At 52.6% G+C, this 57,671-nt stretch carries 45 protein-coding genes, 1 tRNA gene and 1 pseudogene (2 of these 47 cut by a window edge); 23 read left to right on the forward strand and 24 right to left on the reverse strand.

Features of this window, described 5'->3' with window-relative positions; genetic code table 11:
- Both JF44_RS0102990 and JF44_RS0102995 read left to right on the forward strand, forming a co-directional pair.
- On the forward strand, positions 1-5,306 hold the end of the coding sequence (locus JF44_RS0102990; RefSeq protein ID WP_156111577.1) for a non-ribosomal peptide synthetase/type I polyketide synthase. The gene continues 11,485 nt to the left of window position 1, outside the view; 5,306 of the gene's 16,791 nt are visible here — the last part of the coding sequence; its start codon lies beyond the left edge, outside the window; the stop codon is at positions 5,304-5,306.
- A gap of 12 nt (positions 5,307-5,318) precedes the next feature.
- Positions 5,319-8,822: an AMP-binding protein gene (locus JF44_RS0102995; protein ID WP_033067477.1), complete on the forward strand. Its 3,504-nt coding sequence runs from the start codon at positions 5,319-5,321 to the stop codon at positions 8,820-8,822.
- Positions 8,823-8,883: 61 nt separating this feature from the next.
- On the opposite strand, the gene JF44_RS0103000 is transcribed toward JF44_RS0102995, so the two are convergent.
- The 5 genes from JF44_RS0103000 to JF44_RS0103020 form a co-directional block, all read right to left on the reverse strand.
- Positions 8,884-9,657, reverse strand: coding sequence for a 4'-phosphopantetheinyl transferase family protein (locus tag JF44_RS0103000; RefSeq protein WP_156111578.1), 774 nt, complete (start codon positions 9,655-9,657; stop codon positions 8,884-8,886).
- A gap of 114 nt (positions 9,658-9,771) precedes the next feature.
- Entirely contained in the window at positions 9,772-10,332 is a 561-nt protein-coding gene (locus tag JF44_RS0103005) for a YcjF family protein (RefSeq protein ID WP_052065410.1), read from the reverse strand.
- Between the two features lie 106 nt (positions 10,333-10,438).
- The gene (locus tag JF44_RS0103010) at positions 10,439-11,788 is read right to left on the reverse strand and encodes a prohibitin family protein (protein ID WP_033067479.1); all 1,350 of its coding nucleotides are present in this window, start codon (positions 11,786-11,788) and stop codon (positions 10,439-10,441) included.
- 48 nt (positions 11,789-11,836) lie between these two features.
- Positions 11,837-12,034 carry a hypothetical protein gene (locus JF44_RS0103015; protein ID WP_033067480.1) on the reverse strand — a complete coding sequence of 66 codons (198 nt, stop codon included), beginning with the start codon at positions 12,032-12,034 and terminating at the stop codon, positions 11,837-11,839.
- A gap of 41 nt (positions 12,035-12,075) precedes the next feature.
- Positions 12,076-12,582 carry a YcjF family protein gene (locus JF44_RS0103020; protein WP_052065411.1) on the reverse strand — a complete coding sequence of 169 codons (507 nt, stop codon included), beginning with the start codon at positions 12,580-12,582 and terminating at the stop codon, positions 12,076-12,078.
- Positions 12,583-12,773: 191 nt separating this feature from the next.
- Here JF44_RS0103020 and JF44_RS0103025 point away from each other — a divergent pair, with 191 nt between their 5' ends.
- Genes JF44_RS0103025 through JF44_RS0103040 form a run of 4 tightly spaced genes read left to right on the forward strand, consistent with a single transcriptional unit; the run spans position 12,774 to position 17,213 of the window.
- Complete coding sequence (locus JF44_RS0103025) at positions 12,774-13,553, forward strand: hypothetical protein (RefSeq protein WP_033067481.1); 780 nt, start codon at positions 12,774-12,776, stop codon at positions 13,551-13,553.
- The gene (locus JF44_RS0103030; protein WP_033067482.1) at positions 13,550-15,541 is read left to right on the forward strand and encodes an MFS transporter; all 1,992 of its coding nucleotides are present in this window, start codon (positions 13,550-13,552) and stop codon (positions 15,539-15,541) included. The genes JF44_RS0103025 and JF44_RS0103030 overlap by 4 nt, the downstream gene beginning before the upstream one ends.
- Before the next feature lie 26 nt (positions 15,542-15,567).
- Positions 15,568-16,551: an ABC transporter substrate-binding protein gene (locus JF44_RS0103035; protein WP_052065412.1), complete on the forward strand. Its 984-nt coding sequence runs from the start codon at positions 15,568-15,570 to the stop codon at positions 16,549-16,551.
- Positions 16,548-17,213 carry a GNAT family protein gene (locus tag JF44_RS0103040; protein WP_033067483.1) on the forward strand — a complete coding sequence of 222 codons (666 nt, stop codon included), beginning with the start codon at positions 16,548-16,550 and terminating at the stop codon, positions 17,211-17,213. Before JF44_RS0103035 ends, JF44_RS0103040 begins: the two co-directional genes overlap by 4 nt.
- Here the strand turns inward: JF44_RS0103040 and JF44_RS0103045 are convergent.
- On the reverse strand, positions 17,201-18,358 hold the full coding sequence (locus JF44_RS0103045) for a TAXI family TRAP transporter solute-binding subunit (RefSeq protein ID WP_162181378.1): 1,158 nt from the start codon (positions 18,356-18,358) through the stop codon (positions 17,201-17,203). The two genes, JF44_RS0103040 and JF44_RS0103045, sit on opposite strands and share 13 nt — an antisense overlap.
- Positions 18,359-18,741: 383 nt before the next feature.
- Here JF44_RS0103045 and JF44_RS0103050 point away from each other — a divergent pair, with 383 nt between their 5' ends.
- The 3 genes from JF44_RS0103050 to JF44_RS0103060 all read left to right on the forward strand — a co-directional run bounded on the left by JF44_RS0103050 (position 18,742) and on the right by JF44_RS0103060 (position 23,230).
- The gene (locus JF44_RS0103050) at positions 18,742-19,815 is read left to right on the forward strand and encodes a diaminopropionate ammonia-lyase (RefSeq protein ID WP_162181379.1); all 1,074 of its coding nucleotides are present in this window, start codon (positions 18,742-18,744) and stop codon (positions 19,813-19,815) included.
- Positions 19,816-19,917: 102 nt separating this feature from the next.
- Positions 19,918-21,567: a cyclic peptide export ABC transporter gene (locus JF44_RS0103055; protein WP_033067486.1), complete on the forward strand. Its 1,650-nt coding sequence runs from the start codon at positions 19,918-19,920 to the stop codon at positions 21,565-21,567.
- A gap of 1 nt (position 21,568) precedes the next feature.
- Positions 21,569-23,230, forward strand: coding sequence for a cyclic peptide export ABC transporter (locus JF44_RS0103060; RefSeq protein WP_033067487.1), 1,662 nt, complete (start codon positions 21,569-21,571; stop codon positions 23,228-23,230).
- Here JF44_RS0103060 and JF44_RS0103065 read toward each other — a convergent pair.
- Positions 23,227-23,922 (reverse strand): thioesterase II family protein, encoded by a 696-nt coding sequence (locus tag JF44_RS0103065; protein WP_052065413.1) that lies wholly within the window; start codon positions 23,920-23,922, stop codon positions 23,227-23,229. The two genes, JF44_RS0103060 and JF44_RS0103065, sit on opposite strands and share 4 nt — an antisense overlap.
- Positions 23,923-25,566: 1,644 nt before the next feature.
- Positions 25,567-25,643 (reverse strand) — tRNA-His (locus JF44_RS0103070).
- 335 nt (positions 25,644-25,978) lie between these two features.
- Between JF44_RS0103070 and JF44_RS0103075 the strand changes: the two genes are divergently transcribed.
- Together JF44_RS0103075 and JF44_RS19745 are read left to right on the forward strand one after the other, a co-directional pair.
- Positions 25,979-26,980 carry a Gfo/Idh/MocA family protein gene (locus JF44_RS0103075; protein WP_033067488.1) on the forward strand — a complete coding sequence of 334 codons (1,002 nt, stop codon included), beginning with the start codon at positions 25,979-25,981 and terminating at the stop codon, positions 26,978-26,980.
- A gap of 146 nt (positions 26,981-27,126) precedes the next feature.
- Positions 27,127-28,488, forward strand: a pseudogene (locus JF44_RS19745) (IS1182 family transposase); the annotation flags it as partial.
- A 102-nt stretch (positions 28,489-28,590) separates the two neighbouring features.
- Here the strand turns inward: JF44_RS19745 and JF44_RS0103085 are convergent.
- A complete protein-coding gene (locus JF44_RS0103085; RefSeq protein ID WP_033067489.1) occupies positions 28,591-29,469 on the reverse strand; it encodes a LysR family transcriptional regulator in 879 nt (292 codons plus the stop codon).
- 156 nt (positions 29,470-29,625) lie between these two features.
- On the opposite strand from JF44_RS0103085, the gene JF44_RS0103090 reads away from it, so the two are divergent.
- A complete protein-coding gene (locus tag JF44_RS0103090) occupies positions 29,626-29,976 on the forward strand; it encodes a rhodanese-like domain-containing protein (protein ID WP_033067490.1) in 351 nt (116 codons plus the stop codon).
- An 84-nt stretch (positions 29,977-30,060) separates the two neighbouring features.
- Here JF44_RS0103090 and JF44_RS0103095 read toward each other — a convergent pair whose 3' ends face one another.
- Positions 30,061-30,702, reverse strand: a complete 642-nt coding sequence (locus tag JF44_RS0103095; protein ID WP_033067491.1) for a hypothetical protein — start codon at positions 30,700-30,702, stop codon at positions 30,061-30,063.
- A gap of 14 nt (positions 30,703-30,716) precedes the next feature.
- On the reverse strand, positions 30,717-31,889 hold the full coding sequence (locus JF44_RS0103100; RefSeq protein ID WP_033067492.1) for an aminotransferase: 1,173 nt from the start codon (positions 31,887-31,889) through the stop codon (positions 30,717-30,719).
- Between the two features lie 498 nt (positions 31,890-32,387).
- Between JF44_RS0103100 and JF44_RS0103105 the strand changes: the two genes are divergently transcribed.
- Positions 32,388-32,726 (forward strand): P-II family nitrogen regulator, encoded by a 339-nt coding sequence (locus JF44_RS0103105; protein WP_007091888.1) that lies wholly within the window; start codon positions 32,388-32,390, stop codon positions 32,724-32,726.
- A 61-nt stretch (positions 32,727-32,787) separates the two neighbouring features.
- A complete protein-coding gene (gene glnA, locus JF44_RS0103110; protein ID WP_033067493.1) occupies positions 32,788-34,197 on the forward strand; it encodes a type I glutamate--ammonia ligase in 1,410 nt (469 codons plus the stop codon).
- 160 nt (positions 34,198-34,357) lie between these two features.
- On the opposite strand, the gene JF44_RS0103115 is transcribed toward glnA, so the two are convergent.
- Positions 34,358-36,016, reverse strand: a complete 1,659-nt coding sequence (locus tag JF44_RS0103115) for a diguanylate cyclase domain-containing protein (protein ID WP_238318358.1) — start codon at positions 36,014-36,016, stop codon at positions 34,358-34,360.
- A gap of 184 nt (positions 36,017-36,200) precedes the next feature.
- Positions 36,201-36,533 (reverse strand): hypothetical protein, encoded by a 333-nt coding sequence (locus tag JF44_RS0103120; protein WP_033067494.1) that lies wholly within the window; start codon positions 36,531-36,533, stop codon positions 36,201-36,203.
- A gap of 200 nt (positions 36,534-36,733) precedes the next feature.
- Here JF44_RS0103120 and JF44_RS0103125 point away from each other — a divergent pair, with 200 nt between their 5' ends.
- The 3 genes from JF44_RS0103125 (at position 36,734) to JF44_RS0103135 (ending at position 39,534) form a co-directional block, all read left to right on the forward strand.
- Positions 36,734-37,138, forward strand: coding sequence for an OsmC family protein (locus JF44_RS0103125; protein WP_033067495.1), 405 nt, complete (start codon positions 36,734-36,736; stop codon positions 37,136-37,138).
- A 150-nt stretch (positions 37,139-37,288) separates the two neighbouring features.
- A complete protein-coding gene (locus JF44_RS0103130) occupies positions 37,289-38,593 on the forward strand; it encodes an alpha/beta hydrolase (protein ID WP_033067496.1) in 1,305 nt (434 codons plus the stop codon).
- 14 nt (positions 38,594-38,607) lie between these two features.
- Positions 38,608-39,534 carry an alpha/beta fold hydrolase gene (locus JF44_RS0103135; RefSeq protein WP_033067497.1) on the forward strand — a complete coding sequence of 309 codons (927 nt, stop codon included), beginning with the start codon at positions 38,608-38,610 and terminating at the stop codon, positions 39,532-39,534.
- Positions 39,535-39,557: 23 nt separating this feature from the next.
- Here JF44_RS0103135 and JF44_RS0103140 read toward each other — a convergent pair whose 3' ends face one another.
- From JF44_RS0103140 to JF44_RS0103155, 4 genes are all read right to left on the reverse strand, one after another.
- Positions 39,558-40,532 (reverse strand): adenosine deaminase, encoded by a 975-nt coding sequence (locus tag JF44_RS0103140; RefSeq protein WP_033067498.1) that lies wholly within the window; start codon positions 40,530-40,532, stop codon positions 39,558-39,560.
- A 68-nt stretch (positions 40,533-40,600) separates the two neighbouring features.
- The gene (locus JF44_RS0103145) at positions 40,601-42,364 is read right to left on the reverse strand and encodes a tetratricopeptide repeat-containing sulfotransferase family protein (RefSeq protein WP_033067499.1); all 1,764 of its coding nucleotides are present in this window, start codon (positions 42,362-42,364) and stop codon (positions 40,601-40,603) included.
- 21 nt (positions 42,365-42,385) lie between these two features.
- Complete coding sequence (locus JF44_RS0103150; RefSeq protein ID WP_033067500.1) at positions 42,386-44,128, reverse strand: tetratricopeptide repeat-containing sulfotransferase family protein; 1,743 nt, start codon at positions 44,126-44,128, stop codon at positions 42,386-42,388.
- Between the two features lie 509 nt (positions 44,129-44,637).
- Positions 44,638-45,441, reverse strand: coding sequence for a helix-turn-helix domain-containing protein (locus JF44_RS0103155; RefSeq protein ID WP_033067501.1), 804 nt, complete (start codon positions 45,439-45,441; stop codon positions 44,638-44,640).
- 252 nt (positions 45,442-45,693) lie between these two features.
- Between JF44_RS0103155 and JF44_RS0103160 the strand changes: the two genes are divergently transcribed.
- Positions 45,694-46,764, forward strand: coding sequence for an EAL domain-containing protein (locus JF44_RS0103160; protein ID WP_033067686.1), 1,071 nt, complete (start codon positions 45,694-45,696; stop codon positions 46,762-46,764).
- 29 nt (positions 46,765-46,793) lie between these two features.
- Here JF44_RS0103160 and JF44_RS0103165 read toward each other — a convergent pair whose 3' ends face one another.
- Positions 46,794-47,420, reverse strand: a complete 627-nt coding sequence (locus JF44_RS0103165; protein WP_033067687.1) for a TetR/AcrR family transcriptional regulator — start codon at positions 47,418-47,420, stop codon at positions 46,794-46,796.
- A 161-nt stretch (positions 47,421-47,581) separates the two neighbouring features.
- Here JF44_RS0103165 and JF44_RS0103170 point away from each other — a divergent pair, with 161 nt between their 5' ends.
- The gene (locus tag JF44_RS0103170) at positions 47,582-48,421 is read left to right on the forward strand and encodes an NmrA family NAD(P)-binding protein (protein WP_033067502.1); all 840 of its coding nucleotides are present in this window, start codon (positions 47,582-47,584) and stop codon (positions 48,419-48,421) included.
- A gap of 99 nt (positions 48,422-48,520) precedes the next feature.
- On the opposite strand, the gene JF44_RS0103175 is transcribed toward JF44_RS0103170, so the two are convergent.
- From JF44_RS0103175 to JF44_RS0103200, 6 genes are all read right to left on the reverse strand, one after another.
- Positions 48,521-49,237: a GntR family transcriptional regulator gene (locus JF44_RS0103175; protein WP_033067688.1), complete on the reverse strand. Its 717-nt coding sequence runs from the start codon at positions 49,235-49,237 to the stop codon at positions 48,521-48,523.
- 55 nt (positions 49,238-49,292) lie between these two features.
- Entirely contained in the window at positions 49,293-50,573 is a 1,281-nt protein-coding gene (locus JF44_RS0103180; protein WP_033067503.1) for a TRAP transporter large permease, read from the reverse strand.
- The gene (locus JF44_RS0103185; RefSeq protein WP_033067689.1) at positions 50,573-51,025 is read right to left on the reverse strand and encodes a TRAP transporter small permease; all 453 of its coding nucleotides are present in this window, start codon (positions 51,023-51,025) and stop codon (positions 50,573-50,575) included. The genes JF44_RS0103180 and JF44_RS0103185 overlap by 1 nt, the downstream gene beginning before the upstream one ends.
- A gap of 88 nt (positions 51,026-51,113) precedes the next feature.
- Entirely contained in the window at positions 51,114-52,094 is a 981-nt protein-coding gene (locus tag JF44_RS0103190) for a C4-dicarboxylate TRAP transporter substrate-binding protein (protein WP_033067504.1), read from the reverse strand.
- Between the two features lie 372 nt (positions 52,095-52,466).
- A complete protein-coding gene (locus JF44_RS0103195) occupies positions 52,467-53,378 on the reverse strand; it encodes a helix-turn-helix domain-containing protein (protein WP_033067505.1) in 912 nt (303 codons plus the stop codon).
- A gap of 232 nt (positions 53,379-53,610) precedes the next feature.
- Positions 53,611-53,937, reverse strand: a complete 327-nt coding sequence (locus JF44_RS0103200; protein ID WP_033067506.1) for a hypothetical protein — start codon at positions 53,935-53,937, stop codon at positions 53,611-53,613.
- Between the two features lie 163 nt (positions 53,938-54,100).
- Here JF44_RS0103200 and JF44_RS0103205 point away from each other — a divergent pair, with 163 nt between their 5' ends.
- The 4 genes from JF44_RS0103205 to JF44_RS0103220 form a co-directional block, all read left to right on the forward strand.
- Positions 54,101-55,000 carry a LysR substrate-binding domain-containing protein gene (locus JF44_RS0103205; protein WP_033067507.1) on the forward strand — a complete coding sequence of 300 codons (900 nt, stop codon included), beginning with the start codon at positions 54,101-54,103 and terminating at the stop codon, positions 54,998-55,000.
- 135 nt (positions 55,001-55,135) lie between these two features.
- The gene (locus JF44_RS0103210) at positions 55,136-56,332 is read left to right on the forward strand and encodes an ABC transporter substrate-binding protein (RefSeq protein WP_033067508.1); all 1,197 of its coding nucleotides are present in this window, start codon (positions 55,136-55,138) and stop codon (positions 56,330-56,332) included.
- A 152-nt stretch (positions 56,333-56,484) separates the two neighbouring features.
- Entirely contained in the window at positions 56,485-57,267 is a 783-nt protein-coding gene (locus JF44_RS0103215; protein WP_033067509.1) for an ABC transporter ATP-binding protein, read from the forward strand.
- Positions 57,264-57,671, forward strand: the 5' portion of a protein-coding gene (locus JF44_RS0103220; RefSeq protein WP_033067510.1) for an ABC transporter ATP-binding protein. Its footprint extends 300 nt past the window's final position; 408 of the gene's 708 nt are visible here — the first part of the coding sequence; it begins with the start codon at positions 57,264-57,266; its stop codon lies beyond the right edge, outside the window. The genes JF44_RS0103215 and JF44_RS0103220 overlap by 4 nt, the downstream gene beginning before the upstream one ends.

Below are 57,671 nucleotides of genomic sequence, written 5' to 3' on the forward strand. Positions count from 1 at the left end.
ATGACTTCAGCGGGAAATACGGATCGATCGAAATCAGTGATCGCTGGGACTGTAACCAGTCGCTCCATATTAGCAAACGTCAGGACGCGGCGATCAAGCACCTGCGGCTCAAACCCGAATATCGGGGTGATTTGGCGGACTGGTTGGTTCATCCGGCCCTTGCCGATGTCGCATGCAGCATTCCGTTGATGACGCTTGATAGTGGATATGTGCCCGTTGGTGTTGATCAGGTCACCGTTTATGGCGTTCAGAGCAACGAAGTCTATGCCTGCTTCGAGCAGTATAAAAACGGGTACGGAGAGGTCGCGCTTTACGACGTCAAGACAGAACAGCTTGTAATGCTGGCCAGTGGTCTTAACTTCGCAAAAAGTGGCGAAAGAGCAGAACAGCTTCGCCCGCAGATTCTTGAAACAGTCTGGCGCATATCGCCTGTATCAACTGCCAACATTCAGGAAGACTTCCTGTTCATCACCGACGCAGACGATCCGTCTTGCCAAACCGGCTATCGGACCATCCGCGTAGATCAGATCACCAAGGATAGTTTGAGCGGCGTTTCCCATGCCGTCCTGATGCTAAGCCCCAATGAAGACAGTGCGCATCGCACAGCAAACGCCCTGCGAAAGATATTACAAAACATGCAGGGTCGCTTGCGCCTGATTGTCGCTGGATGTGGTGCGTATGGGATTGCCGATGATCTGATTGCCATCAATCCGGGGCAATCCGCAGTAGCAGGTGTGGCACTTGCGGCAGCAAGGGAAGAACCGCAGCTGCAACTGAGCTACCTCGACATTCCGGGCAATGCGTTGTTGGACCAGCTTGGTAAAGAACTTGCAATCCCGCCTGCCACTGACCCCATCGTCCTTTACCGAAACGGGCAGCGCTATGTGCGTGATCTGACATTGGCAACGAGTGATCGGAAAAAGGAAGAGACTAGTTGGCCAACGAGTGGTGTTTGCGTCGTTACCGGTGGTACAGGTGGCTTCTCGATCGCGCTGCTTGAAGAATTTGCCAATAACGGCAAGGTCAGGCTGGCTCTGCTTGGCCGTCGCGACGAAGATTCCCTCGATGATCCTACCAAAGCCAAACTGACGGACCTGCGCAATCAGGGCCTCTCGATTTCCGTTCATGCTTGTGACGTTGCCGACGCGGTTTCACTTGGCAAAGCGCTTGAGACCGTTCGCACAAACCATGGTCCGATCCGTGCCGTTGTCCATGCTGCCGGTATTGCCGATGGTGAATTCCTTGTCCGCCGGGATATGGCAAAGTTTGACAATATCCTTGCGGCCAAAATGGTTGGTGCGCTTAACCTAGACCGTCTGACACGCGATGATGCCATTGCGGCATTTGTCATGTTTGGCAGTCTGACGGCAATCAGCGGCGCGCCGGGGCAGACAGCCTATTGCGCGGCCAATGCTTTCCTTGATGGATTGGCACATCAGCGCAAGGCAGATGGGAAAGCCGCCCTGACGATTGACTGGTGTGCGCTCAGCGAACAGGGCATGGCGGCACGTCATAATGTGCTTTTGGAAGACGGTGCCTGGATTTCCCCGAAAGATGCTAAAACGATCTGGCGCGACGCCATCCGTTTGACGTCCGCCCAATTGACCGTCGTTGACCCGTCATTGGTCCAAACACGTAACGCGACTCAATCAGCTGCCACTCGGAAAGTAGCTAAAGGAGCTCCCCAAAGCGTTACCCTCAGTGCCCGACAACAGATCGCTGCGATATGGGCCGAGGCACTTGGTTATGACAGTGTGGATGCCAACGACGACTTCTTTGCTCTGGGTGGGGATTCCATCACCGGCATGCAAATTGTCGATCGTATGAACAACACGCTTGGCACGGAACTGAGCATCTCTGATCTGTTTTCTGCGCCAACAACGGCTGCCATTGCAGAACTCGCTGGTATGCCTGAGACAGGTTTTGTAAAGCCTCAGCCCGCACCTGCGATGGAACCTACGGCGACAAATTCGCAAGGCGACAAAGCACCATATGCCGCGATCATCGCGATTTGGGCCGACGCACTCGGCTATGACACGATTGACCCGGATGAGGACTTCTTTGCACTGGGTGGAGATTCCATCACGGGCATGCAGATCGTCGATCGCATCGCCAAGGATCTCCGACTTGATGTCAGCCTGACGGATCTGTTTGAGCAATCTACGATTAGCAAACTGGCCGCAAAGCTGCTGGACACATCTGAAGCAACACCCCCCGACGTTTCAGGTGGCATGAATGAAGCACCCACAACATTGACGCCCAAAACGGGCGTCAATGTTGAACCAACCACGATTGATCCGCGCAAGGCGCCGAAACTTGATCGTTATCCGATTTCGCTAGAGCAACTGTCCGTCCTGAACGCTTCGCAGAAGGGCAATATGGGCACAGCGTTTAACCTGCCGCATGCCTTTGTCATCGACCCGTCAGTTGACCTGAACCGCCTGAAAGAGGCAATCCGCGAGGTCACCAAACGCGAGAACGTCCTGCGCACGCGCATTATCCATAATGCGTCTGAAGAAAGCTGGCATATGGGGATCATCGCGCCCGAGGACGCCCTGGCCAGCCTTGATCTTGATGTTCGCAGGGTTGAAGGATCGCTTAGTGAAGCCTGTGTTGCACAGATACGCCCGTTTGATCTTGATGATGGTGTTCCGGTGCGCTGGATGCTGCTGCAGGATCAATTTGGAAAAAATGCACTGTTCTTTGATATTCACCATGTTCTCGCTGATGGCTTCACAACTGAGCGCATCCTTGGCGAGGTGGTGTATGTTTTCAGCGGCAAAGCGCTGCCACCATTAGGGTATCAACTTAACGACTATGCGTGGTGGAGCCAAAACGAAGAAAACACCAAACGCATTGCCGCCGCACGCAACTATTGGCAGTCGATCTATGCCGAAAGTCTTCCCAAACTGGATTTGCCATCGGATCGTCCGCGCCCGGCTTATCACAGCTTTAATGGCGCGATCACATCGCTTGTCATTGATCAGGACCTGCTTGCCAAGGCACGAAAGTTTGCCTCTTCAAATCATGTGACGATGTATACCCTTGTGATGGCAACCTGGTTTACGTTGCTTGGCCGTTTGGCAAAGACCAATGACGTGGTCATCAGTGTTCCTGTTGATGCGCGTGACGCGACAGGCTTTCGCGATACATTGGGCATGATGGTTTCCCTGTTGCCGATGCGCATGCAGTTCGATGGCACAGAGAATGTGGCGGACCTGCTTGCACGCATGCAACGACATCATATCGAAGCGATGCGCCACCGGGCCTACTTCCTGGATCAGTTGCTGCATGACCTGGCACCACCCGCGGCACCGGATCGCACCCTGCTGTCGGAAGTTTCGGTTTCCTATATGAACTTTGAAAGCACTGGTGTCGGGCAAGATATCGTCAAGATTGCTTCAGAAGGCATTGAGGTCCATCGCCATCACTGCAAAAACGACATCTCGATCTTTGTGCGAGATGTTCCTGAACAGATGACCGTGGCTCTCGATTATTACGCCGACATGTTTGATCGCGATTCCATGAACGATCTTTGTCGCGCCTTTGCCGAGACACTTGAGCATATGGTGAATTCCGAAACCCGATTGATCCGGGATATCGACTTTGTGTCTGGATCACCGCTTTCCAAACTGCGCCACTGGCACAATGAGCCCGAAACGCAAGCTGGCGCGATGTCGAGCCCCGCGATATTGAATGCGAATAGCTCAGAAACTGTCAGTGTGATCGCAGAGATCTTCAGCGAAGTTTTCAAAAAGCAGATCACTGATCCTGCGACAAGTTTCGTGAAGCTTGGCGGCCACAGCCTGCTTGCGATCCGGATCGTCAACCGTATTGCTGATCGCACCGGTTCACGTATTAGCATGGCCGATTTCTTTGCCCATCCGACCGTCGCCGGACTTGCGGGACTGATTGATCGCAACCAAGGCGACGAAACGAACCAACAAGACGCACGCATTCCTATTGCCCCCGACATGGCCGTTTATCCGGCAAGTCACGCGCAGAAGCGCCTTTATCTGTTGTCCGAAATGGCACATGACAGTGGTGCGTATGGCATGCTCTATGTCCTGCGCTGTGACGGGACGCTGAAACAAGATGCCCTAAGGACCGCACTGACAAGTTTGGTGGAACGGCACGAACCACTGCGTACCGCTTTTGAACAAGGCGATGATGGCATTTACCAACGTATCACCACGGCCTCGGCCCCGGATGTTACGGTTCACAACATCGCAGTGCAGCCCGATCCGGTGCGCGAAGCCCTTCGTCTTACTCGCGAAGAGGCTGCCACACCGATCGATTTGGATCAGCCGCCGCTTATTCGTGCATCAATTATAAACGTCGCGGATGATGAACAGCTTCTTGTCATCGCAACACATCACATTGTCGGTGATGGCTGGTCATCACGCATTCTGGTTCAAGAACTTGGTATTTTCTATCAGGCTGCGCTGAACAACCCGGTTGCGGACCTTCCGGCCCTTCCGATCACCTATAAGGACTTTGCCTATTGGCAGTCCCAACAGGATTGGTCGGATGCGGCTAATTACTGGCGGGAAAAACTGTCCGGTGCGCCAGATCAGATTGCACTGCCGTTCGACCACAAACAGCCTGATGTTCAATCCTACCGCGGCGCGCATGTACATATGGGGATTGATGATGACGTTCTGGCCGGATTGAATTCACTTGCACGTGCGCACAATGCGACGCTTTCCTCGGTTGGCATGGCGCTGTTCTCCGCGATGTTGTACCGACTGACGCGTCAGGAAGATCTTGTCATCGGCATGGGTGTTGCGAGCCGCGAGAAGACCGAAACCGAAGGCTTGATTGGCTTCTTCGTTAATGTATTGCCAATCCGTGTGCAGCTCGATGCCGAGACGGAGCTTGATACCCTGATTGACCACATTCACGTCAATCTGACTGAAGCCCTGGATCGCCAAGATTATCCGTTTGATGAGCTTGTCCGTGCCGTCGCCCCAAAGCGCAACACCAATAGGCAGCCGCTTGTGAATGTCGTGTTTGAATATCAACGGTTTGGTGCACTTGGTGGTGAAGAAACAACGCAGCCAGGCTTGCCCATGCTAGCGCCAGATCAACCCGGTATGCTGTCAGACAAAATGGATGCGTTTGTCGACAACGCGACGGCAAAACATGATGTGATCCTTTTCCTGCAAGAAGAAGATGGAAAAGCACGCTTCACATTGGAATATGATACTGATCTGTTTGATCATGAGACGATGCAGAAATGGCTCGGATTCCTGACAAGATTTGCTGCTGCAGCAGCGCAGAGCCATACGAATAAGAATGCTTAAAGGGACGTATCAATGAAAATCGCTGATTTTGATTTCGACAGTCTGGAAACGTCCCTGCCCGAAGCCGCAGAAACACCCGCAGCGCAACTCGGAAGCATCATTGATGCTGTCGCCGATGTCGTCGCCAAGCATCCCGAGCGGATCGCCATCAAGGATGAGGCTCAGGATATTTCCTATGAGGTTCTTGATCGCGAAAGCAACCGGATCGCCAATTTCATCATCGGTCTGAACCTGCCCCAAGACGCCATGATTGGCGTCATGACCGGACGTAATCATTTCTACATTTCGGCCATCCTCGGCATTCTTAAGGCCGGGCATCCGTTTGTGCCACTTGATCCGGCAACCCCCTTGATCCGTCGTATTGCCATTGCCAACAATGCGTCCATTCCGCTTGTCTTGGCTGATGCCGAACATGTGGGGGATCTTCACCAATTGCAGTGGCGGTGTGATGGCGTTGAACACATTCTGTGCATCGACCGCGAAAATATTGATGCGATCTCGGAAACGCCGGGTTCACTGATGTCGGTTGAACTGTGGGATCACCTTGCTGGCGATGATGCAGACAACGTTTTGGCCGGTGGGTGGAAAAGCGCATTCACCGGACAACCGATTGCGCAAGAAGCCATGGACGCATTTGGCGCAAATGCACGTAACAAGATCGCCAATCTGGTATCCAAAGACGCGCATGTGCTTGAAATAGGCTGTGCTTCGGGCTTTACCATGAAGCATGTCGCACCGGTCGTCGGAAAATATGTTGCAACCGATCTGTCCCGGCGGAACGTTGAACGTACCGAAGAACTTGCCATCAAGTCAGGCATGACGCACGTCATGGGCCGCCAGTTGGCCGCGCACGACATTGATGTTTTCGAGGAACAATCATTTGATCTGATCATTCTCAATAGCGTCGTCGAAAACTTCCCGGGCTTTGGCTATCTCCGTCAGGTTCTTAACAAGGCTGCCAAATTGCTGGCACCGGGTGGTGCGATTTATCTTGGCAATATCTGGGATGCAGACCGCAAGTCGGACTATCTTGCTGACCTTGCAAAGTTTGCCGCCGATAACGTCGGCAAGGGTTATGACACCCGTCTTGATTTCCTTGAAGACCTGTTCGTGCCCGAAGCATTCCTGAAAGACTGGGCATATGGCCATGGCGGTTTTGCGGTTGAACGCACAGCCATTAATGCGCCGGGCTTTGACCCTGCCCCATACACCTTTGATCTGGTTCTGTCGCCAGATGCCAATATCGCACCAAATAAAACATTGCGTTATCGCCATGATCTTTCTGACCTTGTGCGGTCTGCCGACGGTGCACCTGATAAGCCGTCAGCATCGTCTGACGTTGCCTATGTCCTGTTCACCAGTGGCACGACCGGCACGCCCAAAGGGGTAATGATCGAGCACGGATCTGTGGTTAACCTTGCAAACTCAGTATTGGAAACGCAGCTGAAATTGATCAGCGCAGACGACGCAAAGTCTTGTCTTAATCTGACATGCGTCGCACCGTTTGCCTTCGATGGATCGATTGTTCAGATTTTCGCAAGCCTTCTAAACGGGCACAGTCTTCATATCCCGGGCACCGACACCAGAAGCGATCCCGAAACCCTGCATGACTTCATTATCGAGCATGAGATCGATCAACTCGATGCCACGCCAAGTCTGTTCTTCCTGCTGCTTAATCACTGGTATCAATCCGGCCAGCACTGCCCGGCCAAGATGGTGGTTCTGGGCGGCGAACCGGTTTCGTCGGACTTGGTCGAACGTTTCTTTGCCCTGCCCCAACACAACAGCAGCATACTTGTAAATGCCTATGGTCCGACGGAATGCTGCGTGTCAACTGCGCAATATGTCATGACGGCACAAAACCATCGTCAGATCCTGCCGCCACCGATCGGCACAGCAATTAATGGCGTGCAAATCAGAATATCTGATGAAAACAGCCGAACGCTACCCGATGGCGTGCCGGGAGAAATCCTGATTGGTGGGGCGGGTGTTGCACGTGGCTATCTGAATAACCCGGCCCTGACAGAGCAAAGCTTTATATCCGACAGTGATGGTAGCCGGTGGTATCGCAGCGGCGATATTGGCCGCAAACGCAATGACGGCGAGATCGTTTTTGTTCGCCGTGAAGACGGGCAGGTCAAGGTCCGCGGTAATCGCGTTGAATTGGCCGAAATTGAAACCGCCATCTGCAAACATCCTCTTGTTCGCCATGCGACTGTTATCTTGCACAAATCCGGCAATCAGGGTTCGGAAAATCTGGTTGCATATCTGACCACTGATGATGGCTTTGACGTCACAACTTGCCGGACCCAACTTGAGCAAGCCCTGCCAGCCTATATGGTGCCGGGCTATATGATCTGCCTTGATCAAATGCCACTGACGTCAAATGGGAAGGTCGACAAAGCCAAGCTTCCTGCACCATCGGGCGACCTTCTTGTAGGGTCAAACAAGCATTCACAGAAACTCGAAACCGAGCTTGAACACCAAATCGCCAAGATCATGGGTGAGGTCCTTGATTACACGATTGATGACGCAAATGCCGATTTCTTTGAACTAGGCGGGCATAGCGTCCTTGCAGTGCAATTCCTGTCAAAATTAAATCAGGCGGTTGATATCAAAATTCCGCTCAGCGATTTGTTTAGCTGCGCAACTGTGTCCAAACTTGCTAATCGCGTTGAAATGCGCAAACGCGATGAAAAGGACAAGAACCCGGTCGTTTCAGTCAATACCGAAGGCAAAGGCATCCCAATCCTGTGCTTTCATCCTGTGGGCGGAAACATCCTATGCTATCAGGATATGTCACGTGAACTTGGTTCTGAGCAACCGGTCTTAATGGTCGAATCCCGTGGACTTCAGGAAGGTCAGGGATTAAACGCTTCCGTTGAGGACATGGTCGCTGCCTATATGCCATTCATCCGCGAAATGATCCAGAACGGTCCGGTGCGCGTTGCGGGTTGGAGCTTCGGCGGGTTGCTTGCCTATGAAGCAGGTTATCGCCTGTCACAGGCTGGGGTGGATGTGCGCAGCGTCACCCTGCTCGATGCGATTGCAGTTCCTGAATCTGTCCGTGAGATGCTGCGCAAGGACGAAGCAGAATATCTCGCAGATCTGTTTGGTGAATTGGGGATCGTCAAAGCCGAAGAATTGCGCCCTCTTACACCGGAGGAACGCATTGATTACCTGCTGACGAATGGCAAGGAATGCGATCTTCTGCCAAAGGATGCGGATCGTGGCACGATGCGCCGACTTCTTGCGGTGTTTCAGAACAACGCACTTGCGGCCGTTCACTACATGCCGCCGGAGATTGAAGACATTGATATCCTGCTTGTACGTCCGCAAACCATTGTGCGCGGAGCACCCTACATCGAAGGTGATGAATTTAGCGGCTGGCGCGCATTCACGGGTGACAATATTGAACTCGCCATGGTTCCGGGCACCCATGGCACCATGATTTCCCAGCCACATATTCAAGAAGTGGCAAAGGCCATGCGCAAGCAGATCAAACGAACAATCTAACAGCCAGTCAGCGCAGATTACGGCAAATCGAGATCAACCAAACAGCAAGGACCAGATGGTTTTACGACCATTCTGGTCTTTCATTTTTGAAACGGGTCCTTGCCGGCAAGGTCATTGCCAACCAACCAGAACCGCCCGACCAAACGTACGTCTGATATTGCGCGAAGTTCCGGTATCCTAGCACATAGTGATCGACCTTGTGGGTGATCTCTGACGGTGCATAGATATCAAGCGGTGTCATCATGCCTGTCGTAAGGGTCTTTGCCAAACTTTCGCGCGCGACCCAAAGCAGGCTGGCCGTGTCGCGCTTTGACAACCCAATCGTTGCGCACATTTCGCGTGTTTCGCGATCCAATCCGTCAAGAACCGGACTAACATCATCCTCAGAAGGCAGATCAACATCAATTCCCATCGGGTGCCCACGATGAAAAATCAACGCAGCTGCGAGCCTGTCTGAATGTGAAATCGATACACCAAGGTTCGAGACACTTGCCCCCGCTACATTCGACAGAATTGGCTGTTCGAAGATTCCGCTTTCAATGCTAATCAGGCGTGGATCAATCTCAGACCGATGTGCTTGGAGTGCAATCTTTGCCGCCAAACGACCATGTGTGTAGCTGTCCCTGCGCTGCGCGTGTTCAAAGCTGTCACGGCGCGTCAACTCACCTTCGTTAAGCAATTGACCAATAAGTGTTTCCCTTGCCTCAGGCGCCAAGTCATCAAGTTCAATGACAACCAATGTCGCGCTCAGGACATCACTCAGATCAAAGCTTCCTGATGCGCTATCACGAACCAATTCAAACGACTGAATTTTGATGGCGTCAGACAATCTCACATCACGGCTCCGTCTCAGCGGAATGACATCCAAACCGACAAACAAAAAAAGAATGTCCAAGCATAGCTTGGACATTCTTGAAAACATACGCAGTTATTGGATTTGAAAACCCAATTACGCCTTGGCAGTTGCCGCAGCACCTGCAGGTTTGGCAGTGGTTTTGCCGCCTTTGACATATTCAGAGGCCTTACGCTTCCCTTCTTCGAACTCTTCCTGGAATTTGCCGGAAGCTTCTTCTGCGTCGAAGTTTGCAACCGTACCGCCCTTGGCGAAGTGCCATGCGAAAACGCGACCCAGCGCGTAGGTGCAAGCAGCAGCAAAGGTCGGCATTGCAACCAGACCAAAGATCGTACCAACAACGGGAACACGACGGATCAGGTTTGCCGCAGCATAGCCAACACCAGTTGCCGGAAGTACCGTAGCGACCAAGGTCGAAATGGAATTCTTGATCGCGTTCTCGGAGAACGGCACGCCATAGGTGTCGCAAAGCTGTGCGAGCATGCGCAGCTGAATGGTGCTGCTGGTTGCCATTTCAAGGAACGGGATAGGAACCAAACCACCAATGGCAGCATATGCAGTGTGACGGTTAATGCTGCTATGCGCCTGAGCACGAAGCTCAGCAGTTTCTGCTACAGCAACTTCTTCAGTCTCTTCAACTTTTTCTGCTTCGCTCATAATTGCCTCTTTGCAATGTTCATTTTGCCGACAGGTCGCATACACAAAATTCTAGACTGCCAACACACTACCCCAACTTCCGGTTTATCGCAACAAACAGAAGTTGTTATTGTTTTGTATCTGCCTTCATTTCCGGCACAGCAGCTGGCTCTCGACCGGCAGCTGATTCGGTTCTGACTGCACTGCTATCATATAGCGGCGCGATAGATTGCATCACCTTTTGCAACGTGCTTGGCGAGCCAGGTTGTTCATCACCGGATTGCGTTGCAGGCTTTACATCAGGTGTCGGCACGGAACCTTGTTCTGCCCCACCCGGCTGGCTTGGTGACAAGGGGTTGGAGGACGAAGACGGTGACGCACTACTACCGGGTTCACGAATACCCGGTGAAATCGCATTTTGCGGTGAGATTTCAGCTGCACGTGCGTTCAGGTCATTGGCAGATGGCAAGGTGTTGGCCTGATCGCCAGTCAGTTCCGCACCTGAGGTATCAGAGGACGACTGCGGCGCATCAGCCGTATTCAAGATAACTGGCAAGCCGTCCTTGCCACCAATGATGATGGTCTTGCTGTTTTTCGACGTGGCGAGCGACATGGTCGCTTCGATACCGCGCAGACGCAGATACTCTTCGGTGATGGTCTTCGCAACAATATCCTGAAACTCGCGAATACCCTCAGCCTCGATCTTTTTGCGCTGCTTTTCCTTTTCTTCACGCGCAAGGCGGAAGTCATATTCAAGCATCGCCTGATACTGTTCGGCTTTACGTTCAATGGCATCGGCAACCCGCTGCGGCAATTTGACTGAGCGGATCAGCACGTCTTCAACCGTAACCAAACGTCCCTGGAAGCTCTGGTTTACCAACGAAGATCCAAGCTGGTTGACCATACGCTCAAGGATTTCGGCCTGAATGAATGCACGCGTTTCGGTATAGAGTTGTTCCGGGGTGTAGCGCGAAATCAGTTCACGGGCATGCGATCCTATTTCCGGGTAAACAAGGATTTCCGGATAATTTGGCCCGACAAGCTTGTGCAACATACCTGCCGCATCGCGATTGATACGATAACGAACCGCGATGTCGACTTCCATCGACAGACCGTTGGAAGAGATCGTGTCATAGACGCGGGCCTGATTTTGCAGGCGGGCGTCATAGACAAACATTTTGTCCCAAGGGAAGATCATCTGCACACCTTCGCCGTAGGTATGCTCAACAACGGTCCCACCAAAGAAGCGGTACCACATCACGCCAACATGACCGGCCGGAATGGTAATAAAGATTTGCGGAGCGAGCGCAATCATCCCGATCAGAATAAAGAAGATCGTGATCAGGATTCCTGTTTGCGAGCGTTTGACAACCCGGTGCAGCCAGTTGATGAACCGATCGCGGAAGCCTGGCCGCCGCGCGTTTTCACCCTTGCCTCGTTCCGGACCGCTTGCTGACATTGTTGTGCCATCAACCATTCGCTATCTCATTACTCTTATGCATTTTCATGAAACGTTGATTGCACGTCAGTACTCATCCAGATCATTGATTTTTTCGCGGATTTCGCGTGATGGCCGCGCGACGATCTGAACCAGAAAATCACCAATCGGTGTGATCACCACCGCCAGAATGAAGTGCCCGAGAAACCCGAACGATGTCCGGCGTCCCAACAAGCCGCAAACAACTGCCGCCAGAAGATAAAGAATGATAATGATCAGATTCATTGCCCTGAGCCCGCCGACCTGAGTTAACCCTGTTAAGACGCCTAAGCGACTTTTGCATCCTTAACGACCTTTAACCCGTCTTGGAATTCTTCCTTGAATTTGGGCTCGGCACGTTTCGGGTCGAAATTCTCCATTGTCCCACCTGCTTCATAATGCAGCTGAAACACCCGACCCAGCGCATAGGTGAAAGCAGCATTGAAGCCAGGCATGGTCAGCACACTTAAAGTTGTTCCAACCACCGGAAGGGCTTTTGCCAGGCCCGAAAAGATACCCGTCGCTAGAAACGATTTTCCTAACACCCCACCAGTGATGCTGGCCATCATGGTCGCGATGACTGCTTTGCCACTGCTTTTGCGGAAATCTACTTTATAGTGACTGCTCAATTCGGCTAGCATTTTAAGCTGTACTGCAACGATTGCGGCCGAATCGAGAACGGGAATGGGGATCAATCCAGTGCCCGCAGCCCACATCGTATTGCGCATCACAATTCCCCGGGCCAGCCGGTCTCTTCTGTTGCGTTTGAGCTGGTCCAAGCGCGGACTATCCATGTCACCCCCCGGTTTTGTATGGAGGCCAAAGCATAAACGCTAAATTTTCCCACTGCAAACCGTTTCAGGGGCGTATGCGGACTTGACCGCTTCTTTCCATCGAACGACCATGTCGCCATAAGTGTTTAAATTTAACTCCCGATCATGATTGGGAAACGCGGCGTTTTCCGCCGTCTCGCAGGAGCAATGAATTGAGTCTGGCAACCAAGATCGGTGTTGCGCTGTTTCTGATACTCGCAGCCGCGCTGAGCATGACAACAACGCTCAATTACCTGCGCGTTGAGCAAACGCTTAGGACCCTTGTCTTTCAACAGATGAGTGTTGTGAGACATGAAACAAGTCAGGATCTCCTGGCAGGGATTGATCTTGGCTTGCGTTTGGATAATTTCGAAAACCTTGAGGGGATTCTTGCCCGTCGTTTGCAAATGACACCCGAAGTCACTGGAATTACCGTTCAGGACTGCAAAGGATCGGAAATTGCCCGGGCTACCTCAACGCAGCAACCAGATCCCACCCGCATTGATCGCAGTTCCGAGAGCTTCGGGCCGCGCACTCAATCATCCTGGACAAGCATTTCCGAAAAAGGTGCAGTTTCCCGCAGCATTTTGCACGACAGCCTGGGACAATGTGCCGGTCAATTGATCGTCACCACAGACAGTAGCGACTATTTCCGGAAGCTTGATTTGGCCTTTATTGAGATGTGGAAGTCAGCCGGGTTTGGGATGCTTTTGATCATTCCCATAACGGGGCTTTTGATTATTTTGATGCGCCGCCGTCATCGCATTTTCGTCGAACTTCACCAAGACATAGATCGCGCCATGGCAGGTGAAACCACCGCACGCCAGATCCACGACGAAGACGCCCTTACGGCAAGCGAAATTGAACTGATTTCCCTCTATCGCGAAATCCGCGACAAATTGCCCAAGGACGGCGTGGCGGGCCAGTCATCTGATGCGGAGAAGTCGAAATGAGCAATATCTCTGCATCGAAACACAAACGTCGACTGATGCCCAAAGGCACGATTTGGATCCTGCTTTTGTTTAGCACAATCGCACTTTGCATTGCGCTGATCGGGATATCGTGGCGCGCAGCGGATTTGGTACGCGACGACCTGCAGGTCGAAATTCAGCAAAAGGCGGAAATACAAGCCAAGGCATTGGCTGAGAAAGTTGAACATGCGTTAGAGCTTGGCATCCCGCTTGATCGCATTGTCGGGTTTGAAGATGTCGTCGTTCAGCTACAGGAAGGTGATCCAGATCTGCAATTCGCCGCGATCCTGAATGGAACAGAACCGGTTCATACCGGCGGCGTAGCGGCCAGCACAATTAAGCAGGCCCTGTTTGAGGAGAATGGCCCCAAAACGCCTTCAACCATCATCACACGGATTGAGCTTAAAAGCGTTGCTGATCCTGATCCCAAGCAATCTGACTTTGCCATTGTGATCGGCCATGACCGCGCGGCACTGATGCGCCCGGTGACAGATAACCTGTTTGATATCGCGATCATTTTCATCATCACTCTCGCACTGTCATTTGAACTTGTCCTGTTTGTTCTGACGGTGAATGTCGCTTTGCCCGTCCGGGTCGCGCGCCGCGTTCTGACCAATGTGCAGCAGCACAAATTCACCATCCTGCATGGTCAGTCGACCCGCGACGAGATCGGCAGTTTCATGGAACATATCAATTCCGTGATCAGTAAAACCGCTGCCAAGGTCGGCATTCAGCCGCAGAAAGAACGCGAAGTAAAACTGATCGGTGTGCGGTTATTGGCCTTCATGTTCGTCCTGGCCGAAGAACTTGCGCGCCCGATCATGCCGTCCTTCTTCGGGCAGATCACGGCAAGCTCTATCGATGGTCAGTTGGGTGCCGGGATCGTCATGGCGGTGCATCTTCTGATGGTCGCGATTGCCATGCCGCTTTGCAGCCTGTTTCAGGAACGCATCGGATCGCTTCGCATGTATCTATTCGGCGCATTTCTGGCGACTATTGGCCTTTGTGGGACAGCATTTGCCATGGGGCTCGCCGATTTGATCCTGTGGCGTGCCCTGTCGGGCATGGGATATGCGATCACGTTTGTGGCCTGTCAGTCCTATGTGCTTGATGCAACCAATGACGGCAACAGGACGCAGGGCACTGCGATGATGGTCAGTGGAATTATGCTTGCCGATATTTGTGGCCCGGCGATTGGTGGTATTTTCGCAAGCCATTTTGGCGAAGCGGTGACCTTTATCGCCGGTGGCGTTGTTGCATGCGTTGCTGTCGCATTGGCCTTCTTCCTGATGGACAATATGGTGCGTGGCAAAACACCACCGCCCGTGCCGACCAAACATGCCTTGAAGGCAATGCTGTCCAATCGACGGTTACAGGTCCTGATCCTGTTTGCTGCCGTGCCGGCCAAACTGATCCTAAGCGGTTTTCTGTTTTACCTGACCCCGTTAATCCTGTTGCAGTCGGGTGCAACCACCGCAGAAACCGGGCGCGTGATTATGCTCTATGGGTTGGTCGCCCTTTTGACCGGTTGGGGCATAGCACGGTGGACAGATAGCAAGCAGAATGAAATCCGCGCCGTTGGCATCGGTGGCGCACTTACTGCCATCGGTCTTCTGTTTGCAGGTTTCATGCCGCAATATGCCAGCTTTGCTGTGGCGGTTGCTCTGTTGGGTTTGGCACAGGCTACGTCGATCCCGGCACAGGTTTCAGCCAGCCTGAAAATTGCCGCTGACTTCACCGAGGAACATGGTACAGGTCCGGTTCTGGCCGTGTTGCGACTGGCCGAACGATTGGGAGGGGCATTGGGTCCCCTTCTTGCGGCAAGCTTGACGCTGTCGCTTGGCCTGGAACAAGCCGTTCTGGTGTTTGGTGCGATTGCCGCTGTTTGCGTGATTTGCTTTGAACTTCTGATCGGGCATGTGCCCACAGACCAGAAGGCACAAACCAGTAAGTCGGAGGACGGACAATGATAAGGTTGTTCAGCACCCTCTGCCTTATGATTACCCTCACCATTTGTACGATCAATGTTCCGGGGATCGCGTCGGCAAGTGCACAGGAAGCAAAATCGCTTAAGATCGCGATGATTTTGTGGCGTGGTGAAACACGTGTTGAAGATGGATTTCGCGCCTATTTCGCGGACCGCGATATCCCGGTTGACTTGCAGATATTTGATATTGGTCGCGACCTTGAACGCATCCCCGACATCATTTCTGAAATTCGTAAAGATCCACCAGATCTGGTTTACACATGGGGAACAGGTGTGACATCGCGAGTGGCGGGCAAATATGATCAGGTTGATCCGGCGCAAAACATTACAGATCTGCCCGTTGTGTTTGTCATGGTATCCTCGCCTTGGAAAACCAGCATTGCGGCACCCGCTGGACAAACCCGCCCTAATGTTACCGGGGCTACCCATATTGCACCGCTTCCGGCCCAAATCCAGGCTATTCGCGCCTATCGCCCCTTGACAAAGCTGGGCGTGGTTTACAACAGCCAAGAGGATAACTCGATTTCCAACGTCGAAGACCTTCAGGCGTTGGGGGCCGAAATGGGGTTTGAAGTCCTGACCGCCCCGCTTGGACAGGCGGAAGATCCATCACCGGACGACATTGGACCTGCAGTAAGCGATTTGGCCAAGCGCGGTGCTGATATCCTTTATATCGGTCCGGATAACTTTATCGGCACCTATCGCGATGTACTAACCGAGGCAGGATTCACAAATGGATTGGCGGCCTTTAGCGCTACGGAGCTTGAAGTCCGCGACGGGCAAGCCATGTTGGGCCTTGTAAGCCGCTATGAACTGGTTGGACGCCTTGCCGCCAGCAAGGTTGAAAGCATCCTTTTGGATGGTGTTTCACCGTCTAATATCCCGATTGAAACGCTGGAACGCTTTTCCTATCTGATCAATTTTGCCTCTGCGCGCAAACTTGAAATGTATCCGCCCCTGTCACTGCTTGATTATGCAGAAATCATCAAATGACCAACATCACGCGCCTTGATGAAGGCCACCTTGATGCAATCATTGAGTTGCATCACGCCGTGATTTCCGATGCCGACCCCACACTTGTCGCATCTGAAACCGATGCGTTTTTCAAAGACCACTTGGCCGATTGCGGCAAAACGTTCGGGATATTGGAAAACGGCCGTTTATTGGCCTATTGCGTGCTTGGTCTGCCACGCCCGGGTGATCCGAATTTCGGAACGGATCACGGGCTTGCCGATGCCGACCTTCCGTTCGTGGCCCACATTGACGGCGTCGCTGTCAAAGCAGAGTGCCGTGGCCATAACTGGCAACAAATATTGACACGCCACCGGATGCAAGAAGCCATCAAAGTCGGTCGAAAACTGCTCCTGACCACGGTCGCACCGGGCAATAGCGCAAGCCTGATCAACATTCTGGCTTGTGGTTTGGTTGTTCGGCAGCTGAAGGAAAAATATGGTGGGCAGCGTTTCTTGATGCGCGCAGACCTAACCTCGGCCCCGATAATTTACCCGCGTGCTGATGTGATAGCATGGTGCCGGGCAACTGATTTTGAAACGTGTCACAGGCACCTGGCCGCAGGGTTGATTGGCGCAACATATCGCAAAGCGCCTGGCACAAAGACCATTGAAATCGGCTGGATTCCCGATTACCGCATATAGGTATAGGACGGTTTTGAGCCGACGCTATCCTTTGAAGGATCTTTATAGAGTTCCTGCCAGTCACAGGCATGCATGTCGGTTTCCCAATAGCACGCCGCCCCTTTATGAAAGGGCAGGAAATTGCCTTTGCCAAACATGTCTTTGGCAACCACGCTGCTGAAAGTCGGGAACTCGGTTTTCAGCTTCTCAATATTTTCGTAGATGATACGCGCGACCCAGTAAACCACATACGGATCAGCAGCTTCATAGGCCATTAATGATGCCTTGAAGCCATATGATTCCAAAGCCTGTTCCTGCCCACTATAGGTTTTGGCCGGAAGCACCTGATCGAAGAAGTATCGATTGGCTTTGACCAGTTCCTGGGTCAACGGACCGCCCATACCGACCACCTTGGCGTCGCAATTCATGCTTTCTTCAATCAAGGTTGCCGGGTGACCGATCCAAAGACCGAATGCATCAATATAGTCTTCGCAAATGCCAAGCTGGTTATAGTCCTGTGCCACACTATAGACGGTATCCATGTCTTCAAGCTTAAGACCATATTGCCCAAGAAGTTCCATCCACAATTCGCGCGATGCAGACCCTTCCGGCCCGATATTGATCCGCTTGCCCTTAAGGTCGGCGATGCTGTTGATGTCTGAATCCTTGCTGACAACCAAAAGACCCATTTCATCATGCAGCGACATGACCGAACGCGCCCCGACGATCGGGTTTACACCAGCCTGCGCCTCCCAGTTGTTGTTCGACTGAACAATCATCAACTGAACTCGGCCTTCTTTCATCAATTCTATGTTACTACCAACCCCCTGGGACCGTAGGGGTACGCAATGAACGCGATGACGGTTATAGCTTTCGCGCATCATGTCGCAGATCTTTGCCGCCACCTGAAAATACACACCACTCGTACTGCCGCTGTAGATCGCCGCGTAAAAGGACTGCTCATGCGTACCGTCTCCCATGATTTCCGTCGCGTTACTAAAGGCAACAAGACTATCCGGGTCCTTGGTTTTGCGGCGATATTGCGAAAGCGGGATGGCATCGGGCTTATAGATCAGGCCATCAACCATATCGGGATTATTCTTGTGGGGTTGGAGCTTATCGGCATCATATTGGTCGACATCAAAGGTCTTAGCCTGATTATCCAAGCTAACCTCCTGATCACCGGTTGGTGCAACAATTGACTGTGCGCTTTGCTCCGCCACCGGTGGGTTTGCCGATGCATCTTGCGCATGGGCAGCAAAAGATCCCCCGCCTGCGAACCACAGTGAGACCATCAACCACCGAATTGGCTTAACGGAGCCGCCCATAAGCAATTTCAAGATCAACTCTACCACGAACAGTTTATGTCATATGTTCAGTGTAATGGATGTTGTCACTGAACGTCGAGTTCCAATCTGTTGCAATCTCGGCTCAGGAGCCAAATTTCTCAGACATTTAACCTAATTCACATCACAGATAATGTTTGACCGGTTGTAGCCTGCCAACCATAACCACACGTAATAATCGTTTCGCCCTTCCGGAGCCGATGGTGGCCAGTTTAAACAGCTTTGTCCCAAGTCGTGATGAAATCTATCATGCTGCAAGCCTGATTGCATCATGGCCCGACTATTGTCAAAGCCCGCTTATGCCCTGCCCGGGCCTGGCGCGGGAATTGGGCATTGGCGCAGTATGGGTAAAGGATGAAAGCAAACGGTTTGGTCTTGGCGGGGTCAAGGCGCTTGGCGCGCCCTATGGCCTGAAGCAACAGCTTTTAAAACTTGGCATTGAGCCGGGATCACCCGAATGCCGCAACTATGTGGCTGTCGCGGCAACAGACGGCAATCATGGTCTTGCCACCGCATGGGCCGCAAAAAAGTTCAATTGTCAGGCACGGATCTATGTCGGAAGCGACGTCGACCCGGCCCGTATGCGCCGTATCCGCGATAATGGTGCAGAACTGGTGGAAATTGATGGCACCTATGATGATGCGGTCATGGCCGCCAGCAAAGCAGCCGAAGCAGACAACATCCTTCTGATCACGGATACCGACTATGATGGCACGCTTGATGTCACCCGCGACATCATGGCGGGTTACGCAATGTTGGGATTGGAATGCGCCCAACAGTTGCGCGAACAAAAAGGCGAAATCGACAACATCTTCCTGCAATGCGGGGTTGGCGGTATGGCCGCAGGTTGCGCCGTTGGCATGTGGCATGAAAGCGGTAACAAGCCGACCGTATTTACCGTCGAGCCAGATGCTGCCGCCTGTGTGAAAGCAAGCATTGAAACCGATGTCCTGACCAAGGTGCCTGGTAAGCTTTTAACACGGATGGTGGGACTTTCCTGCGGATGCCCCAGCCTGACTGCATTTGAAATTCTGCGCGATGTCAGTGCTGGCAACATCGTGATTGATGACACAATCGCCAAACACGTTCAGGACCGGCTTGTTGCCGGTGTGCGAAACGATCCACCGCTTGATACCTGGGACACCGGCATTTCAGGCATTGCCGGGCTTTGGCATGTTGCGAAAACCCCAAAATTGCGCAGCCAGTTTGGTCTGACGGAACATAGCCGTGTTCTTGTGATCAATAGCGAAGGCGCGATCCCGGAAAAATATCTTTAAATCAAATGCCAAGAAACATGGCGCGTCTGCTGGACAGTTCGTCACGCCATGCTACAGTTGGGGCCTGTGACGACAGGTTGGTTTTTGGGGGCTGCTAAATAAATGAAGTTGCTGGAATTGTTATCTTGGGGTGATAACAAGCTTGCTACCCGACTTATCCTCGCCGGTGCGCTTTCCGGCGTTGGGAGTGCAGCACTTCTTGGCCTTGTAAACACTGCCGCCGAAGAGATCGCCGATAACGGCATTGATCGCGTCAACTGGCTTCTGGCTGGCATCTTTATCGCGCTTTCGATCATCTATTTCCTGGCCGAGGTCTATCTTAACAGCACCATTGCCAAACAGATCGAAGCGGGAATCGACAAGGTCCGTAAAAAGCTTTTGTCTCAGATCGCTGTTGCCGACTTCGCCCAACTTGAAAGCTTTGGACAAACACGCCTGTTTGAAACCATCACCCAAAGCACACAGATCATTTCCCAAAATTCACACCTGATTGGCATGTCCTTCAGAAGCATTTTGCTGCTGATTGCCGTCATGGCCTATGTCTTCTGGATATCGATGCTGGCCTTCTGCATCATCGTGGTCGTCGTCGGCAGCGGGATCGTCATTTACCTGCGCATGGGCAAGACACTTGCCATGTGGTTTGGCAAGCTGCATCAGGTTGAAAGCATCCTGTTTAGCAAGGTCGCCGACCTGTTTGCCGGCATCAAGGAAGTGCGCATGTGGTCGCGCAGAAGCGACGCCTTCAAGGTCGCCTTCATCGATGCATCGGAAAACAAGGCCGAAATCGGCACGAACGCGCAAGCGATGATTTCGCGTCAGATGATCATGGGGATAACCGCGTTCTATATTCTGCTGGCCATCATTGTGTTCATCGTCCCGGTCTATTCCGACAGCATCGACACCGACGTTGCCAAGATCAGTACAGCAGTGCTTTTCATGATCGGTCCGATCAGCGTGATCGTGCAATCCATGTCTGTCCTGGGCATGGCCGAACAATCCGCTAACCGGATGATGGAACTGTCCAAGGACCTTGAAGCGATCTGCGAACCGATTGCCGATGAAGGCATGACGTTTGAGGACAAATTTGATCAGGTCACCTTTGATGATGTGTCCTTTACCTATCCCAACCGCGATCCGCGCCACGGCTTTGCTTTGGGACCGATCAGCTTGACGGTCAAACGTGGTGAATTGCTGTTCATCACCGGGGGAAATGGGGCGGGTAAATCAACCCTGATAAAGCTGCTCACCGGACTTTATCAGCCGACCGCAGGCAAAATACGGATCAACAATATCCAGCTTGGCCCGCAAAGCCTGTCGGCCTATCGCAATCTGATCGCAACCGTGTTTTCAGATTCCCACCTGTTTGACGAATTGTTTGGCACCGATGAAATCACCGATGAGCATGCCAGATACTGGATCGAAAGGTTTGAGCTATCGCACGTGACCGGTATTCGCGATGACAAGTTCATCACCATTGCCCTGTCGGCGGGTCAACGCAAACGACTGGCGCTGATTACGGCCATTCTTGAAAACCGTCCGATCATTGTTCTGGATGAATGGGCCGCAGATCAGGACCCCTATTTCCGTAAGAAGTTCTATCACGAGATTTTGCCAGAGCTTAAAAAGCGTGGCACGACCATCATCGCCGTGACCCATGATGATCATTATTTCGAAGTCGCTGATCGCCGCCTTCATCTTGAAACGGGCAAGCTGACCGAACTTGCCCTTGATGACCCACGTGGGAGACTTTGAAATGTTGTCGCTGAACATTCTTCGCACTCAGGCAAAGATCAATCTGCGCACGGTTGTTGCTCTTCTGACCATGGCTGCGGTTTCGACCACTATGGTCCTGATCATCGTTAACATGGCGTCTGAGCAAGCTGAAAACAATGAAGTCAGTGCCCACCTTATGGCGTTGATGGCGCTATCCCTCATCGGATTCATCTGGGCACAGCACAAGGCTGATACCATTGTCTCGGTCGAGGTCGAACGCATCCTGCATGAATTCCGATTGTCTCTGTTTGACAAGGTCGGCAAGGCTTCGCCTGAAACGCTGGATACCGTCGGTGAAGGCCCGATTCAGGCCGCGATGACCCAGGAAATGCAAACTATTTCCAACACGCTGCCAATGCTGATGAACGGCATACAGCAGCTGGTCCTGATCCTATTTGTCAGTTTGTATCTGGCCTATCTGTCGCTGTTTGCCTTTGCCATGATTGGTGTCTTGGCCGCTCTTGCGGTCACCATCCACGTTTACCGTATCAAGAAGGTCAATATCGCGATCCGCGAAGCCGCCGAAGATGAAGGCAAACTGTTTGGCGGGCTGAGTGATCTGCTGCATGGCTTCAAGGAAGTGAAGATGAACAATCTTCGCCGGGATGCCCTGCTTTTGCATTTGCATGAGCGGTCTGAACGGACCCGTGACACAAAGGCAGAAATCAAACAGCAATGGAGCCGCGAAACAGCATCTGTCCAGCTGGCGTTTTATTGCATGATGGCGGCAATGGTCTTTATCGTGCCGATCTTTACATCCGACTATCATGACGTTGCGGTTCAAACGACAACCGCGACCTTGTTCCTGTTTGGCCCGATTGGCTCGACCATTATGACCTTGCCAAGCTTCAACGACACCGAAGCAGCTCTGGCAAAGATCACCAGCCTTAAGGAACAACTGAGCGCGGAACTCAGCAAACAGGATGAAAAGGCCGCCACCGCTGACAGCCTAACGCAGCCTGTGGGCTCCGATACCGCCACCACCACACCACTAGCCCGCATCGATGCAATCACGATGAAGGATGTTCGGTTTACCTATCCCGGACCAACGGGTGGTTTTTCCGTTGGCCCCTTGAATGCCACCTTCAGGAAAGGTGAGATTACCTTTATCACCGGAGGCAATGGCGCGGGTAAATCGACCATGATTTCGCTGCTAACAGGTCTTCGCGCCTTTGACAGCGGTGAGATCAGAGTGAATGGTGAAGTCCTGCGACCATCGCAGTTTCAGGATTACCGGGACCAGTTCGCGTCGGTCTTGTCGGGGTATCATTTGTTTGATGAACTATATGGCATCGATCCAATTGATACCGACCAGGTTAATGACTTCCTCAGACTGCTTGAAATTTCTGACAAGGTCACCCTTGATGGCAACAAATTCTCGACCACGTCCCTGTCACAGGGGCAGCGCAAACGCCTGGCACTTGTCAGCGCCCTTCTCGAAGACAAGTCGGTTCTTGTTCTTGATGAATGGGCCGCAGATCAGGACCCACATTTCCGGTCGGTCTTCTACGAGAAGCTTCTGCCTATGCTACGTGATCAGGGCAAAACACTGATTTGCGTGACACATGATGACCGCTGGTTTGATGTTGCAGACCGAATTTATCACGTGCGTGACGGACAGTTTGACGAAGCCAACGCCTAAGCAACGCCTCCCAATCGATCAGACACGATTGCCGTCACCGCGTCCACGTGGTCGGTGATGAAGAAATGACCGCCGGCGTAAACGTGCTTGGAAAATGCTCCGCTTGTGGCATCAGCCCATCCATCAAGATGATCTGGTATCGGGCTTGTATCCGCATCCCCACCAAACACTGTGATCGGACAGGAAAGCTTTGGCAGATTTTTCGAAACAGCGGTTTCTGATAGCTTGAAATCAGCCCGAAGCGGGGCCTCGAAAAGTTGCCGATATTCTTCGTTCTCAAATATCTCTTTGGGGGTTCCGCCATATTTTACGACTTCCTTCCAGAAGCTATCTGATGGCAGACCATTGAGCGACGCACGTGTCAGTTCCAGATCAGGACTGCGGCGCGCAGCCAGAAATAAGAGGCCTGGCTCTACACCACCATTGACAAAAATCTTACACGCCAAGTGATGGGATATGATTGCCCCCATCGAATAGCCAAAGAAAGCGTAAGGCAGATCCGTCAGGGGTGAAATAGCCTGAAAGATATGTTCGACCATCGTGTCAATCGTATCAATAACTTGCTCACCAAACCGCTGCTCACGCCCCGGAAGGCAGACCAAAACGATCTCGACATCTTCTGGAAGCTTGTCACGCCAAGGTCGATAAAAGGTCCCACCACCGCCAGCAAACGGAAAACAAAATAGTCGCATCCGGGGGGGAAATTTCCCAGGAAGCTGCAAGAACCATCTGTTTTTATCGACCAAAGGATCCCCCTTATCCAGTCTGCTTAACAGTTAGCATCCTGGGACTTTGAATAAAGAAATATTTCAGATGTATAAGACGCATTGGTTTTTTCCTGCAACCATCAGACATTGATGTTGTTCCGATCTCTGCCCTGAATACATTGATGAAATGCGATGCATCGTAAAAGCAATCTGGGTGCTGAGCTTTTCGGTTTCGTCAAGAATCCATACGGATGAGCTGCCATGCTTTTTTGACCAAGTCTTCCTTGGCAATCAGGTTGGTCGAATAACCGAGTTGGAGTTTATCACCTTTCACCCCCTCGTTACGGACTAAGTGATGAACGTTCTCACCAAAGCATTGCTGCTGATTTGCATACTCTTAAGTGCAATCACCATTAGCGACGGCAATGCCGACGCTCAATGGACCGGCCTTGGTCAAAAGCCCTTTACCGTCTGCGAGGAACCTATTTCGCGATCCGAGCCTCGTGGTTTTTGCTGCCTACCCACTAAAACCACTTGCAAACGAGAGTCTATAAAGTGTTCTGATGTTTTCCCTCACTGAAAAACCACAAACGACAGCGTGACACACTGAAATGCTTCGGAATTTCCTGTTCGTGGCAACTGGGTAACAAGTCGCAACGTAACCGCTGCAGATACCTGGGGCTATCGAGCAACCTCATTTCCCACTGAGATTGCTTCGCTGGAAAAAGAACGAACCTACTCAAAATCTCAGAGATGGATTGCAAAAAAAGCCCGGCAAGGAAGAGCATTTCTGGCGAATGAACGGGCCGAAGGTTGATCGTAGCGTGTTTTGATAAAGCTACTAAACGCATTGAAGCAAAGCTTAGTGTGATTGCACCAGATCGCTCCTATAGCGTTCCAAGAAATGCCGTTGGCCTGTTGCTGTTTGCAATTTCTGTCTTGCTCTGCTTGATGCCTACGGCAATCGCCGTTTTGTGTCACGTGAAGCAGCTTATCGCTCCTGCCAGTTCTTAGGTGTGGCTGACTTTACAACCTCAGCCCATTGCTGTTTGCGTCGTCCTGATCATTTATGGGCGTAGGTTGGATGATGATAGGCTCATGACTGAGCAGAGAAAACTGCTAACATATCACTTGGAATGCAAAGCAGCACGAGTAAAGCACATGCATAGGTTTCCAAAAAAAGATTCAGTTCCACGAAACGTCGCTATTATGATGAGAGAACGTCGAGTAACCCAAATATGACGCCCAAGGCGAATAGATCAAATTGACTGACGCCGGGCACAAGTTAGCGGTAGGAGTCCCTGCATGAGCGCCCTTTTGTTTTTAACATCACAGCAAGTTTCTTACCGCTGGGCGCGAGCTGGTATTCTTGGAAGATGCAACAAGCCGATCTCACCCGCGACCCTCGCATTCTGGCGTAGCGAAGGAACAGGCCCCAGGCCGGTAAAAGCCGTGGGCGCTATTCGATACGGCATCAAGGCTTTACGGCAATATGAACGAGAAAACTTCGGTCAGGAATGTGACGTCCCACAAAATTCAGACACTCACGGATAGTGATATTTTTGCTACCTATTTGCTACCTAAACCAAAAAAGGCTTAGAGGAGGGAACCTCTAAGCCTTTGAATTTTTGGGGCGAGTGATGGGACTTGAACCCACGGCCCCCAGTGCCACAAACTGGTGCTCTAACCACCTGAGCTACACCCGCCATCGTGTGGCGCGGTTTATATGGCCCGAGGCCTTCGGCGTCAAGCGCATAATTTCACTTTTTTGCCCGGAAATTCTGCAAGTCTTTCAAAGCGCGGAATTTTGCGGGGTTGGGCTTTGCGAGCAGCTTTTTCACAGCCCAAACGCCCGGTGATGATCCCACCCTATCCCTCCGTGCATCTTGCATGTGTCGCGATATGCCTTAATTAGTTCAATTCAATAACAGGCCAGTACCATCAACTGCGGCCAAATTTGCCACACCCTATATATAGGGTAGCCAATTGTTAGCCCGGATGGCCATTGCGCCACAAAAGAGAAAACAGACGGAGTATCGGAATGAAGTGGGGCGTTTTAAGCACCGCCAAGATCGGCACGGAAAAGGTTATTCCGGCCATGCAGGAAAGCGACAAGCTGGAAATTCTGGCGATTGCCGGTCGTGATCTTGAAAAAACCCGTGAGGTCGCAGAAAACCTGCGCATTCCACGCGCCTATGGCGCCTATGAAGAACTTCTGGCCGACCCGTCGATTGAGGCGATTTACAATCCCCTGCCCAACCATTTGCACGTCGAATGGACGATCAAGGCGCTTGAAGCCGGAAAGCATGTGCTGTGTGAAAAGCCGATTGGTCTGGACACCGAAGATGCCAGCCGCCTGATCGAAGCGCGTGACAAAAGCGGCAAGCAGGTTCTTGAGGCCTTTATGATCCGCCATCATCCGCAATGGCTTGAAGCGCGCAAGATCGTTGAAAGCGGTCAGATCGGGCAACTTACCACGGTGCAAAGCATCTTTACCTATTTCAATGCCGATCCGAATAATGTGCGTAACAAAAAGGATATTGGCGGCGGCGGTTTGCTTGATATCGGCTGCTACTGCATTGTCGGCCCGCGCCTTGTCACGGGCAAGGAACCGGTGCGTGTGGTATCGCTGATGGACAAGGATCCGAAATTTGGCACCGACCGGCTTGTATCAGGCATGCTTGATTTCGGATCGGGCCTGCAGGCAAGCTTTGTCTGTGGCACACAGTCCGCTGCGGTTCAGCGCGTGCATATTCTGGGCTCTGAAGGCCGGATTGAAATCCTGATGCCGTTCAATGCCGTGCCGGAAAACGAGGCCGTCATTCGCGTTGCTGGTCAGAAACAGCCGGGCTTTGACGAAGCACGCGAAATCAAGTTCCCCGTGTGCAACCAATATACCCTGCAAGGCGAAGCCGCGACGGCGATCTTTAAGGGCGACAGCCCCGTCGATTACCCGATTGAAGATGCGATTGCCAATATGCAGATCCTTGATGCCTTTAACCGTTCGGCCAAAACCGGAAGCTGGGAAATGGTGAAATCCTGATTGATTTTCAACCCCACAACCAAATTCAAAAGCCGGGGAAATCCCGGCTCAGATTGCTGACAAAGTCCTCGCCAATGGCGGGGACTTTTGATTCAATGGGGCATGCTTAAGAAAAAGACCTCCCACCAGGAAGAACTTGAGATGGTCAGGATCATTTGCTGCGCAAGATCGACGCGGTGATTGACTTCAGTTTCATCCATGACCGGGTTGCGCATTTATATTGCGCCGATAACGGTCGGCCGGCGCTTGATCCGGTGATGTTGTTCAAGATGCTGTTTATCGGCTATCTGTTTGGCATTCGCTCCGAACGGCAATTGATACGCGAGATCGCGGTCAATGTGGCTTATCGCTGGTTTTTGCATCTTCGCCTGACCGACAAGGTGCCCGATGCCAGCACGATCAGTCAGAACCGGCGGCGACGGTTCAATGACAGTGACATCTGTCAGGAAATTTTTGACGAGATTGTTGAACAGGCGATCCGGGCAGGACTTGTTGATGGCACGGTTCTTTATAGCGACAGCACCCATCTTAAGGCCAATGCCAACAAGAACCGGTTCGACCGCCAGGTGGTCGAGAAGTCACGTGCGGACTACCTTGCCGCCCTTGATGCCGATGTTGCACAGGATCGCGCCGATCATGGCAAGAAACCGCTCAAGGAAAAGGAGCACCATCCCGTTGCCAAAGAGACTAAGGTCAGCCGCACCGATGCCGATAGCGGCTATATGGTGCGCGATGGCAAGCCCAAGGGGTTTTTCTATCTCGATCACCGAACTGTGGACAGCGCGCATGCCCTGATCACCGATATCCATGTCACGCCGGGCAATGTGCATGACAGCATTCCCTATCTGTCGCGCCTTGACCGGCAGCGTGATCGGTTCGGCTTTGATGTGTGTGCGGTTGGTCTGGATGCAGGCTATGCCACGGCTGGCATCGCCAAGGGACTGAAAGACAGGGAGATTGAGGGGGTGATTGGCTATCGCCGCCCGACCCATCGCCAAGGATATCTGCGCAAGAAAGATTTTGAATATCTGCCCGGGCTTGATGGCTATCGATGTCCGCAAGGGGAAATCCTCAAATACAGCACCACCAACAGATCCGGATACCGGGAATATAAAAGCAAGCCTACGGTTTGCAGAACCTGTCCACTGCGCGATGCCTGTACCCAAAGCCACAATCACACCAAGGTCGTCACGCGCCATATCAGGCAGGAGAGCCTTGAGAAGATCAAAGCCAACCGGCTCAGCCCGTGGGGTAAGCGGATTTATGAGCGTCGCAAGGAAACCGTCGAGCGCAGTTTTGCTGACGCCAAACAACTGCATGGCCATCGCTATGCCCGCATGCGGGGCCTGCGCAAAGTACGCGAGCAGTGCCTTCTTGCGGCTGCCGCCCAGAACATCAAGAAGATCGCCCTGATCCTGACGCGCAAAGGGGCTTTTTGTGACGTTATTTTAGCGGTAATCGCAATTATTGCCATCAGACCCCGGTTCTGGCGGGTATCATTCGCATAAATCCGGCGTTATCCTGCAGCCCCCAAAAAAGAAACATCTCGCTCCAAAAACAAAACCCCGCCTCTTAAAGACGGGGTTCGTCAGCAGTCTGTCCCGGCTTTTCTATGCGCTTTTGGCCTTTGCCCCGGCAAACTGGGCCGCACGCCGTTTAAGCCGCGGGAACATGAAGTCATTAAACGCCCGCACACGCGGGGTCGCCTGAAGATCACGATGCATCAATATCCAAAGATCGTTATCAAGCCCGTCAATCGGATCGCCAAACACGGCAATATTGCCAAAGGCAGCGGCCAGAAAGGCGGGTAAAACGGCAAACCCGGCCCCGGCATCAACAAGACGCGCAACATTCAGCAACGAATTGCTGCGCATTACGACATGTTGCTTGGCAAACTTGGTATCGCGCCAACGCGCGGCCTTGATATGGGCCAGTGTTTCATCGCAGGTAATCCATGGTCCATCTGTCGGACCAGCAAAGCCCCTGGGCCCGCAAATCACCGATTTGATCGGGGCGATCTGCCGCCCGACCAGATTTTCATTGGGCGCGTTGCTTGGCCGAATGGCAACATCCGCATCATGGCGGTTAAGGTCATAAAACCGGTTATCGGTCACCACCTGCACGGTAATTTCCGCATAGTGATCCGCAAAGGCGGCAAGATCATCGGCCAAGCCCCCATACAATAATGTATCCGTGGTGGTCAGGCGCAGCGTGCCAGATGGCCGGATATCGCGCCCGGCAAGCTTGCGTGCCAGAACATCCATTTCCGCCTCAAGGGTTTTGGCGGTTTCAATTGCCGCAAGTCCGGATGTGGTGGGCTGATAATCGCCCTGCTGACGTTCAAACAGCTTGGTGCCCAGGCGGGTTTCAATATCAGCCATGCGGCGAAACAGGGTCGAATGATGGATCCCCGTCTGTTTGGCCGCCTGTGTAACGCTGCGCGCCCGTGCGACCGCCAGCACCAGTTTCAGATCATCCCATTCCAGCATCTATGCCCCAAACGCACTGTAATTCACCCGAACTCTCACCCGAATTCGGCAATTCGCACTATTGCACACATCATGTGATTATTCCCAAATTTACTTCGCGCTCATGCACATCAATAGTGATCCCATCGACCCGCGATATTCAGATGGAGATGAAAAATGACCACAACAATTTCCCGCAGTGACCTTCAGGCCGCCCTTGGTTCCGCCAATGCCCCGGTTCTGATCGAAGCCCTTCCGGCGCGTTATTATGTTGATGCCCACCTGCCCGGTGCAATCAACATCCCCCATGACAAGATTGATGAAACCGTCAAAACCATCTTGCCGGACCTTGATGCGCCGATTGTCGTCTATTGCGCCAACGGCCCGTGTAATAATTCCGGCATCGCCCAGGTGGCCTTGACCAAACTTGGCTATCGCAATGTGCGTGATTATCACGACGGCAAGCAGGACTGGCTTGATGCAGGCCTGCCGCTACAGGGCCAAGGCGCGCTTGAGACATCCGGCTAACGCCCATTCCCCAACGCGCACCACAAAAACAGTAAAACGGGCCGACATAAAATTGTCGGCCCGTTGTACAACAAGGAGAAATTCTTAAAGATTGACTGCTCGCCGTCTTAACCAATCCCCCCAGCAGCTCAAAAACTCTCGAAAGGCCGGGATCGAAATCCTAAGTACTTGACTCCCTCTTCGATTCTCAAAATCGCAGACAAACGCCAAATAGCTTGCCTCACCATCGTAGCTGGTCTGACCGTTCGCATCTAAGTAAGCAACATTGCCGTGAGCCAATGAATGACGAAAACACTTGATGACATCGTTGACAGTTAGCTCTGCGACAATGGCATTAGCTTCAGGCTCATTCAGCCTATCAGCGACCTCGAGAGGCAAACCCTCTGGAACCAAGACGACTTTGTCTTCTTTAGAAGAGTTTCTAAAGTAAGCCCATTCCGCCGATTTTATCCAATCAACCTCATGGACCTTCTTCTTCATCAATCGACGGAATTCGACAAAAACAACCTTATCTGTATTAAACTCGTTAGCTCGATCATTTTTCTGCTTAAAGCGCTCAAACGGAACAATTATCATAGGCATCGCCATCGAAAGAAGAAACGTTACCGTCAGACTTCCTCTACCATCCTCAGCAGCAATATTGTTCTCGACGTTGGCATATAGCCCTTCAAGGATCGCCAGACTACGAGCTGGGATTTCGGTACCATAAAGCTTTGGAATCCCCATCAAACACTCCGAGCTTATTTGGAGAACGCCTTTTTCATGCGCTCAATCGCTTCGTTCATTTTGATTTCTTCCTTACAGAAACAGAACCGCACGAAGTTGCGCACACCGCCATCTTCGCCCTGATAGAAGGCCGACACCGGAATGGCGACGACGCCTGCTTCCTTGATCATGATCTGACAGAACTCGACATCATCACAATCATACCCCAACGGACGGAAATCACAGGTTATGAAATAGGTGCCCTGGGAATCGAGCACATCAAACCCGACCTCCTTTAACCCCTTCATCAGGAAATCACGTTTGCCCTGCATCTCAGCGGTAAAGGCTTCGAAATATGCGTCTTCCTTGTTCAGACCATAGGCCACACCATGCTGCAATGCCGGGGGCACGGTAAAGACAAGGAACTGGTGGGCCTTTTTGATCGGCTCCATCAATTTGGCGCAGGCCGTGACATAACCGATTTTCCAACCGGTCAACGAAAACGTCTTGCCTGCCGATCCAATGCGCACGGTGCGTTCATGCATGCCCGGAAATGTCATCAGCGGCGTGTGCTTGCGCCCGTCAAAGACAAGGTGCTCATAAACCTCGTCACACAGCGCGACCACGTCATGCTTGATGCACAGATCGGCAATGAATTGCAGTTCATCATCGCCATAAACCTTGGAACACGGGTTTTGCGGCGAGTTGATCAGGATCAGCTTGGTTTTTTCGGAAAAGGCTGCGGCCAGTTCTTCGCGTGGCAAATCCCAGCTTGGCGGGGTTACACGCACCAGCTTGGGAATACCGCCTGCCAGCTTCACAATCGGAAGGTAGCTGTCATAAAGAGGCTCGATCAGGATCACCTCATCGCCAGGCGCCACCAGTCCAAGAATGACATTTGCCAACCCTTCGGTCGCGCCAACAGACACCAGCACTTCTTTCTTGGGGTCGACCTCGATGCCATAAAACCGTTTGTTGTGATCGGCAACGGCCTGCAAAAGTTCCGGCACCCCTGCCAGCGGCGGATACTGGTTGGACAGCTCCATCGTTGCCTTGGCGGCAGCTTCGCGGATATCGGCCGGTCCATCCTCGTCTGGTGCGCCCTGCCCCAGATTGATGGCCTGGTGTTTTTGGGCCAGTTCGTTCATCACTTCAAAAATCGTGATACCGCCCGAAGCGAAAAGCGGGTTGCCGACAAAATCGGTCATGAGGCGTCCTTTTATATTATGGTCATTCACCGGTGGGTGGCATCCAGCGGTTCCAATTCCCCTGTCAGCGGCCTTGGTGCGCAATAATATGCAGATGCACGATCGAACAACAAATACAATTGCATAAGCGTACACGGCGGTATTCAGGCCGATCTCGAGTCACGGGTATCCTGCACAAAATTCATCGTCAAAAGAACCCCTTCTTCGCAATTCTGGTCATGCGGCAACAACAAATTACAGGGCCAACTGCGCGGAACCCCCGCCGATCTTCCGTTTGCACAGTGCGTTTGCATATTTTTTGGGCAATTTGCTTAAAACGCAGTCACAATACGGTGTAAAAATCGCAAAATTCTTGTGGGTTTTACTGGGTTTTCGCACCAAGAATCCCTAGAATGCCGTGGCCGGTGAAAACTGGCATGGTCCATGCAATAGACACAGCGCGAAGCATCAACGCTTTATAGAGTTCAAGCAACTCTCGCCAAAAAGCAGAGGGCGCTAATGAAAAAAATTGAAGCCATCATCAAGCCGTTCAAGCTTGACGAGGTAAAAGAGGCCCTTCAAGAGATTGGTCTCAAAGGGATTACCGTCACCGAAGCCAAAGGTTTCGGCCGTCAGAAAGGCCATACGGAGCTGTATCGCGGCGCCGAATATGTCGTGGACTTTCTGCCGAAGGTAAAGCTGGAAATCGTTGTCGAGGACACGCTTGTCGAGCGTGCGATTGAGGCAATCCAGCAAGCCGCTCATACCGGGCGTATCGGCGACGGTAAAATTTTCGTTTCCTCACTTGAGGACGCGATCCGTATTCGTACTGGTGAACGGGGCAACGACGCGATCTGATCGGTCATGCCATCAAAGAACACCATACGGTAACTAATTATGAGTTTTAAAGGGTTGCATCATGTCTGACGCTGCTTCTGTACTTAATCTGATCAAAGAAAAAGGCATCCAGTTTGTCGATCTGCGCTTTACCGATTCCAAAGGTAAATGGCAGCACACCGCGCAGGATATCTGCACGATCGACGAAGACGTTTTTGTTGACGGCATCATGTTCGACGGTTCGTCGATCGCCGGTTGGAAAGACATTAACGAATCTGACATGATCCTGATGCCGGATCCGGCCACCGCTGTTGTTGATCCGTTCACCGCTCAGCCGTGCCTGATCCTGTTCTGCGACGTTATCGAACCGGCCACCGGCCAGGGTTACGAGCGTTGCCCGCGTTCGACCGCGAAACGCGCACTTGCTTACATGAAGTCGGCAGGCATCGGCGACACCGCATTCTTCGGTGCAGAGCCGGAATTCTTCCTGTTTGACGATGTTCGCTGGAGCACCTCGCAGGAAAGCATGGCTTATGCGCTTGACTCCGAAGAAGGTCCGTACAACACCGGCACCGAATTCGAAGGCGGCAACCGCGGCCACCGTCCGGGTCCGAAGGGTGGTTACTTCCCGGTCCCGCCGGTTGACTCGGCAAACGACATCCGTGCCGAAATGGTCAACTACATCAACGAAATGGGCGTGCGTTGCGAAAAGCACCACCATGAAGTTGCACCGTCGCAGCACGAACTGGGCATTGCCTTTGGCACCCTGATCGAACATGCCGACGCCATCCAGATCTACAAATACTGCATCCAGATGGTTGCACACCAGTATGGCAAAACCGCAACCTTCATGCCGAAGCCGATCTTCGGCGACAATGGTTCGGGCATGCATGTTCACCAGTCAATCTGGAACGAAGGCAAGCCGCTGTTTGCTGGTAATGGCTATGCGGATCTGTCTGACACCGCCCTGTATTACATCGGCGGCATCATCAAGCATGCCAAGGCACTGAACGCCTTCACCAACCCGTCGACCAACTCTTACAAGCGTCTGGTCCCGGGCTTCGAAGCACCGGTTCTGCTGGCATATTCTGCCCGTAACCGTTCAGCATCCTGCCGTATCCCGTACACCGCATCGCCGAAAGGCAAGCGCGTCGAGATCCGCTTCCCGGATGCGATGGCCAACCCGTACCTTGCATTCACCGCAATGCTGATGGCCGGCCTTGACGGGATCGAGAACAAGATCCACCCGGGCGAAGCAATGGACAAAAACCTCTATGACCTTCCGCCGGAAGAGCTCAAAGAAGTTCCGACCGTTTGCGGCTCGCTGCGTGAAGCTCTTGCAAGCCTCGATGCAGACCGCGAGTTCCTGAAAAAAGGCGACGTCATGACCGACGACCTGATCAACGCGTATATCGAGTTGAAAACGGAAGAAGTCATTCGCTTCGAACAGGCTCCGCACCCGGTCGAATTCGACATGTACTACAGCGCATAATCTTCCATCCGGAAGACCACACTTACGCGAAACGCCCGGCCAGATTGGCCGGGCGTTTTTCATTGGCATTTAAACTGTTTGCTTACCCCTTACAGATAAAATTTGACCTTATCTTGGGGATGGGGATTAAATCGACCTTATGAGCAAGGCGATCACTATCCTACGTCTCGTTGGAGTACAGATCAGGTTCGAGCGCTGCTGAATAGAGGCAATATTGGGCTTTGCCCGCGGCCTTGGCTTCATACATCGCCTTGTCAGCTCGGCGGAGCTGTTCGTTCATATCACACCCGCCCCCCTCAAACACCGAGAACCCGATTGAGGCCGAGATACCGCAATCGTGCCCTTCCCAGATAAAAGGTTTGGTCATCTCGGCAAGAATTGCGTCGGCAATCTCGTTCATTTCCTTTTCCCGCCCCTTGTTCAAAAACAACAAGGTAAATTCGTCACCGCCCAGACGTGCGACCTCTTCGGCCCGCCGTCCAGCACGTTTAAGGCGCTTGCCGGTTTCTACCAACACCCAGTCGCCCGCAGCATGGCCCTGTGTATCGTTCAAAACCTTGAACCCGTCCAGATCGAGTATGAAAATCGCCGCAGGCGTATCCGTCCCGCGCAGCACACTTTCACATTGTTCAAGTTTCTGCATAAAGCGCGCCCGGTTGGCCAGCCCCGTCAGTTCATCATTGTTGGCCTTGTTCTGAAGCTCGCGCGCAGCATGCTTTTGTTTTGTGATGTCACTGGTCCACCAAAGAACAGCTTCTTCGCCCTCAAACGACAACGGTTCAAGCGACGTTTTAAGCCAGCGTGCATCGGCCATTTCAGGTCGACGCAGACGAATTTCGACATCTTGAAGTTCACCAAGGGCGTCCATGTCTTCAAGCGACTTTTTGCGATAACGTTCAGACAGCAAGACTGAATCAGATGGCTTCTTGTCGTTTTCAAGCCCCAGCATCTGGGAAAATGTGCTGTTAAAGAACTTGAACTCGCCACTATCACGACAGGAAATCCCAACGCCAATCGGCGCCGTTTCAAGCAATCCTGTCAGTCGTTCTGATGCCTCGGCGACCTCGGCCTGCGCCTGTTTCAAGCTGGTAACATCAATCAAAGACCCAATGGTGCCGGCAATCGCACCACTGGGCCCCTTAAGGGTTGCGGCAGCAAACAGGGCAGTCCGTTCCACATCATCAAGCACAAAACTGATTTCATCGCGCACCTCCCCTTCTTCCTTTTGCAAGGGGGCTTCGTGATCCCGGATCGTTTGCGCAAGGCTTTCTGGTGCAATCTCGGCCAGCTGCTTGCCTGTAACGGCCTTGGTTTCGAGCCCGAACAACGCGGCAAACGCCCCGTTACAACGGGTCACAACATTTTCACGGTTTTTGAGATAAATCGGTGCTGGCAAGACATCGATCAAATGCTGAATAAAGGTCTTGTGATCGGCCAATGCCTTGACCAATTCCTGTGCACGGCCATCATCGCGCAACACAAGTGCAATCGTATTGCCTGGCCCCGTGTCGCAGTGCCAAAGAAATAGCGTTTTGCCCATGCGAAAACCGGGAAGCTCGGTGTGTTTTCCCGATGAAATGGCTGCAAGTGCGGTTCTTACCGCCGAAACAGGATCACCGTCGGTAAATTCCCCGTTTTTGGCAAGATACGCAAGAATCTGCTTAACCTCAATGCCAGAACGCAAAACCGATTTGGCATCGCCAAGCTGCTTTTGGGCTGCTGCATTGACGTGGACAATCTTGAGATCATCCGGATCAAGAAAAATAAGACTGTCGCGTGACAACGCCGCTGTTGCCACAACATCTGCACTGACTGACAAGACACCCGATGCGCTGTAAAACAGCGCGCTCCCTGTTATCGCGGTTTCGTTGATGTCCCTGTTCAGGCCTTTTCGAGCAGCCTGTTATTTTTTATATGCCAAACCCATTGCATATACTTGAGAATAAGTCATTAGTTTTCTTGAATATCCGCGCACCAATCAGGAAAGCTTTATCTGATCTCCGCTATTCTTTCGCCGGAAGGTCGATATAGCCGCGATCGATGCAGTGTTCGAGTTCCTGGGCGGCTGCGAGCATTTCCTGAAACGTTTCCCGAAGATGTTTGAGCTTGGCAAGTTCTTCGGGCGTCGGATGCTGATCACTGCGATCATCGGAGAGTTTAAAGGCAAACTTCAGGTAATCCGCACGCAGGCGCGCCACTGTGATCATAAGTGGCACAGCATTTTCGACCGACATATCGGGAATTGCCGGGCTGATGATCTCGTGATTGATCTCGCGAAGGACATGCTCCATGCCCATCATGAAGCGGCTTTTGCTGCGGGTCGGGTCCTGTGTCATGGCTGTAACTCCTACACCATAAGGATCTGAACGATCTGCACAGTATCACGCGCGAAAGTAAAAACTCCCATAACAATACACCACGCACGGTAGGGGCAGGCCCCATACATTTCACACACCCGCCCCCATCTCAACCTTGCAGCCATCCGTCAAGCAGGTTAGACCCAAGGATCGACACTGCATAAAATGGGAATGCAATGATGGAAGCACACGTTAAGTGGCTTGAGAACCTTACATTTACCGGCACATCGGGCACCGGCCACGGCGTTGTCATGGATGGCGACAAGGATAACGGTTTCGGCCCCAGCCCGATGGAGATGCTTCTGCTGGGTCTTGGCGGATGTTCGTCCGTTGATGTCGTTCACATCCTTAAAAAGGGACGCGAAAACGTTCTGGATGTCGAAACCGACGTAAAAGCCGAACGGGCGAAAACCGACCCGAAAGTTTTCACCAAGATCCACCTGCACTTCAAGGTCAAGGGCGAGAACCTTAATGAAACCAAGGTCGGCCGTGCGGTTGAACTGTCGGCTGAGAAATATTGTTCTGCCTCGATCATGCTGTCAAAAGCAGCAGAGGTCACCCATAGCTGGGAACTCGTCGCGTAATCACGCAACACCTGATTTACGACCACCTTTAAAAGCGATCTGATTTCAGGTCGCTTTTTTGTTGCTCGCACGCAAGCGATTCTCGCGCTACGATCCGAACAAACCGGGGCATCGCCCGGAAACAACACAAGAACCGAACGGAGAACGCCAATGGGCACGTCGCAAACGATACAGGCAGGTCTGGCGACCATTGCCCTTGCTGCTGCTTTGGCAATCGGTGCCTGTTCAAAACAGGACCCGATCGAGAGCCCGTCGGGCCGCGCCATTGGTCCACCTTCCATGGAGGTTTCGTTTGACGACTATGTGCAGTCGACACGTGCTCAACTCCGTGATGTTCTTTCTTCAAAACGGTTCTCACGCGAAAACAAGCCATTTGGCGATTATGATATCGATCAGGTCGTTGAAATGCGGGCACCTTATGCCCTTGAACCAGAAACCCTATCCTGTGATGTAACCGGCAGCGACCCGACCAAGGGAAATCGCGTTGGTTTTCTGATGGTGCATGGCCTGACCGACAGTCCATATTGGCTTAGCGATGTTCGCGACGATCTGCGTAAACGGTTTCCATGTGCATCTTTTCACGGCGTATTACTTCCGGGTCACGGCACTGTTCCGGGTGATTTGATGGATGTGCGCTTTGATGACTGGCTTCAAACCGTACGGTTTGGTGTAAACAGCTTTGACGATGAAATCGATCATATCATTCCAGTGGGCTTTTCCACAGGCGCCGCCCTTATTGGGCGTGTTTTTGCCGAACAAACACATGATGACCGGATCAAAGGCCTGATCATGCTTTCTCCGGGCCTTGCTGCCAAAAGTGATCAGGCGTGGCTGACACCCTATGTCCGTTATGTCAGACACTGGGTCGGTCAAGGGCAGAACAATGATCCGGGGAAGTATGGCTCCATGGCGATGAATGCCGCAGCAGAATTTCATCTTTTGACCGAACCGTATCGGGAAGGAACATTACCGTCGTTAAACGTTCCGGTCTTTGCGGTTGTCAGTTCAGACGACCAGACGATCAATGCCGGGCGTGTGGTTGATTTTTTCTGTGACAAGGTGGCCCACCCAACCCGCAATCTGATTTGGTATCAGGGTGAAACCGCCCTGCCACGAACGGCGTCATCCTGTGAGGGCATTGATATTGTGCCTTCTGAAAATCCGGAGTTGCGCACGCTTAACCATGCCCATATCGCCATCACCTTGCGCCCCAACAATCCGGTTTACGGGATTGATGGCCCTGTTGTTGATTGTGGGCACTATGATGAAGACATGGCGCATGCCGCCTGTTTGAATGGACCAGATACAGTCTATGGCGAACGCAACCTGCTTGATAGCGTCACACCGGGCACATTACGACGCGGGACCTTCAACCCCGATTTCACCGGCATGATGGGCAAGATGTCAGGTTTTGTCATCGCCACTTTGACTGGCGAAAACATCACCGGCAATTAGGATCTGATGAGCCAATGACGTTTGTGATTGATCAGTTCACCAGCCCTGACAACATCACACTCAGATACGCGCTGAGCAGCCCGCCAAACGCGCAACATTACGTATTGGTGCTGCAAGGGCGCGGCGAATATGTCGAACGCTATCAGGAAACCACTGAGGACCTTGCCGAGCGGGGGTTGGGCTGCGTGACATTTGATTTTCGCGGTCATGGCGGGTCAACACGCGCAACAAACGACCGCACCATGGGCTATGTCGCAGACGTTGCCCAATATGCAACAGACGTTCGCCGCGTTATGGACCACGTTAAACACACCCATGGCGTTGAATGCGAACTGGTTCTGACGCATTCGACCGGTGGGCTAGTTGCCATGGGCATGATGCTTGATCAGCCTGACCTTTGGCAAAGTGCCGTAATGATCGCCCCGTTTTTCGGGCTTGGCGGACCGGACTGGATATCTCTTGCGGCACAGTTCATTTCAGCCAGCCTGTGCCGCTATGGCTTTGACAAGCAATATCTGCCCGGACAAAGCAAACTCAGCCCGCTTTCGGCATTTGATCCGCAAAATATCCTGACATCCGACCCTGTACGCTACGCGCGCAACGTCGCCATACTGGAAAACACCCCCGATCTTGTTGTTGGCGGCGTTTCTGCCGGATGGCTTGATGCCTGTTTCAAGGCACAGGCATCCCTATCTGATCGGGTTGAACAGATGAAATCCGGGGCCCTGAGCCTGCCCCCAATTACCATGACCCTGGCTGGCAATGATCAGGTTGTCTCCAATTCGGTAACCGAAGAGATGTTTGGCAGCCTGCCCAACATCACAATTCGTGAAATCCCCGAAGCACGACACGAAATACTGCAGGAACGCGACCTTTATCGCGACCAGTTCTGGAAGATATTCGACGACCATATCGAACGTTGCGCTTTGCGCTCGCAATAGACCCTTTTGTGCAAATGACGGGTCTAGAGCTTGGCCAGAAGACTTGCCTTGGTGTCCTCATCGACAAAGGCAGCTTCAAGGGCGGTACGGGTAATGCCGAGAAGCTCATCCTCGCTAAAGCCAAACTCATCCTTTGCGCGCTGATATTCCGCTTCGAGCGAGGTAAAGAAGAAGGGCGGATCATCTGATCCCAATGTCACCTTTACACCCAAATCATAGAGTTTGCGCAACGGGTGGGATGCATAATCCGGGAACACCGAAAGCGCAATGTTCGACCCGGGGCAGACCTCAAGCACGATACCGCGCCTGGTAAGCGTTTCGACAAGCTTGGGATCTTCGATGGAACGCACCCCGTGACCGATCCGGGTGACCGGCAGCTTATCAATCGCGTCCCAAACGCTTTGGGGGCCCTGAACTTCGCCTGCATGGGTCGTGCATCCCAAACCACCATCCCTGGCGATTTTAAAAGCTGGATAGAAATCTTCCTGCGTGAACAGGCTTTCGTTCCCGCCCATGCCAAATCCGACAATGTATGGATGACCGCACGCAACCGTTTCACGCGATACCTTAACCGCGATATCCGGTCCGACATGGCGCACACAGGTCATGATAATCCGGCCAATGATCCCGGTTTGCTTCTCGGCACGGTCAATACCCTCAACCACCGCTTCAAGATGATCGTCAAAGGACAAACCACAATCAGCCGCATGGGTTGGTGAACAGAAAATCTCGACATAAAGCGTACCGACTTTTGCCTGCTCGACCAGATACGCACAGGTCAGATCTGCGTAATCGTGCTTGGTACGGATGGCTGCACTTGCCTTGTCAAAGCTATTGAGGAACTCGGGAAAATCGTTCCAGATATAGCGATCCTGATCATCGTAAATGTTATCAGGCAGGGTCAGGCCATTACGCCTGGCAAAGCTGCGCACAAGTGCGGGCGTCATCGCCCCTTCGAGATGCAAATGCAGTTCTGCCTTGGGAATGGTCTGGATCATCGCCTTGCTCCGGATTTCTCGGTATCAAATTCAAACTGATACCTTCTAACCCAAAGCATCCCGCAAGGTCACGCAGCAACCGCACGCCGCGATGATTTGACAGCTGCGCGCCACTGACGAATTTCCGGATCATCGACCAGTGACGCCAACGGCCCGATAAACGGCTCGAACCGTTGCCATTTCTCCACCGAATCCTGGTTGATTGGCCGACGCACCTGAATCATGCTGGCGGTCGCCGCAGCTTTGTCGGAGCGATAAAATTCAAGACATTGCGGATGCCATTCCAACCCGCAATGCGCCAGATAATCCCGTGCGACGGTCTCTGGTTCTGACACCAGATCCTCGTATGACAAGTCATAGAGTTGCCCATTGAGATCAGTCTTGAAGTAAGTGGTCATCAATTCAACATAGCCACGATAATATTCGGCAAGCTCACCAAGGTCGTCGGAATAGCGCATCGGAATGGAAAACGGCGTCGTGTATATCGAAAGACAGGTCGCCAATGGATGGCGATGGGTGTGAATGATCGGTGCATCCGGGAAGACGCGCCTGATCATTTCAATCCGAAGGAAATTGGCAGGCGTTTTGTTCGTAACAAACCGCTTGTCAGGCGCATAGGCTTTCAGCGCATCAAGATACTGCTTGCGAATTTTGGCTGCGGCCGTGGCATCAATACGCGCCAACTGTTCTGAAATCTTCCCTCGCCCGACGACATCAATCACCGCCTTTGCAAAGTCACCGATTTCACCGGCGGCATGTACGTCAGGATGCGCACCAAGAATACGCTCGGTCAGGGTCGTGCCGGATCGCGGCATCCCGACGACGAAGATCGGGCGCGGGCCGCTTTCTTCTTCGTCGGCCCCGGCATTCTCCAAAACCGGTGCTTCACCGACCATCTCACGCAAATGCGCCAGCTCCTGAAGCTCGAACGCTATATCAAAGGGGCGCTCTGCGCGGTTTGCCGCATGTCCCAGCTTATAGAAACCAAAGGCTTCTTTCGCGTTGTCCTTTGCTTCCTCAATCTTTGCCCGCGCAAAGGCCGCCTTGTAGCTTTCCCCTTTTGCAATATCTTGCTTGTCGAGCATCGCGTCAAGATAACCGGCGGCTTCATCTGGCATGGATTGCAGGCGCATGAAGGAGATGATCAGATAAGGCTGGGCACTATAGAATGGATTGGCCGAAATAATGGCGAGACATGTGGACACAGCCTTGTCCGCCTCATTTGCTGCCGCATACGACGCAGCCAACATCATCCGCACAGCCATGTTATCGGGATAGCGTGCGACAAACCTTTCGAGCACGCCAAATGCCTTAGCGTGCTGTTCCTGATGCAAATAAATGCGCGCAAGAAGGATTTGCGCATCATCATACTTTGGCGATTGCACAGGAACCAAGTGAAGCAAATCGACCGCTTCTGTCAGTCGCGGCACAATACACAGTCCGGGGCTTTTGTTGACCTCGTCCTGAAAAATGACCTCTGCCAGCATATGGAGCAGAATATCGTTCTTGGGTTCAGTGCCCAGCCGTTTTTTGATCGCTGCTTCCAATGCGCCGAGTTCATTTGATTGGAAAGCATATTGGCGAAAGTTCTGCGCAACCGGTGCGAAGAACCGGTCCGTCACAGGAAGCGCATTAAACAGCCTTTTCAATCGCCGCCCTGCTTTTGCAGCCGAACCTGCCTGCAACTCACTGACAGCGGTCATGATCTCGATATCGGTTCTCTTGGGGTGCAGGCGCAAAATACGGGCACCAAGCTTTGCCGCCTGATCAAACTGACCGGCTGACATTGCCTGCTTCATCTCAAACGCAATGTCGGATTTCGTCTGTGCCATGTGACCTCGTTTTAACGCCCCTTAGGACGCTTTCCTTTTAGAGGTTTCTTCCTCGGCATCATCGAGAATCAAAAGCGGGCTGATATAGGGTTCAAACCGTCGCCACTTGTCAACAGAATCGCTGTTCACCGGCCTTCTGACCTGCAACATACTTGCTGTGCGCGCGACTTTCTCTGAACGATAAAATTCAAGGCAACTCGGGTCCCACTCGACACCACAATGGGTGAAGAAAGCGCGTCCAACAGTTTCCGGATCAGCAACCAACGCCTCGTAATCGAGCTCAAACACGGTATTGAGCTTATCGGTGGCGACAAAATCGCTCATCAATGCTTCGGCTTCTTGGTAATAAGCTGCGAGATCATTGAGATCATCGGCGTAGCGCATTGAAGTAACAAACGGCGTTGTATAGATCGATACACAGGTCGCAATCGGATTACGGCGCATGTAGATGATCGGAGAATTCGGGAAAACAAGCCGGATTATCCCGACTCTCTTCAGGTTGCCCAAATTCTTGTCGATTACAAAGCGGGCATCCGGCGCATATCCGCGCAAAGCGGCAAGATACCGTCGTCGTATTTCATGGATTTGGGCCTTGCCCAACTTCTCCATCTGCTCGGCAATTTCAGTAACTCCTGTGACGTCCGCCACGATATGGGCAAAGTCACCAATTTCACCAGCGCCGTATACATCCGAATGCGTGCCAAGAATGCTCTCGGCAAGTGTCGACGCGGAACGCGGCATGCCGACGATAAAGACCGGCGTCAAATCATCAGCTGAGGGCTGTGAGATAGAGCGCGGCTGATCATCAAGGTCGTCATTTTTCAAAAGCGTGCGAATACGCTCAAAAGACTTTTTCTCGGCGGCAATGTCATAGGGCGCAATTGCCGCACTAATCTCATGGCCCGTCTGATACCATGAGAATGCGGCTTTCATATCGTTGCGGCTTTCCGCCATCGCCCCCAAGGCAAAGGCCGCCTGAAACCGATCAATGACCGGGTTGGCCTTATTACCCAGATAAGTCTCGAGGACCTGTTCGCTGTTTTCCGGCAAAGCCAATGGCGAAAGATAGCAAAGCACGAGATACGGGCGTGGGCCGATATCGGCATAATCATCAATCAGCGAAAGTGCACAGTTTGTCGCGGCTGCCACTTCGCCCGATATTGCAAGTGCCGAAAGCTGAAACAAACGCAACGCCCGGTCATCAGGTTTCTCTGCAACCAACTCGGATAACAAGGCAAAGGCCTTGTCGGTCGCTTCGCAATGGACATATAGACGCGCCAGAACTTCCTTGGCTTCGCGTGCCCTGAAGTAGTCATGGGGCAATTTCTCAAGCAGGCGAATTGCGTGGTAGATATCTTTTGAATAGAGCCTTGCCATGCCCTGCCGGTTAAGACGCTCCATGACAAGATTGGCAATTGCCTCTGCATATATCGGGTGTGCGTTCTGCTTTTGGCGCTTGCTTTCAAGTACCTGAACAACAGAGGAAAAATCACCCGTGATGCGGGCATATTCGTGAAGGTTTTGCAGGATCGGCGAAAAATACTGATTTTCCGGCCCCACCTCGGCGATCAACCGTTTAAGACGCGCACCAGCCCGAGAGAACCGTTTTGCGTGAATTTCTGCAACTGACGTAATGACATTTAGGAAAACATCGCGGGAATGGGTCTTGAGAAGATGGGCACCGGTATCGGCTGCAGTGACGAAATCGCCTGCTGCCATGGCTTTTTTAACTTGTTCCGAGACGTCAACACGTGGGTTCGCCATCGGGCCCCCTAATCAAAATTCACCTTAAACGACCAATGATCACCAACGAATGCGTGTCTTCAAGTCGTCAATATTGCAGTGCACAGCGCAAATACTGCGCTGATTGCGGTCAGATTCCAGAAAACTGTTTGATTGTTTTTGCTGATTTACTCGGCGACGACATTCGTAATGAAAGATCGTCAGACCCGTGCGCAGCAAGCATGGCTGCGCGATCAAAATAGGCCGATGACATTAAACGCCTTTTTTCAAGCGCCGTGTCGTACCTTGAATGTATCATTCATCTGTCCCTGGATGCGTAACATGTTATCTACGCCCCCTCCCCAAGCACCAGACGACTATAGGTCAGTTATTTCATGTCGCATAGCAAAAACATATACTTCCTGACCGCTATTCACGTAAATGTGACTGAATTGCCACACCGGTATGTTCACCCGATATGTCAGATGATGCAGACCTGATTTTTCTGTTTCGGGGATGCTGTATTTCTTCGGGCCGGTAGGGTTTTGCCGCTATCGCTTCAGCGATACCGGCGCACGGCCGAATCTGCGCGAAAACGCACGCGAAAATGCGCTTTGGTCCGTGAATCCGACAACTCCAGACAGTTCAGATATTGATAAATCGAAATCCGGATCACGCAAAAGCGCCATCGCCATCTGCAACCTCTGTTCCGTCAGCCAGCGGATCGGGCTCGTCCCCAAATGACGCTGGAATGCGGCAAACAAGCTGCTTTCAGATTGTGACGCGACCCCCGCCAAATCGGTGATTGTGATGTCCTCGCCCAACCGGGCCTCGGCCCATGCCATCACACGGCTCAGCCGGACGGGCAGATTTTGGGCCGAAACGTCCCGAAAAAGATCAGCCTTGCGACTGGTTGCAAGAATCTGCCTGACAGCCGCCACCAGCCATTCTTCATCGCAATCATCTTGCTGGCTCACCTCGCCTGCACTCGCTGGCAATCGGCCCCTTGCCCTGGTCGACAGACCACCGAGTAGCCCCATCAAACCAGCCTGTTGGTCATGGCGAACATCAAGATAGGTCGCCGCCTGCCCATGTTCCGCCCACAGAGCTTCAATTCCTGTTTGACTGGCAAGATCAGCATCAACATCAAGCACAAAAAACCGGTTAAGGCCCTCTGCGCGGTAAGCATGGGTTTTTCCGGCTTCAACAAATGCCATCCGCCGACCACAGACCTCCCCACCACACCCTTCAACTTCAAGCTCAAGCGTGCCAAGGTCGGAAATGATGATCTGATGAAAATCGCTGTGACTGTGGCTTTGCGCCTCGTCGCGATATTGCCGCAAGCTGTAGTGCATTTGGTCCTCTGACGGGCAGTAACACATCAACAATATCAGCACGGCGCATATTCGCCAGACTATTTGACGGACACAGGATCAAAGCCCGAGTGATATCAAGCCCGGTCAAATATTTTCTAACACGTTGATTAATATATCTTACCCTACTGGTTTCTTGTTTGTTGCAGGCCATATACACTGAAGAAAGCATGCGCAAATTTGCCAACAGGGCGCAACAAGACGCACCATGCAGGACGAACGGAGAAGACCAAAGTGACCTACTGCGAGAAATGTGATGTGATTCCGGAAATCGCCCCCACCAATGGAACACTTTATCTCTGGCCACCTGTCGCGCATACAACAGGTAAAATTCTGGCCGGGGCAAAAGCCATTGATATCAATTTCAAAAAAACGCCATCCGTCGCAACCCTGTCCTGCCCTTACAGCCGACCGGGGCTCCGCGCCCTGATCGACGCCATCTCAATTGATCTGCTGCCAGAAGAACTCGCAGACACCAAGGCCCTGATCATGCCAGGTACTGACACCCCGGAGATCGATGATATTTCACGGATCACGAGCCTTGGCGCCATCCGGGCGGCAATCGGTGGGGAATGGCTGGGGGAACTGTTGCGTGAAAGTCGCCTGAACTCCGTCTTTCAGCCGATTTTTTCGTGCAAAAACCTTAATATGCCCTACGCCCACGAATGCCTTATTCGCGGTGCAGCCCCCGATGGTTCTGTGATCAATCCGGCGCAGCTTTTTGAAGCGGCCCAGTCCGCCACACTACTTTTCCAGCTGGATCGGGCCGCGCGGGCTGCAAATGTCCGCAACGCAATAAAGGCCGGGGTTCAGGGGAACCTGTTTATCAATTTCACGCCCAGCTCAATCTATGATCCGGATTCGTGCCTGAGATCGACCATTGAAGTGGTCGAAGAGTGCAATGTGGATCGCAAGAATGTGGTCTTTGAAGTGATTGAAACCGAAAAGGTGCGCAGCACTGCCCATTTGAGCGCGATCCTTGAATCCTATCGTGCATCGGGGTTCCGTGTTGCGCTTGACGATGTCGGATCGGGCTATTCAACCCTGAACCTGTTGCCCGAACTTCGCCCGGACATCATAAAAATCGACCGGGAACTGATTGATCACGTCGATCAGGACAAGTTCAAAGAGGCGATTGTCAGCAAACTGATCGCACTGGCAAAGCAGCTTGATATTGAAGTTGTTGCCGAGGGCATCGAACGCCAGGAAGAACTTGATTTCCTGATGGCACACGACGTTGATTACGTTCAGGGATTTTTGCTTGGCCGCCCGACACCAGCCCCGTTCAAGGGCCCGGCGGCTTAACGGTTTCATCGCCCAGGTTAAATAGCCCCCTAGACACGTACCATGTCGCTGAGTTCACGTCGCACCATCCGCTTGTAGCTTGATACGATTTCACGTCCCTCGGCCTTGGGAACGGCGATGGCCAAACGCATGGTGGCTTCGCCGGAATACATAATCAGCAAGCAGCGGGCGGCAAATGTTTTGAAATCACCATCATTGCGACGCACACGCAAAACAGCCTTGGTCAGCTGATCTGCATTGGCCCGGCTGACGTCCATTTCCATATCGCGCAGTGTCTTGTCCGCCTGCGTGCCCGTCCAGATATCGCAAATCACCGGTTCGGCCAGAAACAGCTCGTAATAGGTATCAATAAGCTGATCAAAGGCCTTCACCAGTTCATCCGCCGTTGAGACACTGGCAAGAGCATCTTCGATGCAATGCAGGGATTCGGCATTGTAGCGTTCGGCAAGCGCATGAATCACCGATGCCTTGTCGGGGAAGTACTGATACAGCGACCCGATAGAGACTCCCGCCTTTTCCGCGAGTTCCCCCATCTTTATTGCGTCACTGCCATGGGTAGAAATCAACTCACAGGCGACTTTCAGGATGGTGTCGACCCGTTCGCGGCTTCTTTTTTGCGTTGGCGCACGGCGCATCTTTTTTACGTTATCCGACAAACACTTGCCCCCTTCTTCGCCCATAGATTTTAGCTGATCTGACATGTTTTCACAGGTTTGTGACAAACACAAACTCTTGACGATCAAAATATGAGGATTTATCACATTTGGCAAATGTGAGGATTGCTCACATTTTGAAATTCATGTCAGGAGCCCTTGTTATGTCAACCAATCCACGCTTTCTTGTTCTTGGCGCGACGGCCAAAACCGGCCGTCGCGTTGCTGAAAAACTCACCACACTTGGTCACGATGTCCGTGCTGTATCCCGCAGCACGACCCCGGCGTTTGACTGGACCGATCCGTACACCTGGGATGATGCCCTGCGTGACCGCGATGCGGTTTACGTCACTTTTCAGCCCGATCTTGCCGTTCCCGGATCAGCCGACATCATTAGCAATTTTGCCAAACGTGCGCTGGCACATGGCGCGAAACGCATTGTCATGCTTTCAGGCCGCGGCGAAGAGGCAGCCCATCGGGCCGAAGACGCCTTGCGTCATTCCGGGGCGGATGCAACCGTGTTGCGCGCCAACTGGTTCTTCCAGAATTTCAACGAGGACCTTTTCCTGCCCTACATTCAGCAAGGCACCCTTGCCCTGCCCGCTGGCGACACACCCGAACCGTTTATTGATGCAAACGATATCGCCGAATGCGCGGTTGCCTGCCTGCTTGATCCATCCCATATCGGCAAAACCTATGAGCTGTCGGGCGCAACGGCGCTGACCTTTGCCGAAGTTACCCAAATGATTTCCGCCGCAACCAATCACCCGGTTGATTTCGTTACGGTTACGCTTGATCAACTTGATGCTGGTCTTGAGGTCGATGGCGTCCCCGAAGATTTCCGCGGTTTGATCCGTTATTTGTTTTCCGAAGTCCTTGATGGTCGCAACAGTCAACCAACCAACGACGTTCAGAAGATTTTGGGACGCCAGCCCAACAGTTTGCGTAATTTTGTCGAAGATGTTGCCAAAACCGGCATATGGGACGTTGCAAAACGCGCCTGACCCAACACAAAAGGCGCGCAGCAAAATATCTGCTGCGCGCCTTTTGGCGGTTTGAAGTCGGCCGCATGGATCCGTCAACACGGCCGGATCAGGGCCGGATTATGAAAACAATTCCCTGTTCTCATCGATAATTTGTGGCAACCGTTCCATGGTCCCCGACAAATGCTTTCGCATTTCCATACTTGCCGCATTGCCATCACCGGACTGAATGGCAGCGATGATTGCCTTGTGACCTTCAAGAACCGAAACCATCTTACCACCGCGTGGCAAATCAAGCGTCCGCACCCGCGCAAGATGCCCGCTTCGTGCGGTAATCTGCAGATGCAGATTGGACTGGTTCACACCATTGAAAAGTGCTGCGTGGAAAGTTTCATCAAGCTGCTTGAAAAGATCGATCTGCTCAATATCGCCAACCAGCGCCTCTTGCATTTTCACAATGCCCTTGGCCTTGACCACCGCAGCTGAATCCTTGGCTTCTGCCAATTGCCGGACCACTTCACATTCCGCGGCAACACGCAAAAAATGTTCTTCGCGAATGCGCGCAACATCGATCTTGGTCACCACAGTACGCGATTGCGGATAGGACACCACAAGACCATCCTGCTCAAGACGCATGATCGCTTCGCGCACGGGTGACTGGCTGACATTGAAGCTATCTGCCAGTTCTGCACGCACAAGCGTCGTTTCAGGCGGCAGTGTCAGCGAGATGATCCGGTTCCTGACTTCTTCATAAACCAGCGCCGAGGCCGGAACATGGGCGTTGGTTTTTACCCCGCCTTCATGCATGGCAAGCAGCCCGCCCGTAGATGTATTCATTTTCATCTGTCTCCTCGGCAAATTTGCAAATGCCTTAATCCGTCTCGAACTTTCATTACATCAATGTATCGGGCAACAACAATGTCAAACCTGGCACTGCTGCCATCAGTACAAAGAACAGCACCATGGCAATAAAGAATGGAATGGACGCCCGCGCATAGGCCCCTGTTTTGACATCCAAAATCCCGCATACCGTAAACATGATCACGCCGACCGGCGGCGTCAAACCACCAAAGTTGATCAATGTGACAATCAGGATGCCCATGTGAACCGGGTCATATCCGGCACTGACAAGAACCGGCATGACAATCGGTGTCACCAACAGGATATTGGCCGCCCCCTCAAGGAACATGCCGCTGACCACCAGCACCATGACAACAAGGATCAGAATGGCGGTTGGGTTTTCGGTAAGCGTGGTGACAAATTCCGTGATTTGCTGTGGGGCGCGTTCGATGGTCATCGCATAGCCAAGAACCGCTGCCATGATGATCAGCAACATCACCATGCCAAGATCCGAGATCGATCCGGAAACTGCCTCGTAGAACTTTTTGAAATCAAGTTCGCGATAAACAAACATCCCGACACACAGCGCATAGAACACAAGGAACGCGCCGGCTTCGGTTGCTGTAAAGATGCCAAACCGGAAACCGACAATCAGGATCACCGGAAATGCCAGCGCCCAAACGCTTTCGGAAAAACTTGTCCAGAGTTCCTTGCCATTTGGCACTTTTGGCAGATCGGGTTTGTAGCCATTCTTCCTCGCCACCATCCAGGTCGTGATCATCAAAACGATGGTCAAAAAGATGCCCGGCAATACACCAGCCAAGAACAGACGCCCGATGGAGACTTCATTGACAAACCCAAACAGGATCAGGCCGATGCTTGGTGGAATGGTGGCCGTTATCACCGAACCAAATGCCAGAACTGCTGCTGTGTGTGCCTTGGAATACCCTTGTTTGATCATGCTTGGGCCCAGCAGGCGCGATTCCATCGAGGCATCGGCCACGGCCGATCCGGAAATACCGCCCATCATGAAGCTCAGCACAATGGAAACCTGTGCCAGACCACCAGCCATCCAGCCGGTTAACAGCCGGGCGAATTTCACAAGGCGATAGGTAATGCCCGTCACATTCATCAGGTTACCGGCAAGAATAAAGAACGGTACTGCCAGTAGCGGGAAGCTTTGGGTTGCCGTGACCATTTTCTGAATAACAACGGTTGGCGGCATCGCACCGGTCATGACAAAGACCGGAATGGAAGCAAGGCCAAGAGCAAAGGCAACCGGCATGCCGATCACCAAAAAGACCGTAAACAGGCCCGCGATCAGGATAAGCATCAGTTTGCCCCCCTATGACGCAGTCGGCGAACAAGCTGTGCGATCATGGTGCGCATCATTAAAAGGATACCCACCACCATTGACGCATGAATGTAGGACGCATTGATCTGTGCAGCCCCCACCAGACGCGGATGCATCAAAATCATATTTCCCCAAGCGTAGTAAAGCAGAAAGGCAAGGAAGCCGATGATGACAAGGATGTTGAAAATCTCGACCAGATACGCCGCACCTGGCGACAGCACTTCCTTGATGATCTGAAGCCCGAAATGGCGGTCATCCTGCATCGCAATGTCGGCTGCAAGCATGCACAACCAGGCAAAGATCAGTTGGGCCATCTCGACCGACCAGATGATCGGCGATCCCATTGCACGGGCGATGGATGCTACCGCAACAAGCAACACAACCGCGACAAGCAGCGCTCCGCCAAAGGCAAACTCAATTCGCTTGAGCATGTATTCAATTCCGTTCTGAAGGTTGAGGTGCGTTGCCTTTTGATTGCAGCAACGCACCTGCTTTAGGCAGTCTTGGAGATATGGAAATTTAGCGACCGAGAACCTTGTTCACGATCTTTGCTTCTGCTTCGAGATCAAGCATCTGGTAAACTGGCGCGACAGCTTCCTTGAACGGAGCCAGATCGACTTCACTGACGTCAACGCCGCTGGCGGCAACGTCTGCAAGCGCCTTGTCACCAAGTTCGATGGTCAGACCAGATGCATAACGACCATTTTCAACGGCCAGATCCCGCACGATCTTCTGGTTTTCAGGGGAAATTTCATCCCAGGCACCGGCACCAACGACAAGGGCGGTGACAAGCTGAATGTGACCAGTCTTGGTAACGTTTTTGATCACTTCGTAAAGTTTGGCATTCCAGATGGCGGTCGGCTGTGCTTCGGCCGCGTCGATCGTGCCAAGCTGAAGCGCGCTATAGACTTCGCCCCAGGCAATCGGGGTCGGCTCTGCACCCATTGCGCGGATGGTTTCAATCCAGACCGGTGCACCGATGGTCCGCATACGCACACCCGAAAGATCCGCCGGGCCGGAAATCGGCTTTTGCGTCAGCGCATGGCGCGCGCCCTGATACCAGTTCGATGCGATCATCACGAGGCCGGATTTCTCGCGCAGTTCTTCACCCCAACCAAGATATTCTTCAGACAGGGCAAATTTGTCAGCCTGATCATAGGTATCAAACAGGAACGGTGCAGACATGATCGCAAGCGACGGTACAAAACTGGAAAGACGTGCCACATCGGTCACGGTACCCACAGCAGCACCGGCACGTGCCTGATCAATCATTTCCGTGGTGTCGCCAAGCTGCGAGTTGTGGAAAACCTCGATCACAACGTCACCATTGGTGGCTTTTTCGACTTCGGCTTTGAACTTTTCAAGTCCCTGCCCCATCGGATCATTCGGTGACAAAACCGTCCCGATGCGCAGCGTTGTTTCCGCCATTACAGGCGTGGTCGCAGCCAATGCCCCTGCGACAACTGCGCACAGCCCAAGTGTTTTCATGTTGAGTTTCATTTTGGATTTCCTCCCGTTGGATTGGTTCTTGTTAAATTGATATTTCAGTTGATTTGAAATTCTAGATATCTCGCCTTAATATTGTCAACGGATTTCTCAACCCAATAAAATCATTTAATATTATATAGTTACTTTAATTTTTTGCCGGCCGCCCTGTGCTTGACGCGCAACCTTCGCGCCATAACAGGTCGAAAAACCATTTTCATAGTCGCGGCAAAACACAAGCGATCACACGGTGACGACACAGTTGTGCGTCATCACAAAGGATGTGTTTGTGTGTGTGGGGGGGGGGAAAGATTTGATGATTTTCCGACCCGGAAATGGGAACGCGACCGTCTTCCAGAGGCAAATGCCACCTAGAGAAAGATTGCGTTAGCGCGCGATATCGCGATATTTCGCCGGGGTCAGGCCGGTAAAGCGGTTAAAGCGGGTGGTGAGATGGGCCTGACTGGAGAAACCGGTCGCAAAGGCAATCTCGGCAACGGAACTGCTCCCGTCACGCAGCATTTGCATGGCCCTTTCTATGCGCCGCCGCAGAACGCATTGATGCGGTGTTTCGCCCACGGTTTTGCGAAACATCCGGGCAAAGTGATAGGCCGACAGATCAGCGACATCTGCCAATTCTTCGATCGTAAGTGGCAGATCAAGGTTGGCGTCAATGAAATCAAACACCCGACGCTTGATTGCCGGAGACAACCCGCCGCGCACCTTGATCCCCAAATCGCGCCGCGATGAATAGCTGCGCAGCATATGGCCCATCAAAAGCTGCCCGGCGTTGGACATCGCCATGCGATCTGCCGGAGCATTCCAGTCAAGCGGCAACATGGCGCAACGCACGGTTTTCTCAATCAGCGGATCAAGGAAAAAGGTCTTTTCAGGCACTTCGACCGCATTGGGTTCGACATCGAAGACCTCGACCACTGACCGTTCCCAGGCCGCATGGGGGATATACAGATGAAAGAGTTCCACCTCGCCCTGGACGACCCAATCCGATGTCAGGTGGGCCGGCATCAAACAACAGCGTCCGGGGCCCCCGCCGCTCATCGGGTCTGCGCCGATTTTCCGCTGGATACCGGTGCCGCCATTTACGTAAAGACTGATGGTGTGATGGTTCGGGTCGGTATAGCGCGTCATCACGTCGGCCTTGCGCCGCCAGTGGGCCGCCGAAATGCTGTCACCAAAGTCCCCGGCGCGCAGCAGATTTGCATCCCCAATCAATTGATTGAAGACTTCAAACTTCTGATACCGCCCGTTGGGCTGAAAGAATGATCCGAACTGTGACATGACCTGTTACCGACATTAACCAGCCTGATCATCGCACCGCACACCAAATTTGCAAAGCGATCCAAATGCAATGCAGCCCCGATTTGCGCAAGAATGTGAAAAGACCAAGCCCCCGCCGCGCTGCCAGACAATATTCCGATCATTGATCTGAAATCAGAAACCGAATGACCAAATACAATATTGGCAAGAACGACGGGGAATGGCTTTGAAAAAGCGTGATAGTGTCCGCCCATCAAGATGGCTTGCCCGGCGGTGACGGCCAATTAAGAACCAACCCCGAAAGCACATCTCCGGTTTGGGCAAATTCACCGGCATGATCACGGCGGCAATCATGAAGTTCCGCCACCGTTAGGTTTGAAATATCTCGCATCGTCTGCGCATTGGACGCCGATCCTGCGTCATGCGCCTTCATCGCGTGACGTTCTTCGTGCCATGCTTCCATGGCAGCACGCAAATGCCCGACGAGGCCAAGCGGTGCAGATGAAAGTTCCGCGCCCCGGTCGGAACCATGGAGCAGAACGGTGCGTGGGTCGTGCTCATAAGATATGACTGACTTCATAATGAGATTCTCCAATCGTTGATTTCAACAGATTGAGCTTTCCTCATTGATTAATCAAACGAGAAGATTTAATCTCATTGATTAGAAAAACTCATAGAATGGATTTTTTGCCTTTTCACCGGTTCGGGTCAAAAGGTGATCTCCTGATCAAAGAGGCCCGTCGATGAATTCCACTGCCCCTGTCATACATAATCTTGACCTTGATCTTGCCCGGACTTTTGTTGCGATCTGCGAAACCGGCAATTTTTCGCGGGCGGCAGAAAAGGTCCATCGAAGTGCGTCTGCCATCAGCCTGCAGGTCAAAAAACTTGAAGGTACGGTCGGGCGCGAACTGTTCAAACGCGAAACGCGCAAGGTGACGATGACCGAGGATGGCGAGGTGCTTTTGGGCTATGCCCGTCGGTTGCTGAAACTGAACGACGAAGCAATGTCGCATTTTCATGCCCCGGCTTTTTCGGGCACAGTGCGGCTGGGCGCGCCCAATGACACCGGCATTATCGCAACACCTGAAATTCTGCGGCGCTTTGCTGATAGCCACCCCCACGTCAATGTCGAAGTCCGCCTTGGCCCGACACGCGATTTGCGACAGCGAATCGCCAGGGGTGAACTTGATATTGCGATTTTCAGTTATGACCCGGAACTTGATAGCTCCCCTCCTATTCATTCCGAACCTCTGGTCTGGCTGGGGGCACGCAATGGTACGGCATATGAAAAAACGCCCCTGCCCGTTTCCATGGCCGAACACGGATGTTATTGGCGGACCATTGCGCTTCGGGGGCTTGATGATGCCGGTGTGAACTATCGCATCGCCTATACCAGCGAATTTTGCCAGGCCCAGATTGCCGCAGTGCGCGCAGACCTTGCGGTTGCCCCTGTCCCGATCAGCGTTATTTCCGATGAGCTGGTCCACCTTGGCCCGCGTCATGGCCTGCCCGAACTTGGTGAATACAGCATGACACTGGCCAAACGTGACGGGCATGGTGCAATTGAAGATGCGCTGGCCGAACATGTTGTCGCCAGTTTCCACAAAATATCTGAACGCGGCATGCGGCTGTTTGCATAAACACCGGGATTCTGCAGACAAACGGCGACACCAAGGCTGTTTGACAACTGTCGGTTAAGAAGGTGGAAACGTGTTTTCTTTTCTGTATACTGCCCTTCGAATATAAAAGGCCAATAACACAGGGAAGGTCATACTATGGGAAAACTATCTACCATTCTCCTTTCGGCAGCATTGTCGACGGCTGTCGTCGCTGGCGCAGCCGCTCAGGACCCGGTCAAAATCGGAATGCTGCAAGGCTTCACCGGCCCGACCGAATCGCTTGTTAAGCCGATGGCTTTGGGCGGTGAGTTGGCCATTCAGGAAGTATCCGACAGCGGTCTTCTGCTTGGTGGCCGTGAAGTCGTTTCGGTACGCGGTGACAGCACCTGCATCGATGCGGCTGCCGCATCCGCAGCAGCTGATCGTCTGGTGACCTCTGATGGCGTTCACGGCATCAACGGGGCAACCTGCTCTGGTGCGACCACAGCCATCCTCAACAACGTTGTCCGTGCAAACGGCGTCGTCATGATCTCGCCGTCGGCAACCTCGCCGGCACTGACCGAAATCGAAGATGACGGCTACTTCTTCCGCACCGCGCCTTCGGATGCACGTCAGGGCCAGATCCTTGCAGAGATCCTTGATCGTCGCGGCATCAAATCGGCAGCACTGACCTATACCAACAACGATTATGGTAAAGGCCTTGCAGACGCCATTCAGGCAGCCTACGAAGCAAAAGGTGGCGAAATTACTGCCGTTGCAGCACATGAAGACGGCAAAGCCGACTACTCTGCTGAGATCGGCACGCTGGCATCTGCCGGTGGTGAAGTTCTGATCGTTGCTGGTTATCTTGATCAGGGCGGCAAAGGCATCATCCAGGCATCGCTTGATACCGGTGCGTTCGAAACCTTCATCCTTCCCGATGGCATGGTTGGCGAAGCACTGACCGATAACTTCGGCGATGCACTGGACGGTTCCATTGGCACCAACCCGGGCACCGACAGCCCCGGCGCTTCGATGCTGGCTGAATTGGCCAAGGACAAAGGATTTAAGGGTGATGACCCCTATGTCCCGGAAGCCTATGACGCATCTGCACTGCTGCTGCTTGCCATGCAGTCCGCAGGTTCGACCGACAGCGCGGTTTACAAAGACCACGTCCTTAAAGTCGCCAACGCACCGGGCGAAAAAATCTATCCGGGCGAACTGGCCAAGGCGCTTCAGATCCTCGCTGATGGTGGTGAAATCGACTATGTCGGTGGTACCGCACTTGAGCTGATCGAGCCGGGCGAGTCCGCTGGTAGCTTCCGCGAAACGCAAATCGTCGACGGCGCGTGGAAGACGGAAATGTACCACTAAGCCAATCATTTAATGATGGCTAATAACGCTGGAACTGTCAGAGACTTCGGTCTCTGGCAGTTCCTCTATTACCGGGCCTTCATTGAGGAAACCCGGTGAGGTACACGGGACTGACCACGTAATCAGTCCATGACAAAGGTCGAAAATTTCGAATGATAAGGGTCGAAAACATCGCCAAGAATTTTGGCGGTATTCAGGCGGTCGATGGCGTATCGCTATCGATCGAAAAAGGCTCCATAACCGGTCTGATCGGGCCGAACGGTGCTGGAAAAACAACGCTGTTCAATATTATTGCAGGCGTTTTTCCGCCGTCGTCCGGGCAGATATTCCTTGATGGCGAAGATGTCACCCGGCTGGAACCGCACGAGCTTTTCCACAAGGGGTTGTTGCGCACCTTCCAGATCGCGCACGAATTCTCGACGTTGAGTGTTCTTGACAACCTGATGGTTGTCCCCGGGGAACAACCGGGCGAACAGCTGCGCCATAGCTGGTTCAATTTCTCCCGCGTGAAGGAAATCGAAGCAAAAAACTACGAGCGTGCGCTCGAAGTGATCGATTTTCTTGAGATTGATCACATCAAGGATGAACTGGCTGGCAACCTTTCGGGGGGGCAAAAAAAGCTTCTGGAGCTGGGCCGCACCATGATGGTGGAGCCCAAGATCGTCTTTCTTGACGAGGTTGGCGCGGGCGTGAACCGTACGCTTCTCAATACCATTGGCACTTCAATCAAGCGCCTTAACGAGGAACGCGGCTATACGTTTTGCCTGATCGAGCATGACATGGATTTCATCGCACGCCTGTGTGATCCCGTCATCGTCATGGCAGAAGGCAAGCTTCTGACCCAGGGCACGATTGAAGAGGTCAAGAACAACGAGGAGGTCATCGAGGCCTATCTCGGTACGGGTCGCAAGCATGAACGGAAGGCGCCAGCATGAGTTTCTTAAGCGCAACCGGTATGACCGGCGGCTATGGCGGTACTGACATCATTCATGATTGTACGATCACCGTCGAAAAAGGCGAGATCGCGGTCGTCGTCGGCCCCAACGGAGCCGGAAAATCAACGGCCATGAAGGCGGTCTTTGGCATGCTGAACCTGCGTAAAGGGTCAGTAACGCTGGATGGCAAGGACATCACCAACCTTGCCCCGCAGGATCGTGTTCCACAGGGCATGGGATTTGTTCCGCAGAACCGCAACGTTTTCGTTTCGCTGACGGTTGAAGAAAACCTTGAAATGGGGGCCTTCATCCGGACCGATGACAAAATCGAAGACACCAAGGAACAGATTTTCAGCCTGTTCCCGATTTTGGCGGAAAAACGCAATCAGCCCGCAGGCGAGCTT

This window comes from Thalassospira australica (genome assembly GCF_000763295.1).
Lineage (GTDB): Bacteria > Pseudomonadota > Alphaproteobacteria > Rhodospirillales > Thalassospiraceae > Thalassospira > Thalassospira australica.

Excerpts from the sequence above, each read along its gene's own strand:
- JF44_RS0103145 (WP_033067499.1), bottom strand. The coding sequence starts at position 42,364 with ATGGCACAGACGAAATCCGACATTGCGTTTGAGATGAAGCAGGCAATG.
- JF44_RS0103130 (WP_033067496.1), top strand. The coding sequence starts at position 37,289 with ATGGGCACGTCGCAAACGATACAGGCAGGTCTGGCGACCATTGCCCTT.
- JF44_RS0103065 (WP_052065413.1), bottom strand. The coding sequence starts at position 23,922 with ATGCGACTATTTTGTTTTCCGTTTGCTGGCGGTGGTGGGACCTTTTAT.
- JF44_RS0103100 (WP_033067492.1), bottom strand. The coding sequence starts at position 31,889 with ATGACCGATTTTGTCGGCAACCCGCTTTTCGCTTCGGGCGGTATCACG.
- JF44_RS0103020 (WP_052065411.1), bottom strand. The coding sequence starts at position 12,582 with ATGGATAGTCCGCGCTTGGACCAGCTCAAACGCAACAGAAGAGACCGG.
- glnA (WP_033067493.1), top strand. The coding sequence starts at position 32,788 with ATGTCTGACGCTGCTTCTGTACTTAATCTGATCAAAGAAAAAGGCATC.
- JF44_RS0103175 (WP_033067688.1), bottom strand. The coding sequence starts at position 49,237 with ATGAATACATCTACGGGCGGGCTGCTTGCCATGCATGAAGGCGGGGTA.
- JF44_RS0103085 (WP_033067489.1), bottom strand. The coding sequence starts at position 29,469 with ATGCTGGAATGGGATGATCTGAAACTGGTGCTGGCGGTCGCACGGGCG.
- JF44_RS0103135 (WP_033067497.1), top strand. The coding sequence starts at position 38,608 with ATGACGTTTGTGATTGATCAGTTCACCAGCCCTGACAACATCACACTC.
- JF44_RS0103140 (WP_033067498.1), bottom strand. The coding sequence starts at position 40,532 with ATGATCCAGACCATTCCCAAGGCAGAACTGCATTTGCATCTCGAAGGG.
- JF44_RS0103210 (WP_033067508.1), top strand. The coding sequence starts at position 55,136 with ATGGGAAAACTATCTACCATTCTCCTTTCGGCAGCATTGTCGACGGCT.
- JF44_RS0103190 (WP_033067504.1), bottom strand. The coding sequence starts at position 52,094 with ATGAAACTCAACATGAAAACACTTGGGCTGTGCGCAGTTGTCGCAGGG.
- JF44_RS0103125 (WP_033067495.1), top strand. The coding sequence starts at position 36,734 with ATGGAAGCACACGTTAAGTGGCTTGAGAACCTTACATTTACCGGCACA.
- JF44_RS0103095 (WP_033067491.1), bottom strand. The coding sequence starts at position 30,702 with ATGGGGATTCCAAAGCTTTATGGTACCGAAATCCCAGCTCGTAGTCTG.
- JF44_RS0103040 (WP_033067483.1), top strand. The coding sequence starts at position 16,548 with ATGACCAACATCACGCGCCTTGATGAAGGCCACCTTGATGCAATCATT.
- JF44_RS0103035 (WP_052065412.1), top strand. The coding sequence starts at position 15,568 with ATGATTACCCTCACCATTTGTACGATCAATGTTCCGGGGATCGCGTCG.
- JF44_RS0103105 (WP_007091888.1), top strand. The coding sequence starts at position 32,388 with ATGAAAAAAATTGAAGCCATCATCAAGCCGTTCAAGCTTGACGAGGTA.
- JF44_RS0103055 (WP_033067486.1), top strand. The coding sequence starts at position 19,918 with ATGAAGTTGCTGGAATTGTTATCTTGGGGTGATAACAAGCTTGCTACC.
- JF44_RS0103060 (WP_033067487.1), top strand. The coding sequence starts at position 21,569 with ATGTTGTCGCTGAACATTCTTCGCACTCAGGCAAAGATCAATCTGCGC.
- JF44_RS0103155 (WP_033067501.1), bottom strand. The coding sequence starts at position 45,441 with ATGCACTACAGCTTGCGGCAATATCGCGACGAGGCGCAAAGCCACAGT.
- JF44_RS0103030 (WP_033067482.1), top strand. The coding sequence starts at position 13,550 with ATGAGCAATATCTCTGCATCGAAACACAAACGTCGACTGATGCCCAAA.
- JF44_RS0103075 (WP_033067488.1), top strand. The coding sequence starts at position 25,979 with ATGAAGTGGGGCGTTTTAAGCACCGCCAAGATCGGCACGGAAAAGGTT.
- JF44_RS0103010 (WP_033067479.1), bottom strand. The coding sequence starts at position 11,788 with ATGGTTGATGGCACAACAATGTCAGCAAGCGGTCCGGAACGAGGCAAG.
- JF44_RS0103215 (WP_033067509.1), top strand. The coding sequence starts at position 56,485 with ATGATAAGGGTCGAAAACATCGCCAAGAATTTTGGCGGTATTCAGGCG.
- JF44_RS0103185 (WP_033067689.1), bottom strand. The coding sequence starts at position 51,025 with ATGCTCAAGCGAATTGAGTTTGCCTTTGGCGGAGCGCTGCTTGTCGCG.
- JF44_RS0103170 (WP_033067502.1), top strand. The coding sequence starts at position 47,582 with ATGTCAACCAATCCACGCTTTCTTGTTCTTGGCGCGACGGCCAAAACC.
- JF44_RS0103200 (WP_033067506.1), bottom strand. The coding sequence starts at position 53,937 with ATGAAGTCAGTCATATCTTATGAGCACGACCCACGCACCGTTCTGCTC.
- JF44_RS0103195 (WP_033067505.1), bottom strand. The coding sequence starts at position 53,378 with ATGTCACAGTTCGGATCATTCTTTCAGCCCAACGGGCGGTATCAGAAG.
- JF44_RS0103015 (WP_033067480.1), bottom strand. The coding sequence starts at position 12,034 with ATGAATCTGATCATTATCATTCTTTATCTTCTGGCGGCAGTTGTTTGC.
- JF44_RS0103180 (WP_033067503.1), bottom strand. The coding sequence starts at position 50,573 with ATGCTTATCCTGATCGCGGGCCTGTTTACGGTCTTTTTGGTGATCGGC.
- JF44_RS0103090 (WP_033067490.1), top strand. The coding sequence starts at position 29,626 with ATGACCACAACAATTTCCCGCAGTGACCTTCAGGCCGCCCTTGGTTCC.
- JF44_RS0103205 (WP_033067507.1), top strand. The coding sequence starts at position 54,101 with ATGAATTCCACTGCCCCTGTCATACATAATCTTGACCTTGATCTTGCC.
- JF44_RS0102995 (WP_033067477.1), top strand. The coding sequence starts at position 5,319 with ATGAAAATCGCTGATTTTGATTTCGACAGTCTGGAAACGTCCCTGCCC.
- JF44_RS0103150 (WP_033067500.1), bottom strand. The coding sequence starts at position 44,128 with ATGGCGAACCCACGTGTTGACGTCTCGGAACAAGTTAAAAAAGCCATG.
- JF44_RS0103005 (WP_052065410.1), bottom strand. The coding sequence starts at position 10,332 with ATGAGCGAAGCAGAAAAAGTTGAAGAGACTGAAGAAGTTGCTGTAGCA.
- JF44_RS0103120 (WP_033067494.1), bottom strand. The coding sequence starts at position 36,533 with ATGACACAGGACCCGACCCGCAGCAAAAGCCGCTTCATGATGGGCATG.